The organism is Marinomonas sp. GJ51-14, from assembly GCF_055808695.1.
This window is the reverse complement of sequence record NZ_CM147879.1, coordinates 57,672-115,136: the sequence shown is the minus strand read 5'-3', so window position 1 is coordinate 115,136 and position 57,465 is coordinate 57,672. Positions and strand designations below refer to the sequence as shown.

Below are 57,465 nucleotides of genomic sequence, written 5' to 3'. Positions count from 1 at the left end.
CACAGAATAAAAATCTAACGGATTGCTCTTTAGAGGAGCTAGATCGTTATTGGGAGCAAGCGAAACAGGAAGGTTTATAAGCTTGCTTATCGTAGAAATTAGTAAAAGTACTTTTTGGTATGTGTAAAATCATATAAGTGCTATTGATACTGTTTAGGAGGGTGAAGTGAGTGATCGTCAAGCGTCATTGCGCGAAAATGTTAGGTTGCTAGGGGATTGTCTCGGCGAAAGCATGAGTAATCACCTTGGCGAAGACTTTCTTAAAAAAGTTGAAAATATACGGTTACTTTCCAAAGATGGACGACAATCAGGAGACTCCGCTGCTCTTATTGAAGCGTTAGAGTCATTAGAAGATAAAGAAATCGTTCCGGTAGCCAGAGCGTTTAATCAGTTTTTAAACTTATCTAATATTGCGGAACAGTATCACCGAGTACACCGTCGTCGTACTAATGAAAGTTTAGGCGTTTACCATAATCCAATCGGGGATTTACTAGAACGTCTTTCTAAACAAAATTTCACCCCAGAACAAATGCTTGAATCCTTGCAGTCACAATCAATTGAGTTGGTTCTTACAGCCCATCCAACTGAAGTTGTGCGTCGTTCTCTTATTCGTAAATACGATAACATTTCCAGTGAATTGGAAGCGTTAGACAAAGACAATATCCTGCCACTCGAAGAAACAAAGCACATTCGACGTTTAAAAGAGATTATTACACAAGCTTGGCACACGGATGAAATTCGAGAAGAGCGACCAACTCCAGTTGATGAAGCTAAATGGGGCTTTGCTGTTATTGAGCAATCTTTATGGCAAGCCGTACCACGTTTTTTTCGTCAATTAGATGAGCAATTTAATACATTTTCTAAAACTGAACATTTGCCTTTGGATTTGGCACCTATTCGTTTTGCGACTTGGATGGGGGGGACCGAGATGGTAACCCAAATGTAACTCATAAGGTTACTAAAGAAGTGGCATTGTTAGCTCGTTGGATGGCGGCAGATTTATACATAAAAGACTTAGCCGTTTTACGTTCTGAATTCTCTATGACCCAATGTAATTCTGCATTGCGTGAACGTGTTGGTGACAGTGCGCAACCTTATCGAGAAGTTATACGTCATCTAGAGAAAAAAATGCTTGCAACCAAGAATTGGGCGAAAGCATGTCTTGATGGTAAAGCAACATCAGTCGATGATATTTTTCTTGATATTCAAGAGCTTATTGACGATTTAACCTTATGTTATCAGTCTTTATTGGACTGCGGTATGAAGGTCATTGCGAATGGTTCTTTGATTGATCTAATTCGTTGTGCTGCCACTTTTGGAACTACGCTGGTACGTCTAGATGTACGTCAAGACGCGGCTCGACACATTGATGCCTTATCTGCCATTACTCGTTTTTATGGCCTTGGAGACTATGCAGAATGGGACGAAGCTTCACGTCAGGCTTTTTTATTGACGGAGCTAAATTCTAAAAGACCATTATTGCCAATGGAATGGTCGACAACGGAAGAGGTAAAAGAAGTTCTCGATACCTTTAAAATGATTGCTCAAGGCCAGCAGAATTCATTTGGCTCTTATGTTATCTCGATGGCTAGTGCACCTTCTGATGTTTTGGCTGTTGCTTTGATGCTAAAAGAATCAGGCGTTAGTTTTCCAATGAGGATAGTTCCTTTATTTGAAACTCTTGCTGATTTGGATAACGCTGAACCTATTATTGAACAATTATTCTCTCTTCCTTGGTATAAGTCTTATATCAATGGTCGCCAAGAAGTCATGATTGGCTATTCTGATTCCGCCAAAGATGCAGGGCAGATAGCGGCGACATGGGGACAATATCGAGCACAAGAAGCGTTAACTCGTCTATGTAAAAAACATGGTATTCATTTAACACTGTTTCATGGTCGTGGCGGCACAGTTGGTCGTGGCGGCGGTCCAGCTCATGTGGCAATTTTGTCGCAACCTCCAGGTTCGGTAAATGGTTCTATTCGTGTTACAGAACAAGGTGAAATGATTCGTTTCAAATTTGGCATTCCTGATATCGCGGTGCGTTCTTTAGAGTTATATTGCTCAGCCGTGATGGAAGCGTCATTGATTCCTGCTGAAGCACCTAAAGAAGAATGGCGTGCCATTATGGATGAGATGGCGGAAGTAGGTATGAATCAATACCGCTCAATTATTCGTGGGCATGAAGATTTTGTTCCTTACTTTAGGGCAACAACGCCAGAGCAAGAATTGGCTAAATTACCATTAGGTTCTCGTCCTGCTCGTCGTCGTTCCGATGGTGGTGTTGAGAGTTTACGAGCTATTCCTTGGATCTTTGCTTGGATGCAGATTCGCCTTATGTTGCCAGCTTGGTTGGGGGCTGAAAGTGCTCTTCAACAAGGTGTTGAATCCGGTAATTTAGAAAAATTGCGAGAAATGCACAAAAAATGGCCTTTCTTTGGAGCTTACCTAGACATGCTTGATATGGTCTTGGCAAAAGCAGAGCCAGAAATAGCAGAGTATTATGAGAAGCGTTTGGTGAATGAAGAGTTGCAGGGGTTGGGGCGATTATTACGTAGTAAGCTGAAGCAGGTTAGTGAACTTGTGAAAATGCTGAAAAAGCAAGAAAGACTAATTGAGGATAACAAAACCATACGTCAATCAATTGATGTGCGAAACCCATATATTGACCCATTGCACTATTTACAAGCAGAACTTTTGTATCGTAGTCGTAAAGATGAAGATAACGCTGAAGTGAATAAAGCTCTGATGATTACAATGGCGGGGATTGCCAGTGGTATGCAAAATACGGGCTAATTCACCTATATGATTAATAAATGCTCACTATGTGCAAGAAAACGTTAAAAAATGACAGGTAAATTTGCATAGTGAAGGGCTGCTTGGGTATGCTTGGCGACCATTCAATTTTTTAGTATGCAGATGGCTTACCGAATGCTTCGTTTTTTGTGCTTAGAAGCACTTTAATAGGGCGTTCTATTGGTAGCTTTGCAAATCAGTTAATACTGTCTTTGGAGACTTCTTATGCGAGTAATATTATTAGGTGCGCCAGGCGCTGGTAAAGGAACCCAAGCTCAATTCATTACTGAAGAGTTTGGTATCCCGCAGATTTCTACAGGAGATATGTTACGTGCAGCTGTAAAAGCAGGCAGCGAAATGGGCTTAAAAGCCAAAGCCGTTATGGATGCCGGACAACTTGTTTCGGATGATATTATTATTGGTTTAGTTAAAGAGCGCTTGACTCAAGATGACTGTATTAATGGCGCTTTGTTTGATGGCTTTCCTCGTACGATTCCACAGGCAGATGCTTTAAAAGATGCAGGCGTAAAAATTGACTATGTTGTTGAAATTGACGTTGCTGATGAGGAAATTGTAAAACGCATGAGTGGACGTCGAGTTCATGAAGCTTCAGGCCGTACTTATCACCTTGTTTATAATCCACCAAAAGTGGAAGGTAAAGATGATGTGACAGGTGATGATCTTGTACAACGTGTTGATGATAGTGAAGAAACTGTTCGTATGCGTTTAGGGGTTTATCATGACCAAACAGCACCTTTAATTGGTTATTACCAAGACTGGTTAAAAGCGGACAGTGCCAATGCACCTCAGTTTGTTAAAGTAAATGGTGTAGGCGATTTGAATGAAATTAAACAAAGTTTATTAGCTTCTTTGAAGGCTTAATTATTCAATGACGGCCATTTTAGCATTAGATACATCGACGCCAGCGTGTTCTGTTGCGTTGAATATAGATGGTGTTGTGTTGGAAGATTTCCGCATGGCACCTCGTCTTCATAATGATTTGATTTTACCTATGGTAGATCGAATTTTAGAACAAGCCAATTTGAAATTGTCGGATCTTGACGCAATTGCATTTGGGCGAGGTCCTGGTTCTTTTACCGGTCTTCGTATTAGTGCAGGAGTAGTGCAGGGGCTTGCTTATGGGGCAGACTTGCCTGTTATTCCTGTTTCTACTCTTGCTGCTTTAGCGTTAGAAGGGTTTCAAAAAACAGGGGCTAATAACTGGCTCTCTGCATTAGATGCACGAATGGGTGAAATTTATCTGGGTGGCTACCATGTGAATAAAGTCGCTGGTTGTTACGAAATAAAATCATTGATCGATGAATGTGTTGTTAAGCCTTCTGTGTTATCTGCATTTTCAACTGGTTTTAATGGTATTGGTTCTGGGTGGTGTTACGAGAAAGAATTAATCTCGTTATTGCCGGCTTTACCTGAGCATGTTCTTGTGGATTTTGCGCCTCGTGCTGCTTGTGTCGCGGAATTAGCCTTATTACACTTCAATAAAGGTGAGATGGTATCTGCATACGATGCTATGCCTACCTATTTAAGAGATGAGATCACCTGGGAAAAACAGGCACCTCGCATAGGGAAGCGCTAGTAAAATGTTGTGGTATCAAATTGTTTTTTTATCGTTGATTCAGGGACTGACTGAGTTCCTACCAATATCGAGCTCTGCCCATCTAATCCTTCCTGCCCAGCTGCTTAATTGGCAAGATCAAGGTCTGGCATTTGATGTTGCTGTCCACGTTGGAACCTTGATCGCGATTGTTGGTTACTTCAGAAAAGACATTGTTAAAATTGTTATTGCTTGGTGTGTTTCACTGAAAAATCGACAATCAACCTCTGATAGTCGTTTGGCTTGGTGGATATGTTTTGCGACAATACCAGCCTGTGTTGCTGGTTTAGTATTTGATGAGTTTATCAGTACGCATTTACGCTCGGTTGAAGTGATTGGTTATACCACTATTGGTTTTGGTGTTTTGTTGTGGCTTTCTGATCGTTATGGATCAAGTCATAAAACAGAGCATGACTTTTCTGCAAGGAGTGTGTTGTATATTGGGATGGCTCAAGCATTGGCTTTGATTCCTGGTACTTCTCGTTCTGGTATTACAATGACGGCCGCACGCTCCTTAGGTTTTAATCGAGAATGCGCTGCTCGTTTTTCTTTTTTATTGTCCATTCCTCTTATTTTGGCTGCGGGTGGTTTGAAATTGATTGAGTTGATTTCATCTAATGTATTGGTGGATTGGACGAGTATTCTAGTTGGTGTTGTTTTATCCGCAATCAGTGCTTACCTTTGTATTTATTTGTTTTTAAAATGGTTAAACAGAATTGGCTTTTTTCCTTTCTTTGTTTATCGATTGATTCTAGGTTCGATGCTTTTATTGATAGTGTACGTTTAGTTTGTTGTAGGGTGTTCAGTTCGAACACCTATTTAATGATAAAATTTTCTAGTGTATTTATAAAAAGCTTCTAATCTTTAGAGGCTTTTTCTATTTTTATGTTAGATAGGGTGATGAGTTAAACTGGATGTCGGACAGTGATCTGCATTATTTAAATTTTAATTTGAGATGATTCTGGAGAAGATGCTTTGTTTAATTCTATTGCCGTAGCAACAGCGGATAGGTTTTTAGAGTCAGAGTCTCGTTTATTAGCTCAGTCGTTAGCTCTTCCGTTTATTTTACTTAATGAACCTATAAAATTTATTTCTAGTTATGATTACTTATTATTAAAAAGCTCTGATGGTGTTGCTATAGCGAAGACTGGGAAAGGTGCCCCGAAACCTGTTTATGTGGATTTTACTTCAGGTGCTGTTGATCATAGAAGGCGTTTTGGTGGTGGTAAAGGGCAAGATATTGCGAAAGCGGTTGGGCTAAATAAAAAATCAAATTTATCTGTTTTGGATGCAACGGCTGGGTTAGGTCGGGATGCTTTTGTTTTAGCTTGTCTTGGTTGTTCTGTGTCTCTTTGTGAAAGAGTTGGCTTTGTTAGGGCTATGCTGGAAGATGGATTATATCGTGGGTCGTTTCATAGTGAAGTCGCGGATATTGTTGCTAGAATGCCTTTACTTAATAGTGATATAACAGAACTTGATGAAAGTAAGAAATTTGATGTAGTGTACTTAGATCCTATGTACCCGCATATGGAAAAATCGTCAGCAGCGGCTAAAAAAGAAATGGCTTTCTTTAGGGATTTAGTCGGTAAGGATTTGGATGCAGACAATCTTTTACCTCATGCTATGATTCTGGCGGAATATAGAGTAGTTGTAAAACGCCCTAAAGGCGCTCCGTTTTTAAATGGCGCTGAACCAACTTATCAGCTTGAAGGAAAGTCAGGCCGTTTTGATATTTATGTCTTGAAGTCACTCGATTTATTATCTGCTTAACTTTTTAAAATCCAATCATTAATAATGAGGTGGTCTTTCACCTTCTGGAATAGATTGTTGTTGGCGATAAGACTCAAGTTGTTTACTTACCATGATGAACTTCTCTTTCATCATAAGTATGTCTTTCTGTTGGCGAATGAGAGCTTGATTTAAACTATCAATCGTATCTTCTTGAAATTGCAGTTTGAATTCTAATTCGTCTATACGTTGGTTGATTTCTGAGGTATTCATAGGTGCCTTCTGTGTGTTAACCTTACTAAACTAAACTCTTACTTTATAGGCTATTCTATACTTTATATGGTGCAGGTATTGAGCATTTAAAGTAAAAAAATGGCGTGAAAATTGCTCTCAAAAGAAGGTAAGTATTTTACTACTATCTTCTTAAGCTTCACATGGGGATTTCAAAAAAGAGTTTAGTAAATATTTATTTATTCACTTTTGTACTAACACTGAGTCCTATTTTTTTAAAATAGACTTTGTTTAACAATAATATTTAATTTAATAAGAGAAATACTGTTATGAATGATCATCAGGATAATGTTTCGCGCAATAATGGGGCTTCTGTTGGTTCCGGTTTTTTTCACTACGCGCATTAGTGGTTAGTGTTGTTATAGCTTTGATTGTACCTTTGCTAATTGCTGGGGTTTTGAAAGAAGAAATGGGCACCAATTTCCTAATATATTTTGGCTTTGTTCTAGTATCTGTTTACGTCGGTTCTATGGTTAGTCAAGCTCGCTTTTCTGGTTATGACTCAGAAGCTGATGAAGACGAAGATGATGACCGTGAGCAAGGTACTGTTAAATGGTTTAACTCATCAAAAGGCTTTGGCTTTTTGACTATGGAAAATGGTGATGATGTATTCGTTCATTACCGTGCTATTCGTGGACGTGGGCGTCGCTTTCTTGTTGAAGGTCAAATAGTTCGTTTTTATGTGACTGAAGGTGAAAAAGGTAAACAAGCTGAAAACGTTTCCATTATTCGTGGTTAATTGTTTTTCACTAATTTTTCATTCGATCTAAGAGGCTAAATATGTCTACTGTAACGCTAAAGGGTACTGCTTTTGAAACTGTTGGTTCTCTTCCAGCAGTTGGTTCTATTGCTCCAGCATTTGAGCTGGTTAAAACAGATTTATCTGTTGCGACCTTAGCAGATTACCAAGGCTCTAAATTGGTGCTTAATATCTTTCCTTCTATTGATACGCCTACTTGTGCGACATCGGTTCGAAAGTTTAATGAATCGGCAGCAGCGCTTAAAGGCGTTAATGTTATTTGTGTATCAGCAGATTTACCTTTTGCTGCTGCTCGTTTCTGTGGTGCAGAAGGTATTGATAATGTTGATACTGGCTCTAGTTTTCGCTCATCGTTTGGAGAAGACTACGGTTTAAATTTCTCAACAGGACCACTTGTTGGTCTTTTGTCTCGTGCTGTTGTTGTGCTAGATGAAAACGGTAAAGTTATTTACACTGAACAGGTTGCAGAAACTGCTGATGAACCTAATTACGAAGCTGCTTTAGCTGTATTAGCGTAACTTTTTACTCTATGTACTAGGTTAAAAGACGCAATAAAAAGCCAGTTTTACTAGTGTAAAACTGGCTTTTTTGTGGTCAAAAATTAAACCTATAAAATTTAGTCTTTTTGTACCGGAATCGTATTGGTTGTTCTTTCAACACTGTTATCTTTGTTGAGGTAAACAAGCTTAGGCTTGAATTGATCTGCTATGGCTTCATCCATTTGTCCGTAAGCAGCGATAATGACTCTATCGCCTACTTGTACTTTTCTGGCAGCTGCACCATTCATTGAAATCGTACCTGATCCTGCTTCAGCTAAGATAACGTAGGTATGAAAGCGTTCACCATTATCTACGTTATAGATGTCTATCTTTTCAAACTCTCGGAAACCAGCGAGTTCTACAAGGTCTTTATCAATGGCGCATGAGCCATCGTACCAAAGCTCAGCTTGAGTAACGCTGGCCATGTGAAGTTTGCCTTTAAGAAGTGTAATTTGCATGTATAAAGTCTCTATTAATATTTCTGTGTAGCGTTTTGTTTTGGTGTGATATTTTTATGGGAAAGGATTAGTTCCAAATAAATGGGCCTTCCTCGTATTTGCTTATACGCCACCATTGGTCAGGGTCTTGATTTCCTTCTTCTTCCCATCCTTGAAAATTGCAACGTACTTCGCAACCAAGAGATTCGAAAACTTGTTTTGCACAAGACATATCGTTGTCCCAAGGGGTCTTATCTGATTCAAACCAGATAGAGGTAAAGCGCTTACCTGCGGCTTGTTCTAAAATGGTCACGTTAATATCGTGGCCATTAAAATGGATAGTTACTTTTGAGCATAGCTTTGAAGGTGTGCTTTTTTTAACAAGAGTGAACGCCTCTTCAAGCCAAGTAATTATTTTCTCTGTCGGACAGGATAATACATATACTTCGATGTCTGATTGCATCGCTTTAATCCTTCTTTTTGATTATGTGATAAATCCTAAAAACACTCATTGATAAATAACCAATAAGTGCCCACAGAGCACCAGCTCCCGCTATAATTAATCCTAATAAGGCAATAACTTCTTGAGTGAGAGACTCTGTAATTACCCGATCCGCAGTCATGACAATTAAAATGCCAAAAAGAAGTACTAATCCACCTTGAATTATTTTCTTAAGTGCGAGAGCAGGATTATTGCCTAATTTGAGAGCTAATCTGTGTATTGAATTTTTCATTCAGTAGTTAGGCTCTAGATTCATTGACAAAGAGGTTTTCTAATATGCGTGTATAAATCTTAGAAAGGCTATTAAGGCTTTCAGCATCTACACATTCATTTATTTGATGGATTGTCGCATTTATTGGTCCAAGTTCAACTACTTGCGTGCCCATTTTTGCAATAAATCTTCCGTCAGATGTACCACCGGATGTTGATAGCTCTGGTGTAATGTTAACCGTTGTTTGTACCGCTTCTACTATGGCATCAACTAAGTTTCCTGGACGTGTTAGAAATGGAAGCCCGTTGTATGTCCAATCAATGTCATAACGTAAATTGTGTTTTTCTAGAATTTCTATAACACGGACTTTTAAAGCGTCGAAATCTAGTTCCGAAGAAAAACGGAAGTTAAATTGTGCATTCAACTTCCCTGGAACGACATTTGTTGCTCCTGTGCCGGCTTGAATGTTTGATACTTGAAAGCTGGTAGGTGGGAAAAAATCATTACCGTTATCCCAATGGGCACTGGCCATTTCGGCTAATGCTGGTGCAGCAAGATGAATAGGGTTTTCAGCTAGATGAGGGTAAGCAACATGGCCTTGTTTACCATATACAGTTAAATCACCACTAAATGAACCTCGTCGGCCATTCTTGATGATATCACCTAATGTTTTTGTGCTTGAAGGTTCGCCTACGATACACCAATCGACTATTTCGTTACGTTCTATTAGAGCATCTACAACACGTGTTGTTCCGTCTACGAATGGGCCTTCTTCATCACTGGTGACTAGGAATGAAATCTGGCCTTGATGATCTGGGTGCTCTGCAACAAAGGCTTCAACGGCTGTTACCATAGCTGCAAGACTACCTTTCATATCTGCTGCCCCACGTCCGTAAAGCATACCATCAAGAATGCTTGGAGAAAATGGTGGAACTTTCCATTCCGCTTCAGGGCCTGTTGGTACAACATCAGTATGCCCTGCAAAGCAAAGGTTTGGACCTGATGTACCGCGTTTAGCATAGAAATTTTTCACTTCCCCAAATGGCATGTATTCAATCTCAAAACCGATGTTTTTTAATCGATTAATCATTAGTTCTTGGCAGCCAGCATCTTCTGGGGTAACTGAAGGGCGTGAGATAAGATCTATGGCAAGTTTTAGTGTTGGTGACAAGTCAGACATTCTTTACCTTTGCGTTTGTTTTCGCTACTTTATGAGAGATTCTGTTACTATAACAGGAGATTCAATTTAAGGTGGCGTTATGAAATTTGGTGTTGTGGTTCTTTTTAGTTTGATTTCTGCTGGCTGTAGTTTATTGGGGCAGCAACCTGTTGTTCAGGAATCTTATTTTGTTCCGGTTATTCGCTCTGATGTCTCGTCTTCTGGCTATACGCCAAGTGTGACGCCTGCTACTCAGCAAAAAACAACCCCACGTATTTATACTCCCGTTTTACGTTAGAGTAATTTTTCGGAGTATTCTTCAGAATTAAAGCCTAGATGAATAGCGTCATTTTGTATTAACAAAGGGCGCTTAATCATAGAAGATTGTTCTACAATAATTTGAACTGCTTTTTCGTTATCCATGGAGTTCTTTATTTCTTCATCTAACTTTCTCCATGTTGTCCCACGTTTATTGATGATATTTTCCCAGCCCAGTTGATCTATCCAAGCTTTCGCGATCGATACTTCTAGACCTTCTTTTTTGTAATCATGGAATTGGTATTCTATTTTGTGATCATCTAACCAGCGAAAGGCTTTTTTCATCGTGTCACAGTTTTTAATGCCGTAAATTTTTATCATGATTTATTCTCCAGTATATAAACGCCAAACTCGATTGAGCTTGGCGTTTAGTGTGGATTAGTTGTGTGCGTGTAGCTCTTCGTTAAGAGCAATGGCTGTTTTATTTGTTCTGCATTCAATAGCGCCGGTTTCTGAATTACGAATGAACAATAAATCTGATTTTCCAGAAAGGTCACGACCTTTAACAATAGCGACTTGTTTGCCATCCGTGTCACGAACCAAGATCTTCTGTCCTGCAGTTACATATAACCCAGCTTCTACAGTACAACGATCGCCTAAACCAATACCAATACCTGAGTTTGCGCCAACAAGGCATTTTTCTCCAACACCAATCACGATATTACCACCGCCTGATAGTGTCCCCATTGTTGAGCAGCCTGCACCGAGGTCAGAGCCTTCGCCAATGACAACACCAGCAGAGATGCGACCTTCAATCATGCTGTTGCCTAATGTACCAGCATTAAAGTTACAGAAACCTTCATGCATAACTGTTGTGCCTTCACCAAGGTGCGCGCCCAAACGAATACGTGCAGCGTTACCAATACGAATACCACTTGGTACAACAAAGTTAGCCATTTTAGGGAATTTATCAACACTAAAGACTTCAATTGTACGGCCTTCCATGCGAGCGCTTAACTGGCGGTCTGCTAGTTCCCGAACATCAATAGGGCCTTCACTGGTCCATGCTGTGTTAATCAAAAGACCAAACATGCCATCAAGTACAGTGCCGTGAGGTTTAACAAGACGGTGCGAAATAAGCTGTAATTTTAAGTAAACTTCTGCTGGATTCGCTGGTGCTTCATCTGTTGCTAATACGCATAAAATAATTGGCTGGGTAGAGGCTTTTAATCGTGAAGCAAGCTCGGCTTGTTCGATGTTGCCAGCCTTTAAAAGGTTCATATGTAGACGATTAAGATCGCCTTCATCAAGAACTAATGTGTTATTTCCACCTTCGTAGTTTGTGCTTTCTAGTAATGCGTCTAGTGTGCTTTTTTCAGCGCCCAAGCTAGGTGCTGAGTAAAACACTTCTAGCCAGTTACCTTCTTTGTTTTGTGTGCCTATGCCTAGGCCGAACGCAAAAATTGTGTTGCTCATGTACTTTTCTCCAAACTGAGTTTTATTGCTAATAGGTTATTTTTGGGTGAGTTTATTGCGCTCGAGGAAGGCTTTAATTCTTTTTGCCGCCTCAACGCACTCAAATTCTTCTGCTACAAGGGCCATGCGAACATGGCCACTACCTGGGTTAGTGCCGTTTATATCTCGACCTAAATAACTGCCAGGTAATACCAATACAGCTTCTTCTTGATATAGAGATTTACAAAACTCTTCATCTGTCATGTTTATTTCAGGCCATAGATAAAAGCCGGCTTCTGGCTTAGACACTTTCATGAAAGGAGATAGAATCTCCAAAACAGAGTCAAATTTACGAGTGTATATTTCACGGTTTTTTATAACGTGTTCTTCATCATTCCAAGCGGCAATAGAGGCGTCTTGGTGATGAATTGGCATCGCACAACCCTGGTAAGTTCGATATAAAAGAAATGGTTTTAGTATCGATGCATCACCTGCAACAAAGCCAGAGCGAAGGCCGGGTAAATTAGATCGCTTTGATAGGGATTGGAATATCAAGCAATGCTTATAATCGTGATGGCCAAGTATTTGGCATGCTTCAAGTAGTCCTAGCGGGGCTTGGTCTCCAAAATAAATTTCGGAATAGCATTCGTCGGCAACAATAGTAAAATTAAAGTTTTTTGCTTTTTCAATAAGGTAAGCATATTCCTCAAGTGTTGTTACTGTGCCGCTTGGATTATTTGGTGAACATACAAATAGCACTTCACAATGTTTCCAAACATCATCACTTACGCTTTGGTAGTCAATCTTATAGTTTGTTGCAGAGCCACAAGGAAGGAAATGAAGATCGGCACCAGCAAGAATACCAGCTCCTTCGTAAATTTGATAAAAAGGGTTCGGGCTTATAACAAGAGGATTATCTTTTTCACCAACCAATGTCTGAGTGATGGCGAAAAGGGCTTCTCGGGTACCAGAAACGGGGAGTATCTGTGTATCGGGGCTAAGTTCTTCGAGTTTAAAGCGACGTTTTGTCCATTCGCTAATGGCGGCTCGTAAAGGTAGTTCACCTTTGGTGCTTGGATACTTACTAACGCCACTTAAGCTATTAGATAGTGTCTCTACCACAATAGCTGGCGCTTCATGCTGTGGCTCACCGATAGTTAGCTTAATCAGCGGTTGTTGAGGATTTGGTGTTAACCCTTCTAGAAGCTCTGCAAGCTTTTGGAATGGGTATGGGTGCAAAGAGTGTATAAGAGGGTTCATTTTTTAATCCATCGTTTTAGAGAAACGATCTATTTTCTCTTTTAAAAGGTTGCAGATAGTCGCCATGCGTTCGTTATCAGTGATTAGATCACCATTTTCTTCAGTAATGTAGAAGGTGTCTTCTACTCGTTCGCCTAGTGTCGCAATTTTAGCTTTATGAAGCATGATGTTGTTATTCATAAAGAATTGACCTACTAGGGCAAGTAACCCTGGTCTATCCGGTGCTGTAATTTCCAAGGCAGACCACACTTCTTCTGGCTGACTGACAAAATGTGCCGTAGCGGGAGAGTTAAATATTTTTAAAATTCGAGGGGTATGACGTTGAACCACACTTTCATATAGAGATGGTGTTTCTAGTTGCTCCATAAGAGTATTGCGAATCACTGTGATACGCTCTTTGTCTAAATATAAATTGGTATCGTTGTCATTGCTGTCCATAACGACAAAGCTATCTAAAGTGTAATTGTCGGTCGTATGGCTTATTTTTGCATCTAATATAGTCAGACCAAGCTGTTCAAATGTGGCAGCGGTTACAGCAAATATATGTCGACTATTTGGTGCGTATATGAAGATTTTGCTAGCACCAGAAAAGTTACGTCCACCTAATGGTGTAATTGCAATTAGTGGTTTTTCACTTGGGCGATGGCGTAAGATTGCTTCTGTATTCCAAGCTATTTCATCACCATTTGAGCGAATAAAGTATTCATCTTCGATACCCTCCCAAATGTTTTCTGCTTCCATTATGTCTACGTTACGCTCGATCATAATTTCCAGTGCCAGCTGTTTGTGCTCGTCACTGATCATATCAGCATCAATTGGGGAGTCTAAACCTCGACGAAGGGCGCGTTTGGTTTCCAGATATAATTGACGCATAAGCGAGGCGCGCCAGCTATTCCACATGGTTGGATTGGTCGCATTGATGTCGGCAACAGTCAGGATGAATAAGTAGTCTAGGTGTTCTTGATCCTTGACGTAACTTGCAAACTCCCAAATTACTTCAGGATCAGAGATGTCTTTTCTTTGTGCGGTTACGGACATGAATAGGTGATTTCTGACTAACCAAACAACAAGCTCTGTATCTTGCTTTGATAGCCCATGCCTTTCGCAAAAAGCTTGAGCATCTTCACAGCCTAATTCAGAGTGATCTCCGCCACGGCCCTTTGCTATGTCGTGATATAGGCCTGCAATGTACACCAACTCGACTTTTTGAACGTGACGTATAGCTTGGCTTGAAATGGGGAATTTTTGTTTGTATTCAGGGAGCCATAAACGGCGTAAATTTTCGACAACCTGTAGTGTGTGTGCATCAACGGTATAAATGTGGAATAAGTCGTGCTGCATTTGGCCAATTATGGCGCCAAATTCAGGTAGATAGCGACCAAGTAATCCTAGGTGTTTCATTGATCTTAGTATGCTGGATAGGCGATATCGACTGGCTATAATATCAAGGAAAAGGTCGGTGTTTTTCTTATTGTTTCTAAAATCATCATCAACCAGTTCTAAATTGTCTCTTAATTGACGCATGGTGTTGGCACGAATGCCTTTTATATTTTCATGGGCACCAAATAAAACATAAATTTCCAGCATGCTGGATGGATCGTCTTGGAATAATGTTGGTGAGCGGGCTTCAAGTTGGCCATTAGCAATTTGAAAGTGCTCACTAATAACTTCGATGGTGTTGATGGTGTCTTTGGTAATAAAAGACTCTTCAAAGTGTTGTAGAAGTAAGTCATTTAGCTGCTGAATAGCGGCGACGCTTTGATAATAGCCTTGCATAAAGCGTTCAACGTTGCGCTTTAGATCGTCATCGTCGAAACCAAACAGCTTTGCTAGAGTGCGTTGATGATCAAAAAGAAGTCGGTCTTCTTTGCGGCCTGCCACCATGTGCAAAGCCCAGCGAATTCGCCATAAGTGACTGACGGCTCCTTTAAGTTGAATGTATTCATCTTCTGATAAAAACTCTTTGTCTATCAGTGCACTTAATCTGTGTGTGTGTAGGTGGCGTTTCGCAACCCAGTCAATAACCTGCATATCTCTGAGTCCGCCGGGGCATTCTTTGAGATTGGGTTCTAAGTTATATGCTGTATTTTGATATTTGGCATGGCGTAGTTTTTGTTCTGCTATTTTAGCCTGATAAAAAGAATGACCATCCCACATTTGGGAGATATCTACGTGTAGTTGCAAGGTGTTTAATAAATCTGATGGGCCGCTTAAGGTTCTAGATTCAATCAGATTAGTAATGACAGTAATATCTTTTTCGGCCATTTCTGTGCATTGGTCAATGGTTCGAACGCTGTGACCAATATCTAAATTTATGTCCCAAAGAAAGGTAATAAAGGCTTCGAGTTTTTCTTTGGGGGCTGATGTCTCATTTTCGATCAAGATTAAAAGATCGATATCTGATTTTGGGTGCAGTTCACCACGACCATAACCACCTACGGCGACAAGGCTGACATGGTTTTCATCCTGTAGTCCTTTTGCTGTCCATGCGGCCTGTAAAACTTCATCGAAAAAAGAGGACAGCCCTTTAACCAACTTTTCTATTGGATAAAGAGAATGAAATAAGTCATTGTAAACGTTAGTTTTTTCTTCAATGATGGCTTTGTAACGTGTGATCGAGCAGCTTGGAGTTGCTAGCTCTTGTTTTTCCTCTTGAGATAATAAAGGTGGAGCATCAGGAAAAGCAGGAAAATCCATACAAGTGCCTCAAAGAATCTTAAGTGGATGACAGTAATGTTATCGAGTGAATTACATTCATTTGTTTGATGGTGGAAGAGGGCGTCGCTTCTCTTATGAGAAGCGAGTTTCTTCTGGACGACGAGTTAATACTTCAACACCATCAGCAGTAACAAGCAGGGTGTGCTCATATTGTGCTGATAGTCGACCATCTTTCGTTTTTGCGATCCAATTATCAGGACCTAAATGCTTTACTTGTTTTTTGCCAGCATTGATCATTGGTTCTATCGTCAGTGTCATACCTTCCTCTAAAACAACACCTGTGCCAGCTTTGCCATAATGGGCAACTTGAGGCTCACCGTGGAACGTTGTACCTACACCATGACCGCAATACTCTTCAACAACTGAATAATGATGTTTGTGGGCATGGGCTGAAATAACGGCACCTATATCTCCTAAGCGAGCACCAGGTTTGACTAAGTCGATTGCTAAATAAAGGCATTCTTGAGTAACTTTTGCTAAGCGTTCTGCATGTGGCGCTGCTGGTCCGGCAAAGAACATTTTGCTTGTATCACCGTAATAACCATCTTTAATGATAGTGATGTCAATGTTGACAACGTCGCCTTTTTTTAGGGCTTTGTCATTTGGAATGCCATGACAGATAACATCATTTACAGAGGTGCAGCAAGATTTCGGAAATCCATGATAATTAAGAGGGGCTGGAATTGCGCCTTGTACTTCAACTATATAGTTGTGCGCAATAATATCAATTTGTTCTGTTGATACACCAGGAATAACAAATTCTTCTAGCATTAATAGTACGTCGGCAGCAAGTTTACCTGCTGTTCGCATGCCTTCAATATCACTGATGTCTGTGAACCTAGTTGAAGCAGGGCGGGGTGTCCAGCTAGGTACCTCAACGCGTCCATTCTTAGTGAGTTCTTCAACTTTTTTTAGGGTTTCGTTGCTCATAATTAATATGTCTTAAAGTCGTTTTAGTCCAAGTTGGAGAGTATTCTACATGACTTGAGCATCATAATCGCCTCTCAAGATGAAAAAAACGGTCACTTGATGTATGTAAAAAAAGCATTCAGGTCTTTTGGTTTTTGCCTTAATATGGTATAAAACGCCGGCTTATATAAGCTTGTGCTTAAAATAAGTAAATTTTTATAAACTAACGATCTTGCCGCAATAAAATAAGAGTGTCTGGGGTGTCATAGGTTGCCTTAAACCTTGTTTGACTGACGCTTTTAGCTGGTAAGCATAAATAACCCAAATATAAAGGATAGTAAAATGCCTACAGTTTCTATGCGCGACCTGCTACAGGTTGGTTCACACTTTGGTCACCAAACTCGTTACTGGAATCCAAAAATGAAGCCATTCATTTTCGGTGCTCGTAACAAGATTCATATCATTAACCTTGAGCACACTGTTCCAGCTCTTAACGAAGCGCTTGAGCTTGTTAAAAAAATGGCTGAGAACAAAAACAAGGTTTTGTTTGTTGGTACTAAGCGTGCTGCATCTAAAACTATTAAAGAGCAAGCTGCTCGCTCTGGTATGCCATATGTAAACCACCGTTGGTTAGGTGGCATGTTGACTAACTACAAAACTATTCGTGCTTCTATTAAGCGTCTTCGTGAACTTGAAGGACAAGTGTCTGATGGTACTTTCGAGAAGCTTACTAAGAAAGAGGCTTTGATGCGTACTCGTGAGCTTGAAAAGCTTGAGCTTTCTATGGGTGGTATTAAAGATATGGGCGGCCTACCGGACGTTCTGTTTGTAGTTGACGTTGACCATGAACGTATTGCTATTAAAGAAGCAAACAAATTAGGTATTCCTGTTATCGGTATCGTTGATACAAACAGTAATCCAGATGGCGTTGATTACATCATTCCAGCTAACGACGATGCGATTCGTGCTGTTCAGTTGTATGTTGGTGCTTTTGCTGATGCTGTTCTAGAAGGTCGTTCTGCGACTGCTGGTACTGCTGATGAATTCGTTGAAGTAAGCGAAGCAACTGAAGCGTAAGCAAACTTTCTAGTTTGTTCTGGTTTCTAAAGGGGGTTTTAGGCCCCCTTTTTTAAATTTGAATTGGTATTAAGAGGATTTAACATGGCCGCAGTATCTGCAGCATTGGTAAAAGAGCTACGTGAACGTACAGGCCTAGGCATGATGGAGTGTAAAAAAGCACTTGTCGCTGCTAACGCTGACGTTGAAGTAGCAATCGAAGAGTTACGTAAATCAAGTGGCATGAAAGCAGCTAAAAAAGCGGGCCGTACTGCAGCTGAAGGAACAATCGTTATGCGCGTAGCTGACGATGCTTCTTACGGCATCTTGGTTGAAGTTAACTCTGAAACTGACTTCGCTTCACGTGATGAAGGTTTTATTGCTTTCGCAAATAAAGTGGCTGACGTTGTTTTTGCAACAAAAGAAACTGATATGGCTGTATTGCTTGCTGGTGAAATCGGTCAAGCGCGCGAAGCATTAGTTCAAAAGATTGGTGAAAACATCTCTCCTCGTCGTGCTGTTATTGTTGAGGGTGGATTAGTAGGTGGTTACCTTCACGGTAATGGTCAGATCGCTGTATTGACTCTATTGGAAGGTGGTTCTGCTGAACTGGCTAAAGATGTTTCTATGCATGTGGCAGCTGTTGCTCCTCGCGTTGTTCGCGGTGATGATATGCCTGCTGAAGTTCTTGCTAAAGAAGAAGAGATTGTTCGTGCGCAACCTGACATGGCTGGTAAGCCTGCTGAAATCGTTGATAAAATGATTGTTGGTCGTATGAAGAAGTTCTTGGCTGAAAACAGCTTGACTGAACAGCCTTTTGTTAAGAATCCAGAAATTAAAGTCGGTCAACTTGTAAAAGATGCTGGCGCTTCTGTTTCTTCTTTCATTCGCCTTGAAGTAGGTGAAGGTATTGAAGTTGCTGAAGTAGACTTTGCTGCGGAAGTGGCTGCTCAACTTAAAGGTTAATCTTTAGTTGTAGTGTCTTGGAAATAAAAGGGGCAGTTTGACTGCCCCTTTTTATGAAAGCTAGGAATGATTTGGGTTGATTATATTGGCCTCAATTATTGAAAAAATGAACCATTGCCGGAGGTTGGTATGTCGAAAGAAAAGAGTCCAAAATATAAGCGGATTTTGCTTAAGCTAAGTGGCGAAGCCTTAATGGGTGAAGAGTCCTTTGGTATCGACCCGAAAGTATTGAACCGTATTGCTCTTGAGATTGGTCAATTACGTGGTATTGGTGTTGAAGTTGGTATTGTTATTGGTGGTGGTAACCTATTTCGCGGCCAAGCTCTTAGTGAGGCTGGGATGGATCGTGTAACAGGCGATCATATGGGGATGCTAGCAACAGTTATGAACGCTTTGGCCATGCGTGACGCATTAGAGCGTGCGAATATTGCAACTCGTGTTATGTCGGCGATTACTATGACAGGTATTGTTGAGCCTTATGACCGACGTCGTGCGATGCGATTAATGAAAGAAGGTGATGTTCTTATCTTCTCTGCTGGTACAGGTAATCCATTCTTTACAACTGACTCTGCTGCTTGTTTGCGCGGTATTGAGATTGATGCGGATGTTGTATTGAAAGCAACAAAAGTGGATGGTGTTTATTCGGCCGATCCGATGAAAGATGTTGATGCGATTAAATATGATACATTAGGTTATGACGAAGTTCTTGAAAAACAGTTAGGCGTCATGGACTTAACGGCAATTTGTTTAACTCGTGATCATGGTATGCCAATACGCGTATTTAATATGAATAAACCCGGAGCCTTGGTGAATATCATGGTTGGTGGTAGTGAAGGTACACTGATTAAGTGAGGAAGTTATGATTAACGAAATTCTTAAAGATGCAGAAGACCGTATGGGTAAAGCGGTTTCTTCTGTTGAGTCTGCGTTTAAAAAAATTCGTACAGGTCGTGCGCACCCTAGTATTTTAGATTCAGTTAAAGTGAATTATTACGGATCAGAAACACCATTAAGCCAAGTGGCTAACATTACGGTTGAAGATGCTCGTACTTTGGGGGTTTCTCCTTGGGAAAACAACTTGGTGCCTGAAATTGAAAAAGCCATTATGAAGTCTGATCTTGGTTTAAATCCGGCAACAAATGGTAACCTTATTCGTATTCCTATGCCTGCTCTTACTGAAGAAACTCGTAAAAATTACTTCAAGCAAGCAAAGAATGAGGCGGAAAACGGTCGTATTTCTATCCGTAACATTCGCCGAGATGCTAATGGTAGTTTGAAGGACTTGGTAAAAGAGAAGGAAATTTCTGAAGACGATGATCGCCGTGGACAGGATTTGGTGCAAAAAATTACAGACAAATATGTTGCTCAAATTGAAGAGCGTCTGGCTGCAAAAGAAAAAGATTTGATGGAAATTTAATGAAAATGCGGGCCTAGGCTCGCATTTTTATTGACTAAGGTAAATCTATGTCTGAATTGATTGACGCCGAGACGGAAATGGCGGCAGGTCCTGCTCATATTGCTATTATTATGGATGGCAATAATCGTTGGGCTAAAAAGAAACGCCTTCCAAGCCTTGCTGGTCACACCGCAGGTGCTTCTGCAGTGCGTCGTACGGTTGAAATGGCAGCTAGGTCTGGTGTGGAAGTGTTAACTTTGTTTGCATTTTCCAGCGAGAATTGGAAGCGACCTAAGTTAGAAGTTGATGGTTTAATGAAGTTGTTTATGCGCTCTCTTAAAAAAGAGTTAAAACGCTTAAACGAACATCAAATTCGACTCAGGGTGATGGGCGATATTTCTGCTTTTAGTGATAGTCTGCAAGAACAAATTCAAAGTGTTCAAAATGCGACAAAAGACAATGATAAAATGACTCTTGTTATTGCAGCAAATTACGGAGGTCGTTGGGATATTGCTCAGGCTGCTAAAAAAATAGCAGAGCAGGTTTCAATAGGGGAGTTGTCTTTAGATGATATAAATGAGTCATCGCTAGGTGAATATATGCAGTTAGCTGACTTACCGCCCCCTGATCTTTTGATTAGGACTTCTGGTGAGGAGCGAATTAGTAATTTTTTACTCTGGCAAACTGCCTATTCTGAATTTGTCTTTCTTCCGGTGTTGTGGCCGGATTTTGATCAACCGCATTTTGATGAGGCAATTAACACTTATCAAAATCGTCAACGTCGCTATGGTGGTCGATAACTATGTTACTTCCTCGAATATTAAGTGCCATTGTAATGGCTGTGTTATTTATTTGTGCTGTTTTTGTTCTGAAGGAATCTAGTTTTATTATTTCAATGGCTGGCGTTGTTTTGTTGGCTGGTTGGGAGTGGGCGCGTTTGTCTGGAGTGAAAAACCAGTTGGGACGTGTTCTTTTTGCGACTTTTATTGGTGTTTTATGTTTTGTGACATTTAAATTTAATGGTCAGGAAGCTTCACTTTATATTGCGCCTTTCTTATGGTTGATTGCCTTGTATTGGGTTATTCGCTACCCAGTGTTACTTCATTGGCGTTATGTATCAAGTCGCCTTTTATTTGGTGTGTTGATATTAGTAACTACTTGGTCGGCGTTAGTCGTATTGAGACAGGCTGATGATTTTGTTACATGGGTGTTGCTTCTTATGGGATTGATTTGGGGGGCGGATTCTGGGGCTTATTTTGCTGGTCGAGCATTTGGAAAGCGTAAGTTAGCTCGATTTGTTAGCCCAGGTAAGTCATGGGAAGGTGTTGTTGGTGGTTTGCTCTTAACTCAATTTGGGGTTGTTGCGTTTTCTTTTTTTAGTGGTTTTACAGCTTCCCAATGGATGGTGTTGGGTCTTATTGCGCTTCTTACATCCTCTGTTTCTGTCTTAGGAGATTTGACGGAAAGTCTGTTTAAGCGACATGAATCCCTAAAAGACTCTAGTCGATTGATTCCTGGACATGGTGGTGTCATGGATCGAGTCGATAGTCTTACTGCAGCCGCGTCTATCTATGTACTCTTATTGACTGTGACCGGATGGCTTTAATGCAAGGTATTTGTTTATTGGGGGCGACTGGTTCAATTGGTCAAAGTACCTTAGATATTATTGCTCAGCATCCAGATAAGTTTGTCTTGGTTAGTGCGTCAGCTAATGAAAGTGTCGATAAAATGGTGGATATTTGTCATCGTTTTAAACCTAAGAGAGTTGTCATGGGATCTGAGAGGGCCCGAGATGAGTTAGCTCTTCTGTGTATAGGGTTGCCTATTTCATTTGAATGGGGGGGATGCTTTAGATAGTATCGCTTCTGATTCAGAAGTCGATCAAGTTATGGCTGCCATTATGGGGTTTGCGGGTTTAAAGCCGACATTGGCTGGAATCCGTGCAGGTAAGCGGACGTTATTGGCAAATAAAGAGTCATTAGTGACAGCTGGTAAATTATTTATGGATGAAGTGGCGCGCTATAATGTTGTGCTTTTACCTATTGATAGCGAACACAATGCGATTTATCAAAGTTTGCCTCAAACTATCGACGGTGCCCACAAAAAAGACATTTCAAAAATTCTTTTGACGGCTTCAGGTGGGCCATTTAGAACTTGGTCTTTAGATGAAATGGCGTCAGTGACCCCTGAACAAGCGTGTAAGCATCCAAATTGGTCTATGGGGCAAAAGATATCGATTGATTCCGCATCTTTGATGAATAAAGGCTTAGAGCTTATTGAAGCCTGTTGGTTGTTTGGTGTTACACCAAATGACATTGAGGTTGTTGTGCATCCAGAAAGCATTATTCATTCTATGGTTTCTTATCGTGATGGTTCTGTTATTGCGCAAATGGGAACCCCAGATATGAGAGTTCCAATTGCTTATGGTATGACTTGGCCTGATCGAATAGAAACCCAGGTGCCTCCACTTAGTTTGGTTGATGTTGCTCGCTTAAATTTTGAGGCTCCTGATATTTCTCGCTTTCCTAATTTGAAATTAGCGGCTGATGCCTGGTTTATGGGAGGGACAGCCATGGCGGTTTTGAATGCCGCAAATGAAGTAGCTGTAGCGTCTTTCTTAAATCGAAAAATTTCTTTTCTTGATATTGCAAAAGTAAATAGCCAAGTTTTGAGTGCTGCGAATATTGTTCCTGTTAATGTACTTGAAGATGTCTTTGAGTCAGATTTGTATGCTCGTCGTTTAGCAGAAGACATAATTTCCTTTGGTGATTTCTAATGGTTCAAAATATCCTTTCTATTGTTATTTCATTAGGTGTTCTAATTACTTTTCATGAATTCGGACATTATTTTATTGCCCGTCGTTGTGGTGTTAAAGTGTTGCGTTTTTCTGTTGGTTTCGGAAAACCTCTTTTTCGTTATGTGGGTAAAACTGGAACCGAATTTACTTTGGCGATGATTCCTCTTGGTGGCTATGTTCGAATGTTGGACGAGCGTGAAGGGGATGTTCCTAAAGAGCTGAAGAGCCAAGCGTTTAATAATAAGACGGTTTGGCAGCGTATTGCTATTGTTGCCGCTGGGCCTATTGCTAACTTTATTCTGGCTGTATTTATTTATGCTTTAGTTGCTACTTTGGGGATTCAATCTGTTGCGCCAAAGATAGGCTATATTGAGCAAAATACGCCTTTAGCTCAAACCAGTATCCAGGCTGAAGATGAATTGGTTTCTATTGCTGGAGAGTCGGTTGATTCTTGGGAAGATGTAAATTTGGTGTTGGCGGGCTTGATTGGGCAAACAAGAACCATTATCGTCCGTTATCAAGTAGAAGGACTTGCTTCTCAGCAAGAAGATAAGGTTCGTCTAAATAGGTGGTTGGTCGGAGAGGAGCCTAATAACCTCATTCGTGCTTTTGGTGTTGTTCCATGGCAGCCAAAAGTCCTTCCTGTTATTGCTCAAGTGGTTGACGGTGGAGCAGCTTTTTCTGCTGGTTTTGAAGAAGGGGATACAATAGTTGCAATTGCTGATGAACCCATTTCAAGCTGGGAGCGAGTAGTTTCATTGGTTCAGGCGAATCCAAATAAAGCTTTATCTGTCCTTGTTCAACGTGATGGGAGGGATCAAGAGTTACGCTTATTGCCTAAATCGATGGAACGAAATGGTGAGATTGTTGGTTATGCTGGATTAGCTGTGGTTCCGCCTCAATGGGATGAGAGTCTTATTAGAGAGCGCCATTATGGGCCTATTGATTCGGTTTTTTATGGTGTTGCACAAACTACTAAAATGGTATCTTTGACCGTTTCCTCGATTGGGAAGATGTTACAAGGACTGATATCGGTTGATAATTTATCTGGTCCGATAACAATTGCAAAAGTAGCGAGTGCGTCAGCAGACTCTGGACTGCAATCTTTTTTGAAATTCATGGCTTACCTAAGTGTTAGTTTGGGTGTGTTGAACTTGTTGCCTATTCCTATGTTAGATGGAGGGCATTTATTATTTTTTGGTATTGAAGCAGTTCGTCGTAAGCCAGTGTCTGAAAAAATTCAGAGTATGGCTTATCGAATAGGAGCTTCACTTTTATTTGCTTTAATGGCCGTTGCCATTTTTAATGATATTGCCCGCTTGTAGAGAGGTATGTGTGAAAGTCGTTTCAGTTGTATTGTTGGCTTTAATAAGCGTGCAGAGTTTTGCAGACTCTATAGAAGATGTTCGAGTTGATGGTTTGGTGCAAATGCCGTCAGCAAGAGCATTTGATGTCATTGGTTTTGATAAAGGAGAGTCCTATGATTCTGACAAGATTTATCAAGCTATTACATCCCTTTTTAACACGGGTTACTTCAGTGATATCGATGTCTATGAAGATGACGGTGTGCTTGTGTTTGATGTTGAAGAACGTCCTTCAATTGGTAATTTAACCATAGAGGGGAATGAACTTGTTCAAACAGAAGATTTGGAGCGAGGGTTAAAATTATCTGGCTTAGAAATTGGTGAAATATACAAACCAGAGACTTTGAATCAAATAGCTCAAGAACTCCAAAGACAATATTACGCCCTTGGACGTTATAGTGCCAAAGTGGATATTTCTGTTGAAGATATGCCCCGTAACCGTACAGGGATCATGATTAATATTGATGAAGGGGATACGGCTAAAATAGTTCATATCAATATTGTTGGTAATAATGCTTTTGATGAGGAAATACTCACTGAAGATTTTCAATCAAGAGAGACGGGTTATTGGAACCCTTTCAGCTCTGCAGATGAATATGCCAAAGCAAAAATTGAAAGTGATATTAATACGCTAAAAAGTTTTTATTTGGATAAAGGCTATTTAGATTTTGAAGTGGTTTCTAGTCAAGTAAGTTTATCGTCTGATAAACGTGATGTTTATGTTGTTATCAATGTTGACGAAGGTAAGCCGTATTTTGTAAATAAAGTTTCTTTAAGTGGTAGTTTGCCTATTGCTGAAGATAGAGTTTGGAAGCAGATCACCCAAAAAGAAGGGGATGTCTTTTCTCGTAGTGAGGTAACAAAAATCATCACAGGAATTTCAACAGAGTTGGGTGATGATGGTTATTTGTTTACAAGGGTCAATGTTATCCCAGAAAAACTAGATAACCATACTGTTAATCTTAGTTATCAAATTACACCAGGCTCAAAGGTCTATGTGCGCCGTATTACTTTTAGTGGTAATAGTGAAACTAAAGATGAAGTTCTACGTCGAGAAATGACCCAATTTGAAGGGGCGTTAGCGCAGCATTCAAAAATCCAATCTTCTAAGCGTCGTATCGAGCGTTTGGGGTTCTTTGGTAGTGTTAATCTTAAAACTCGTCCAGTAGCTGGAACAACAGATCAAGTAGATATTGAAGTGGTTGTTCAAGAGCAGGCCTCTGGGAGTATTCAAGCAAGTATTGGGTATTCTGACGATGATGGTTTTATCTACGGTTTTGGTATATCTAAATCTAACTTTATGGGGACAGGTAATAAATTAGCGTTTAGTGCTTCTCGCTCCGAGGAATACTCTAAATATGCCATTAACTATACAAATCCTTATTTTACTGTCGATGGTGTAAGTCGAGGGGCCAAAATTTATTATGAAGAAAGTAATTATGATGAAGATGATATTGAAGACTACCAAATAGATAAAATTGGAGCCGGCCTTACTTATGGCTATCCAATCTCTGATACTCAGCGGATCACATTTGGGGTTACAGTTCAGGAAACTAATATAGATCTAAGTGATGACCCTTCTTTAGAGTCAGAATATTTTGTTGATACTTATGGTGATACCTTTGATGATTTGATTACTTCAATATCATGGAGTGACCAAGACTTGATTGGTGGTGTCTTGCCTACGAGTGGTTACTCCACTAGTGCTAGCCTTCAAGTGTCTACACCTGGAAGTGACCAGACTTATTATAAATTAGGTTTAACATCTGAGAAATATTGGAACATTGGAGGCTCTAATACCTGGTTGTTTCATATGAAAGGACGACTTGGTTATGGTAATGGCTATGGTGATTCAGATAGCTTGCCTTTCTATGAGAATTATTATGCCGGTGGGGTAGGCTCTGTGCGTGGATATGATTCATCTTCATTAGGGCCTAAAAACTCATATGATTCATCTTCTGATGAAGATAGCGATGCCATGGGAGGAAATATTCTCATGGTTGGTACGGCTGAACTGATTTTTCCTTTACCTATGGTCGATGATCATAAATCAGTAAGAACGGCATTGTTTTTTGATGCTGGTAATGTATTTACCGATCAATGTTATGTTTCTAGTACAGAATGTGAAGAGGGGGTTGATTTATCCGAGATTCGTTACAGCGTCGGTTTAAGCTGGACATGGATTACGCCAATTGCACCGCTTTCGTTCAATTTTGCTAAAGCATTAAACCCTGATGATGACGATGATACAGATTTCTTCCAGTTCCAGTTGGGAACGACTTTTTAATTTAGAAAACGATACCCGAGAGGTTTGAGCATGAAAAGATTTATAATGGCTGTTTTTACACTATGCTTAATGAGTAGTGTACAAGCAACAGAGGTTGCTGTTATCGATTTTAGGGCCGCACTTTTACAGAGTAATATTGGCCAAGAAGCAGCAAAAGAGCCAAAACAAAAAGTGGCAGAGATGGACGCGCGTTTGAAGCAAGAGCAATCAGACCTTGAAGAGTCTGCAAAGGCATTGAAGCGTGATGAATTAACCTTGTCGGAAGATGAATTTAAGTTACGCCGCCAAGCGCTGGCTGAACAGCAAAATAAAGTTCGCTCTATGGCTGCAAGTATGCAACGTCAAGCTAAAGAATTAGAGCAACAGTTAATTCAGTCACTGACTCCGAAAGGCGAGGCTGCATTAAAAGCGCTTATTGCAGAGCGTAAATTGGATTTGGTATTGAATAGACAGTTAAGTTTGTATGCTGATGCTGATGCTGATATTACTAACGAACTTGTGGCGCGTATTAATAAGGATAATTAATCTATGAGTTATACGCTAGGGCAATTAGCTGCAGAAGTGCAAGGTACGGTTAAGGGTAATGCTGACCTTGTTATTGAGAAGCTAGGTACATTGGAAAATGCAGGTGAAAACGAACTGAGTTTTTTAGCGAATCCTAAATACCGTAGTCAACTTGCTTCCACTTCAGCAGGTGCTGTTCTTGTGAAAACGGACGATTTAGCTCAACTGATTGATAATGCCATTGTAGTGTCAAATCCTTATTTGGCATTTGCTCAACTATCTAATTTATTTGTCCCTGCAATACAGGGATGGTTAGGCCTTCATCCAAGTGCCGTTATTTCTGATAATGCCGTAATCGGTAATAATGTCATTATTGGGCCAAATGTGGTTATTGATGATGGAGTGAATATTGAGGACGATTGTGTCATCGGTGCTGGTTGTGTTATTGGCCGAGGTTCAGTAATTGGTAAAGGTTCACGGTTGTACCCTAATGTTACCCTGTATCATGATGTTGTAATTGGTGAAGCTTGTATTTTTCATAGTGGATCAGTAATTGGTGCGGATGGTTTTGGTTTTGCACCTAGGCAAGATGGTTGGGAAAAAATACATCAGCTTGGTTCTGTCTCTATTGGTAATCATGTTGAGATTGGGGCAAGTACAACAATCGATCGGGGCGCTATAGAAAATACTCAAATTGGGCATGGTGTCAAAATAGATAATCAAGTTCAAATTGCTCATAATGTCGTAATTGGCGATAATACAGCGATTGCATCAAGTACAGCGATTGCTGGTAGTACGAAAATTGGTTCTTTTTGTACTATTTCAGGTGGTGTTTGTATTGCAGGTCATTTGACGATTCGTGACCGAGTTCATATTACCGGTATGAGTATGATAAGTAATTCCATTGATGAAGAGGGATCTTACTCTTCAGGAATGGGGATGGAGCCAACCGCTAAATGGCGTCGAACAGTTGCTAGAGTCAGAAGGATTGATGACATGGCAAAGCAGTTTTCGCAGTTAAAACAACAGGTTAATAAGTTTTTAGAAAAGGTTGATAGTAAATGATGGACATAAAAGAAATTCGCCAATACTTACCTCATAGGTATCCGTTTTTATTGGTAGATCGTGTTGTTGAACTGAATTTGAGTGAGTCCATTGTTGCGTATAAAAATGTAACTGTAAATGAACCGTTTTTTAATGGACATTTCCCAGACCACCCGGTTATGCCTGGTGTTTTGATTATTGAAGCAATGGCACAAGCTGCGGGTATACTTGGTTTTAAAACAATGGATAAGAAACCAGAAGATGGTTCTATCTATTATTTTGTTGGTTCTGATAAAGTGCGTTTTAAGCGTCCTGTTGTGCCTGGTGATCGTTTGCAGTTAGATGCAAAAATCATTACGGAAAAACGTGGTATTTGGAAATTTGAATGTAGAGCAACAGTTGACGGTGAGTTAGCATGTTCTGCAACAATTCTGTGTGCAGACAGGAAAATATAGTGACAATACATCCAACGACTTTAATTGATTCGAAGGCAGAGATTGATTCCAGCGTGGAGATCGGTCCTTTTTGTGTGATCGGTCCGAATGTAAAAATTGGCGCTGGTAGTATTATTAAGTCGCATGTCGTGATTAATGGTCATACGACAATTGGGTGTAATAATGAAATTTATCAGTTTGCTTCTGTTGGAGAAGCAAACCAAGATAAAAAGTATAAGGGCGAACCGACTCAGCTAATTATTGGCGATAGTAATGTTATTCGTGAAAATGCCACGATCCATCGTGGTACGATTCAAGATAACGGTATTACTAAAATTGGCAGTCATAATTTATTTATGGCTAGTACACATGTTGGGCATGATTGTACTGTGGGGGATCACAATATCATGGCTAATTTCGCTGCGTTAGCGGGTCATGTGATTGTTGGTAATAATGCTATTCTTGGCGGTTATACTGGTGTGCATCAGTTTTGTCAGGTGCATTCTTACAGCATGTGTGGCATGGGATCTATGGTGTCGAAAGATGTGCCTAGATTCATTATGGTGTCAGGTAGCCCTGCAAAAGCACATGGTATGAACTTTGAAGGAATGCGTCGTAGAGGTGTTCCTGCTGATGTTATTCGAGCCTTGCGGACAGCCTATAAAACGGTTTATTTGAAAGGACTAACACTTGATGCAGCTTTAACACAGCTTGAACATGGAGATAGTTTTCGTATTCCTGAGGTGGCTGAGTTTGTCTTATCCATTAGGCAATCAAAACGTGGCATAGTCCGATAAAAATCATGTTTTAAAAGAAACCCCGGATTTTTTCGGGGTTTTTTATTAGTGAAAAATAAAAGTTAGAGGGCGTATAAATGAAGGAGATGTCTGCAACACGTTATGTGTTAGTGGCTGGTGAGGCTTCTGGTGATATTTTGGGAGCTAACCTAATTGCTCATTTAAAAATCCTACAACCAAACGCCGTATTTGAAGGGATAGGCGGTCCATTAATGCAGGCCCAAGGTTTTAAAAGTATCGTGCCAATGGACAGACTTTCTGTCATGGGATTGGTTGAAGTACTCGGCCGGTTGAGAGAGCTGTTAGGTATTCGTAAACGCTTATATCAGTCGTGCTTGAGAGATTCTCCAACGGCCTTTATTGGTATTGATTCTCCAGATTTTAATATGCCACTTGCTAGAAAGTTAAAGCAGGCCGGAATTCCTACTGTTCATTATGTTAGTCCTTCAGTTTGGGCGTGGCGTCAAAAACGCATTTTTAATATCAAAAAATCTGTTGATTTGATGCTGGCTCTTTTCCCATTTGAGCTACCAATTTATCATGAGCACAAAATTCCAGTGGTTTGCGTTGGTCATACTTTAGCTGATGAAATTCCATTAGACAGTGATGCTGATAATGCCAGAGAAGTATTGGGTTTAAATGGAATCAAAGGGCCTGTATTTGGTGTTCTACCTGGTTCTAGAGAAGGTGAAGTATCTCGCCTTGCTCCTCTTTTTATTGAGACAATAAAACTCATTAAACAAAAAGAACCCGATGCAACTTTTATTATGCCAGCGGCAAATGCTGAAAGACGTATTCAAATAGAGGCTATTTTAAAAGAAGCTAATACAAAGGCCATCCTTATCGATGGACAGTCTCGCACGGTAATGGCAGCTTCTGATGCGATTCTACTTGCTTCCGGTACGGCCGCTTTGGAAGCTATGTTAGTAAAGCGTCCTATGGTGGTGTCTTACAGAGTTAACAAGTTAACCTACGCCATTATGTCTAGGATGATAAAAGTGCCTTATGTCTCCTTGCCAAATTTATTGGCGAATGAGCCTCTAGTACCTGAATTGCTTCAAGATCAAGCAACGCCAGAAAATTTATCAAATAGCTTGTTGTTGACGTGGAAGTCTTTTGTTGAAGATAAAACGATACAGACTAAATACCTTAATCTACATCAAATGTTGCGTAAAAATGCAGGTAAGCAAGCTGCGCAAGCCATTATTTCTATGCTTGAAAAGAAGGGGGAATAGTGGAACCTTTTGTTAGTCAAATGTATTTTGGTGACTTAATTGCTGGTACTGATGAGGCGGGAAGAGGGCCATTAGCGGGAGACGTTGTTGCTGCGGCTGTGATTCTTGATCCGAAGCGGCCAATAGTTGGGCTTGCTGATTCAAAGAAATTAAGTGAAAAAAAACGTGAAGCTTTATTTATTGAGATACAAGAGAAAGCTTTAGCTTATGGTATCGCCAGTGCTTCAATAGAAGAAATTGATGAAATAAATATATTGCATGCAAGTATGCTTGCTATGTCTCGTGCTGTTGGTTTGTTGTCCCTAGTTCCTGAGCATGTTTTGGTGGATGGTAATCGTATACCTTTGAATTTACCCTGTCCTGCTGAAGCCGTTGTAAAAGGTGATGCTAGACAGGCCGCCATTTCAGCTGCATCTATACTTGCAAAAGTGACCCGTGATAGAGAGATAGTGAAAGCCTCAAAAATATACCCAGAATACGGCTTTGAAAAACATAAAGGATATCCTACTGCTCTGCATCTTGAAGCCCTTAGAATTCATGGTATTACACCTATTCATCGCCGTAGTTTTGGCCCAGTTAAAAAGATTTTAGAGGGATAATATTTTGTCCACACCGTTTATACATTTACGAGTGCATACTGAGTTTTCTTTAGTTGATGGTTTGGTGAAAATCAAAGGTTTGCTTGGTACGACAGAGTTGATGTCAATGCCTGCGGTTGCGATTACCGATGAAAATAACCTTTGTGGTTTTGTACGTTTTTATAAAGGTGCAATGGACAAAGGAATTAAGCCAATTTGTGGTGCTGATGTAGTCATTGCAGATGATGAGGAGGTGGATTCTCGTTACCGTCTTACCTTGCTGGCAACATCTAACCAAGGCTATAAAAATATTATAAAAATCATTTCCCAAGGTTATCAATTAGGTCAAGTTGAAGGTCGCCCTATTATTCAAAAAGAATGGATAGAAGAAAGTAGTGACGACATCATCGCCCTATCTGGTGCTGGTTTCGGTGATATTGGTATCTTGTTGCAAAAGGGCAATAATGAACAAGCAAAAAGTCGATTAGCTCGTTGGATGTCGGTTTTTCCTGACCGTTTTTATATTGAGTTGCAACGTACTAGTCGTCCAGGTGAAGAAGATTATATACATGCTGTCGTGCCATTGGCGGCAGAATTAGATTGTCCTGTTGTTGCTACAAATGATGTTCGCTTTTTAAAACGTGAAAACTTTGAGGCTCATGAAGCACGTGTTTGTATTCATGATGGTGTGACTCTAGATGATCCTCGTCGGAAACGCCGCTATTCAGAAGAGCAATACTTTAAGACTGCGGATGAAATGGCTGTCTTATTTGAAGATATTCCTGAAGCCCTTGAGAATACAGTCGAAATTGCCAAACGTTGTAGTGTCGATGTCTTGCTAGGCGAATATTTTTTACCTGATTACCCTGTGCCGGAAGGCATGACGATGGAAGAATTTTTTAACAAACTGTCCTTTGACGGCTTAAAGGAACGTTTTGATTTTTTGACTAAAAAATACGGCGAGCGAATTGAAAAACGTCGTCAAGAATATTGGGATCGTTTGGATTTTGAATTAACCATCATCAACCAAATGGGGTTTCCAGGCTACTTCTTAATCGTAATGGACTTTATTCAGTGGGCAAAAGATAACGGCATTCCTGTTGGGCCAGGTCGAGGATCTGGTGCTGGTTCATTGGTGGCTTATGCGTTAAAAATCACCGATTTGGATCCATTAGAATATGATCTTCTTTTCGAGCGATTTTTGAATCCTGAACGGGTTTCTATGCCGGATTTTGATATCGATTTTTGTATGGATAACCGTGATAAAGTCATTGACTATGTATCACGAACCTACGGTCGAGACGCGGTGTCTCAGATAATTACTTTTGGTGCGATGGCAGCGAAAGCCGTAGTGCGAGATGTTGCCCGTGTCCAAGGTAAGCCTTATAGCTTGGGCGATAAGTTATCAAAATTGATTCCTTTTGAAATTGGCATGACGTTAAAAAAAGCGTTAGAAGAAGAGCCTGCGTTACCTGAATTCTTAGCAGGTGATGAAGATGCTGCAGAAGTTATGGAGATGGCGATATCTCTCGAAGGTGTGGTTCGTAACTTTGGTAAACATGCCGGTGGTGTTGTTATTGCGCCAACAAAACTGATTGATTTTGCGCCTCTGTATTGTGAAGAGGATGGCTCTGGTCTGGTTACCCAGTACGACAAGAATGATGTGGAAGAAGCCGGTCTGGTTAAATTTGACTTCTTAGGTTTGAAAACGCTGACGGTAGTCGATTGGGCGGTAAAAAATATTGACACCATTAATGCATTAGAAGGTAAGCCACCTTTAGATATCTCATTGATAGATCTTGAAGATAAATCAACTTATGACTTATTGAAGCGAGCAGAGACCACAGCAGTATTCCAGCTGGAATCCCGTGGTATGAAAGAGTTGATTAAGAAGCTTTTGCCATCCCGTTTTGAAGATATTATCGCCTTGGTTGCCCTGTATCGCCCTGGACCATTGGGTTCAGGCATGGTTGATGACTTTATCAACCGTAAGCATGGTCGTGCAGAGCTGGCCTTTCCTCATTCTGATTATCAGCATAATGACTTGATTCCAGTTTTGGAGCCTACTTACGGTATTATCTTATATCAAGAACAGGTAATGCAGATCGCTCAGGTACTAGCCAAGTTTTCTCTTGGTGGTGCGGATTTATTACGTCGAGCCATGGGTAAAAAGAAACCAGAGGTTATGGCTGAGCAGCGCTTAATTTTTATGGAAGGCGCTCTAAAAAATAATGTAGATAAAGACCTATCAGGTAACATTTTTGACTTGATGGAGAAGTTTGCAGGTTACGGTTTTAACAAATCTCACTCGGCAGCATATGCACTGGTCTCATACCAAACGGCTTGGTTGAAAAACCACTACCCAGCACCTTTCATGGCTGCCGTTTTGTCTGCTGATATGCAGAATACGGATAAGATCGTGATTTTCATTGAAGAATGTCGCTCAATGAAAATAGTGTTAGAGCTACCAAATGTAAATGAATCGGTTTTCAAGTTCACTGTGAACCCAAAAGGCGCCATTGTTTATGGTCTAGGTGCTATCAAAGGTGTAGGTGAAGGCCCAATTGAAGCCATTGTCGAGGCTCGAAAAGATGGACCTTTTGAGCATATTTTTGATTTTTGTCAGCGAGTTGGCCGAAGGGTGAACAAGCGCGTGATGGAAGCCCTAGTTCGCTCTGGTGCTTTTGATACAATTGGGCCTAATCGTGCCACTTTGTTTGCATGTATTGATGAAGCTTTGAAGCGTGCTGTACAGGACGCTAAGAATCAAGATGCTGGCATGATGGATTTATTTGGTGTTGCTGTCGAAGAAAATACGGAAGATGCCTATAAAGAAATAGGAATACAGCATGAGTGGCCTCCAAGGCAGCGGTTGGACGGTGAAAAAGACACATTAGGTTTATACGTAACGGGCCACCCAATTGATGAATATGAGAAAGAAATTCGTCGCTTTGTTCGTTCTAAAATAGTTGATTTACAGCCCAAGCGTGGTGATACGCAAATCATGGCTGGGTTGATTGTTGACTTGCGTATTACCAAAAGTAAAAAAGGTGGTAACATTGCCTTCGTTACCTTAGACGATCGTTCTGCTCGTATCGAAGTAACCGTATTTCCTGATAATTATGACAGCTTTAAAGACGTCATTGTTAAAGATGAAGTTGTTGTTGTGGAAGGTGAGATTACGGTTGATGAGTTCCGTGGTGGGCAAAAAGTTATTGCTCGGAATATTCTAGATATTGCGCAAGCTCGAATTCGTTATGTAGAAGCATTGCGAATTACTTGGACTTCTGAGACAGTGACTCCAACAGATATTCAAACCTTAGCTGACCATATGGCTTCATATCGTGGTGATGGCTGTGATGTGGTTATTGGGTTTGATACACCACAAGCATGTGGTGATATTCGTTTAGGGAATGATTGGAAAGTTCGTCCGGATGACGAATTAATTCACCAACTTCAGAAACAATACGGTAAACAAAATGTTCAGTTAGTGTATAATTAATCTTATTTACTAGTCCGTGCAACGGAATGTGGCGTCGCGACGCACTTACATAGAACAAATAGCAGGTCGCTTTTTGTTTTTGAATTTGATGGCAACCAAACAGTAGTGTAATTAAACATGAATTTAGATTATCTCCCTTTTGAACAGCCGATTGCTGAGCTTGAACAGAAAATTGAAGAGTTACGCTTAGTCGGTAATGATAACGAACTGAACATCGGTGATGAAATCAGTCGTCTTGAAGACAAGAAAGTAGCGCTTACTAAAAGTCTATTTAGCAATTTAGGGGCGTGGGAAGTATCTCAATTAGCGCGTCACCCAAAGCGTCCGTATACACTTGACTATATAAAACACGCTTTTACAGATTTTGAAGAGATGCATGGTGATCGTCATTATGCTGATGATCGTGCAATTGTTGGCGGTATTGCTCGTTTAGACGGCCGTCCCGTTATGGTTATTGGTCATCAAAAAGGTCGTGAAGTAAAAGAAAAAGTGCTTCGCAATTTTGGTATGCCACGTCCAGAAGGTTACCGTAAAGCGCTACGCTTAATGGAAACGGCAGAACGTTTTAATATGCCTATTGTTACCTTGATTGATACACCTGGGGCTTATCCTGGTGTTGGCGCTGAAGAGCGTGGGCAAAGTGAAGCGATTGCTTTTAACCTAGCGGTTATGTCTCGTCTTAAAACGCCGATTATCTCTACTGTAATTGGTGAAGGCGGTTCTGGTGGTGCACTCGCTATCGGTGTTTGTGATGAATTGATGATGCTTCAATACGGCACATACTCTGTTATTTCTCCTGAAGGTTGTGCTTCTATTCTTTGGAAGAGTGCAGACCGTGCGTCTGATGCTGCTAAAGCAATGGGAATTACAGCACAACGTCTTCAAGAGCTTGGGCTTGTGGATACGATTGTTCCTGAGCCATTAGGTGGCGCTCACATTGCTCATGAACAGATTGCACAAAGCCTAAAACAAAATATTTTAGCTGCGTTGGATCGAATGGAAGCATTAACGACAGAAGAGTTGTTGGCTCGTCGTTATAATCGTTTGATGTCATACGGTTTATAATTTTTTTGTGATTCTAAAGAGCCTCCTATTAAGGGGGCTTTTTTGTTTTTTTACTCTTGGATAAATAACCGCTTTTATTTAGAGCTAATGATGAGACAGACACAGTTAAAACCGATCAAATCTTCATCGCCTCTTCGATTTAATCAAGAGTGGGTAGATGACTTATTTTCTGAAGTAGACACAGTGTGGATTGGTTTCAGTGGTGGCGTAGATTCTCATGTTTTACTGCATGCGATCGTGAGTCAGCTGACTGCTCAGCAGCGACGAAAATTGGCGGTGATTCATATTCATCATGGGCTTAGTGACCATGCGGATAGTTGGCTAAGTCATTGCGAACAAGTGTGTCAAAAACTCGATGTACGTTTCGTTGCTAAGCGCGTTCAATTAGAAGCTCAAGCCTCAGTCGAAGACGCTGCGCGTAATGCTCGATACCGCGCCTTTGAACAAATAATGACAGCGAAAGATGCCTTGTTATTGGCGCATCATGGTAGTGACCAAGCTGAAACCGTTCTATTTCGGTTATTACGTGGAACCGGTGGAAAAGGGTTATCTGGTATGCCAAGTACTCGTGCAATTGGTGCAGAAGGTGCTTATCTTATTCGTCCTTTTCTTCATGTATCGAAAGTGAGTATTGAGTCTTATGCATATCAAGAAAAATTGAAATGGATTCAAGACGACTCTAATATGGATGAGCGTTTTACTCGGAATTTTTTACGGCAACGTGTTGTGCCTATTCTGAAAGAACGGTTTCCAAGGATGGAGCAGAGTATAGCTTCTGGAGCTCAGCGAATTGAAACCGATTATCTTATGCTCTCTCGGTTTGCTGAGCAGCAATTGACTAAATGGTGCAATGAATATGGCGGCTTAGATTTGTCTTTTATTAGTGAAATGTCATTAGAGGAAAGACTTTTTTGGTTGCGCCACTTCTTACAGAATAAAAGTATTTCATTGCCTCAACTTCAATTAGAAAGTATTGAGCAGATGTTGTCTGGCGGAGAAGACCGACATCCAGAGTTTAGGCTTGAGAATGGTCGTATTATGCGTCATCAGAATACGATGTATCTTTTACCGCTGGATCAAAGAGTACAGCTTGCTCCTTTGGTTTCAGGTGAGGTGTTAAAGCGGCCCTTCGATGAAATTCGAGTGAGTGGTTGTGATTGTTGTATTTTACGATCGCGCCCACAAGGTGCTGTATTGACCTTTAAAAACGGTAAAAGCCGTAAACTTAAGAAATGGCTAAATGATCTGCAGCTACCTAGTTGGTGGCGGGAGCATTTACCTTATGTTTTTATCGGTGATGAACTGGTTGCAGTCGGTTCATTGTGGCTTCATCCAGATTACCTGCATATTAAAATTGAATGGCGTTTATCTGGTAAGCTGCCTTTACTTATGGCATTAGATAAAAATTAGCCCTTCAGCAGCCAATCTGCTTTGTCTTTTGTTGAAAGAACCAGCTTCGCGTTTAAGCTGTCACTTCGATTTATCCTTTCCATGGCTTGTTCATGACTGAAGCCCCAAGCTTTCATGTGGCGTTGCGCTAAACGCTCAATGGATACGTCAACTGGCGTATCTAGGAACCAGTGTTCATCAAATAAGGCTGTTGCTTTTTGCCAGTCATTTTGTTGATGCAATAAATACAAGCCTTCGATCAAAACAACTTTGACTTCTTTGTTTATACAAATGTCGTCTTCTATGGGGTCGCCTAGGCTGTGGTCAAAGCTTGGCCAAAGAATATCTTTTTTTTGTAGCCTTGATGAATAGCTTTAACACATTTGGTAAAAGCGGAGCTATCAAACGTCCAGGGTGCTCCTCTTCTTGCGAAGGCTTCTTCTGCGTTTGGCAGGGCGTTAATTTGAGCTTTTGATAAGTGAAAGCCATCCATAGAAAGGCTAATGGTTTGTTTTTGTTGTGTGGAAAAATAAGACGTAACATACTCTGCGAATGTGCTTTTTCCGGATCCTGGTCCACCCGTTAAACCAATCAGAGTCCGGTGTGGTTTATTAAGAGCATCCTGTATTTTAGCTAAGGCCTGTTTTACTTCTTCTGAGTCATTGTAGAAATGGTTTAATTTTGAAGGTGTCATTGTGTTTCCTAAATATATGGCACTAATCTAGAGATGATGTGAGTTCTAGATTACCATGTAATATGTACCGGGACGAAAACAGAAATGGCCATTGTTAATATATATTTGTATTAGGTGGTATAGGAGAGGCTTAGTTATTTGATTGATGATTCTAAGCTGTAATGTGCGCTAGATTGGTGTAGATCAAGTGGCTTAACTGGTTATTGTATGATTAACCGTCTCTGCAGTAGAAAACAGCGTCGTTTTACATTGAGTGAACGGTCTTGCGATGTTATTATTTTCCCCCGTCCTGAAGGTACATTTTTCTGTGCCATCATATCTCATTTTTTCATATTTTAAGGCGGGTTAAACACTCATGGCGACACGATATATTTTCGTTACAGGCGGTGTAGTTTCATCTCTTGGTAAAGGCTTGGCTTCAGCATCACTAGCTGCCATTCTTGAATCTCGTGGTCTAAAAGTCACCATGTTAAAGTTGGATCCGTATATTAATGTGGATCCTGGTACCATGAGTCCTTTCCAGCACGGCGAAGTCTATGTAACAGAAGATGGCGCTGAAACGGATTTGGATCTAGGTCACTACGAACGTTTCATTTCTACAAAAATGGGTAAACGTAATAACTTTACCAGTGGTCGTGTTTACCAACATGTTCTTCGTAAAGAACGTCGTGGTGAATACCTAGGTGGAACCGTTCAAGTAATTCCTCATATTACCGATGAAATCAAACGTCGTGTTCTTTCTGGTGCTGAAGGTGCAGATGTTGCTTTGGTTGAAATCGGTGGCACTGTTGGTGATATCGAATCACAACCTTTCTTAGAAGCCGTTCGTCAGTTGAAAGTGGAATTGGGTCCACGCCGTGCATTGTTTATGCATTTGACACTTGTTCCTTATATTCGAACTGCGGGTGAAACTAAAACCAAACCAACGCAGCATTCTGTAAAAGAATTACGTTCTATCGGTATTCAACCAGATATTCTTATTTGTCGTTCAGAGGTTTCTATTGAAGCACCAGAACGTAAGAAAATTGCATTGTTTACTAGTGTAGAAGAGCGTGCTGTTATTTCCCTTCCAGATGCAGACACGATTTATCGCATTCCGCAAATGTTGAACGATCAAGGTCTAGATAATCTGATTGTTGAGTATTTTAATTTGGATTGTAATATGCCAGATCTTGAGATCTGGAATAAGGTAACACAAGCCAAGCTTAATCCTGAGAAACAAGTCAATATTGCCATGGTCGGTAAATACATGGAGTTGTTGGATGCCTATAAATCTTTAATTGAAGCAATGGACCACGCTGGTATTCATGCTCGAACTAAAGTTAAATTGCATTACATTGATTCTGAAAGTATTGAAGAAAATGGTACCGAATGCCTAAAAGGAATGGATGCTATTCTTGTTCCTGGTGGGTTTGGTGAGCGAGGCGTTGAAGGTAAAATTCTGACGGCTCAATATGCGCGTGAAAACAAAGTACCTTACCTAGGTATTTGTTTGGGTATGCAAGTAGCGGTTATTGAATTTGCACGTAATGTGGCCAATTTACCAGGTGCCCATAGTACTGAATTCAATTTAAAAGCAGAGAATCCAGTCGTTGGTCTTATTACCGAATGGACAAATACTGAAGGCTCTAAAGAGATACGTTCAGAGGAATCTGATCTAGGCGGCACTATGCGTCTTGGCGCACAGAACTGCAATCTAACAGAGGGTACTAAAGCGTTTGAAGCTTATGGCCAGACTGTGATTAAAGAACGCCATCGCCACCGTTATGAAGTAAATAATTTTTATGTTTCTGCGTTGGAGTCTGCTGGTCTGACAATATCAGGTCGTTCGGAAGATAATTCATTGGTTGAAATGGTTGAAATTGCGAATCACCCTTGGTTTGTCGCTTGTCAATTTCACCCTGAGTTTACTTCAACGCCTAGATATGGACATGGCCTATTTAGTGCCTTTGTTCATGCTGCGTTAAAATATGCAGGAAAAGAAAAATAAATCGAGCAAACAGGCAGTTTGTGATTTTTTATACATTTAAAGAGGTTTGTTATGAGTCAGATCGTTCGAGTTAAAGGTCGTGAAATCATGGATTCACGTGGTAACCCAACTGTAGAAGCTGAAGTTCATTTAGCTGATGGTTCTATCGGTATGGCTGCTGCGCCTTCTGGAGCCTCAACGGGTTCTCGTGAAGCACTTGAATTACGTGATGGCGACAAAGCACGTTACCTAGGTAAAGGTGTTCTTAAAGCTGTTGCTGCTGTAAATGGTCCAATCGCGGAAGCGCTCGTTGGCAAAAGTGCACTAGCACAAGCTGAACTTGACCAAATCATGATCGACCTGGACGGTACTGAGAACAAAGCTAAATTTGGTGCAAACGCTATCTTGGCCGTTTCTCTAGCGGCTGCTAAAGCAGCGGCTATCTCTAAGAAAGTTCCTCTTTACGCTCACATTGCTGACTTAAACGGTACTTCTGGTGTTTACTCTATGCCGCTTCCAATGATGAACATCATCAATGGTGGTGAGCATGCGGATAACTCTGTTGATATCCAAGAATTCATGATCCAACCTGTTGGCGCTGCAACGTTCCGTGAAGGTCTACGTATGGGGGCTGAAGTATTCCATAGCCTAGCTAAAGTGCTTAAAGCTGACGGTCACTCAACTGCTGTTGGTGATGAAGGTGGTTTTGCTCCTAACCTAGCTTCAAACGAAGCAGCTCTTGCTGCAATCAAAGTTGCTGTTGCAAATGCTGGTTACGAATTAGGTAAAGATATTACTTTAGCGATGGACTGTGCTGCATCTGAGTTCTACGACAAAGAAGCAAATATCTACGATCTTAAAGGTGAAGGCAAAAAATTCACTTCAGAAGAATTCAACTTCTTCCTTAAAGATCTTACTGAACAATACCCAATCGTTTCTATCGAAGATGGTCTTGACGAGTCAGACTGGGATGGTTTCGCACACCAAACTAAACTTCTTGGCGATAAAATTCAATTAGTTGGTGACGATCTATTCGTAACAAACACTAAGATTCTTAAGCGTGGTATCGACAACGGTATTGCTAACTCAATCTTAATCAAATTTAACCAAATTGGTTCTTTAACTGAAACGTTAGCGGCAATCAAAATGGCTAAAGACGCTGGTTTCACTGTTGTTATCTCTCACCGTTCAGGTGAAACAGAAGACTCAACAATTGCTGACTTAGCTGTTGGTACTGCGGCTGGCCAAATCAAAACAGGTTCATTGAGCCGTTCTGATCGTGTAGCTAAATACAACCAACTTCTACGTATCGAAGAAGCACTAGGTTCAAAAGCACCTTATAACGGTCTTAAAGAAGTGAAAGGTCAAGCTTGATATTAGCTTGACCTAAAAAGGGAGAACTTTGTTCTCCCTTTTTTTATTTTTTTTAACTTAATTCCTTTGATAATAGGGAATGTTTTTTATTTGAGTCTTCGAGGGTTTTATGGGGCGTTTGTTAATTGTCTTTTTTGCCTGTGCTATTGGTTATCAGTCCTTTCATTTATATTTTGGTGAACAAGGTATAAAGCGCCAAGAAGAACTGGCGAAGCAGATTGCATACCAAGAACGAATTAACCAACGTCTCAAACATCGTAATGAAGCTCTGCGCTAGCGCAAGTGGTTGATCTTAGGCTTGGTGAAGAAGCTGTGGAGGAACATGTTCGCAGTGAGCTTCAATATATCAAAGATAATGAAGTGTTTTATCGTATGGTGAATAAGCAATGACGCTGCCTTTATGGGTTATTATTCCTGCGGCAGGTGTCGGCCAGCGTATGCAAGCGGATTGCCCAAAGCAGTATTTGCCATTAGCAGGGCAAAGCATTTTAGACCGTACAATCGGAATATTTGTTGGGCATCCTTTAATTGCAGGGGTTGCCGTCGGGGTTAGTCCTGAAGACGCTTATTGGTCTGATTCAAAATGGTTTGAACACACATCGGTTCATACTTTCATTGGTGGTAAGGAACGCAGTGATACGGTTTTAAAAGGCTTGCAGTTTTTGGTGTCCTTTACAGAGGATGAACAGCAAGAAGTTTTGGTTCATGATGCTGCGCGCCCTTTGTTAACCCAGAAAAAATTAGAGCAAATAATTTGTCATAGTTCAGATCAGGGGGTTCTTTTAGCAATGCCAGCTCGAGATACTGTGAAGCGAGAATTGCCGGCGAAATTGCCAGCGTCTATGTCGTCGGTTGATATAACACTTGATAGAAGCAGTATTTGGTTGGCTCAAACGCCACAAAAATTTATTTCTAGCCGATTGCTTAACGCTTTAGAAAAAGCTCAGTCGGAAGGTGTTGTGATAACAGATGAATGCTCTGCAATGGAGTTTGCTGGCTGGCATCCAGATCTTCTGATGGGAGAGAGTAGTAATATTAAGGTGACGCTACCTGAAGATTTATTGATCGCAGAAGCGCTTTTTTCTTATCTCTCAGGTTCAAATTTATCTTCAAATAAATAAGTGCAATTCATAGCACAGGAGTAATTATCATGATGCCGTTTCGCATTGGCCATGGTTTTGATGTTCATAAGTTTGGTGAAGGTGACCATGTTGTTTTAGGTGGTGTTTCCATTCCTTATTCCCAAGGGTTGATTGCCCATTCAGATGGTGATGTGGCGTTACATGCTTTAACTGATGCACTTTTAGGTGCCGCGGCACTTGGAGACATAGGAAAACACTTTCCTGATACGGATTCCGAGTTTGCTGGCGCTGACAGCCGGACTTTACTGAAACGCGCTTATCAAAAAATCATGTCACTTGGTTTTCGAGTCGGTAATATTGATGTCACTATTATTGCTGAAGCGCCTAAAATGCGCCCGTATATTGATGTGATGAGAGCGAATATTGCCGATGATTTATTGGTGGACATCAGTGCGGTTAATGTAAAGGCAACAACCACAGAAAAGCTAGGCTTCACAGGTCGTAAAGAGGGTATTGCTGTTGAAGCGGTAGCACTGATTTTTAAACAAGCTTACTTTAATCAGGGGCTCTTTAGTCAGGGTAGCGAATGAATACTGAATGGCGATATGCTTGGTCCAAACCTGAAGTGACGGGTGACTTAAAAACGCATGTACAAGATTTTTATGTCGAAGAACAACTTGGTTTTGAGCCCGATGATAAAGGTGAATTTTGCTTTGTGTTTATTGAAAAGCAAGGTGTTAACACAGACTTCCTTGCAAAACGTTTAGCACAAATAGCAGGTATCGCGCCAAATAAGGTGACGTACAGTGGCGTGAAAGACCGTCATGCTTGTACTCGTCAATGGTTTTGTTTGCATGTCTTAAATCAAGAGCCAGACTTGTCAGGTATACAAGAGGCTTTTAGAGAGCCTGAAAGTGTACGAGTGATTGCACAGTTACGCCATTCTAAAAAGCTTCGAACAGGGGCTCATTTATCAAATCGTTTTGTGATTCGCTTACGAGGTATTCGTGGGGATCTGAATGAACTTGAAGGGCGTTTAAACTTGATCAAAGAAGGTGGTGTACCTAACTATTATGGCCCCCAGCGTTTTGGTATAAATGGCAATAATTTACACAATGGCAAAAGCTTTGTTTTACAAGGACGACAGAGTCGTCGGAAGTTATCTAAGACTGAATCCTTTTGGTTATCAGCGATTCGTTCTTGGTGTTTCAATCAAGCATTAAGCGATCAAATTGAAAATGGTATGTGGTCACGCTTATGTGATGGTGATATTGCACAATTCCAGCGTAAAGATGAGCAATTTCGCGTAAAAGAAATGGACGCATTGATACACCTTAGCGTAATGCGTGGTGAAATCAGTCCTGTTTTGCCCATGATTAGTGAAGGTTGGGAGGCTGGCACAGGCCTTCAACGGGAGTCAGCTATCAAAGCCTCTCTATCTGAACATATGGATTTAGTTGATGCTTTGATTGGCTTTGACCTTTCTCGAGACAGTCGGCTAGCTCGTCTTGTTCCTATGAATATGGCTTGGGAGTTGCTTAAGGAAAATGAAGATAATATACAATTGATTGTTGAATTTTCATTACCAAAAGGTTGTTTTGCAACCAGTGTATTTCGCGAAATGATAGATTTTACCGATAAGTCAGCAGAGAAGCACCATGAGAATATTGATCGCTAACGACGATGGCATTGATGCGGTTGGTATACAGACTTTGGCAAAAAGATTACGACAAGAGTATGCGGTTTTAGTTGTTGCTCCTGACCGTAATCATAGCGGTGCGAGTAACTCATTAACTTTGACCCGGCCATTACAACCAATCAAAGTAGAAGATAATCAGTATCGTGTTGATGGAACACCAGCGGATTGTGTGAACCTAGCATTATCTGGAATAATCGATGGTGAAGTAAGCTTGGTGGTGTCGGGAATAAATCATGGTGCTAATTTGGGGGATGATGTTATTTATTCTGGAACTGTTGCAGCAGCCATGGAAGCACGTCATTTAGGAAGACCTGCTTTGGCAGTTTCTTTAGTCGGCACTAAGTATTTTGATACAGCTGCAGAAGTCGTTATACGTTTGCTTCAAGATTCTCATACCTTGTCTGTGCCAGCGGGTATCTTGTTAAACGTAAATGTACCAGATATATCTTATGATGAATTAAAAGGAATACAGGTAACTCGCCTTGGTTATCGTCATAAAGCTCAAGCTCCTGTTTCCGCACAGCACCCAAAAGGCTTGCCTAGTTTTTGGATCGGTGCTTTATCTGAGCCTTATGATGCCTCTGAAGGAACAGATTTTTTTGCTGTTGAAAACGGTTATGTCTCAATTACCCCCATTCATACAGATATGACTTGCTATGACGCGAAATCCTCCCTTGAACAATGGACTGATACTGTAAATTTATGAGCCAACAGGATCTAAACTGGTTAATAAAGCATACTGAATCGAGAGCTTCTAAAATGGTTCTTCAACTCAGAGATGCAGGAATTACTCATGAAGAGTTATTAGCCTTAATGGGGAATATTCCACGCCATGACTTTGTTGAGCCAGCTTTTTCACATCTTGCTTACTCTGCAACGCCACTTCCTATTGGGCGTAACCAAACAATTAGCCAACCACTGACAGTAGCAAGAATGACTGAATGGCTTTTAAGCTATGCCAGATTGGGACGTGTATTAGAAGTGGGAACGGGTTCTGGTTATCAAACTCGTATATTGGCTCACTTTTTTAATAAAGTGCATACGGTTGAACGTCAACAAACGCTATATAAACAAGCCAAGTTACGCTTGTCTACAATGGGTGTTAATAATGTTGAGTATTTGTTTGGTGATGGTCAAGTTGGCTGGCCTAATAACGTTGAGATGGATGCTGTTATTATTACAGCAATGGCAAGTAAAGTTCCTTTGGCTTTAACAAACTGCCTTAAACAGCAAGGCATTTTAATTATGCCGATTGATCATCCGACACCGCAGATAGGTTGTTGGCGAAAAGAAGGCGATCGATGGAAATGTTTAGGGACTGAGTCTGCGCACTTTGTCCCCTTATTAGAAGGAATAGAGCATGCCTAAATGGCTGAGAATATACGCAAGTGGTTTACTTATGGGGGCGGCTGATATTGTTCCTGGAGTGTCAGGCGGTACGATTGCTTTTATTTTAGGTGTCTATGACCGTCTTATTAATGCGTTAAGTGGTATTAATAAGAAAAGTATTCAGTTGTTATGTAAAGGTGATGTTAAGGCATTGTGGCGCCATTTTGATGGTACATTTTTACTTACTTTGGGTGGCGGGATCTTAACGAGCATTTTTTTATTTGCAGGTATTGTTACCCATCTTTTAGCTGTTTATCCGAGCTACCTGTGGAGCTTTTTCTTTGGTCTTATCTTGGCATCAGCTTATTTCCTAATCAATCAAATTTCAGGCTTTGGAGTGCGTCATTTTTGTGTCTTATTTCTAGGTGCCGCTACCGGTGCGAGTCTTTCATTACTCGTACCTACTCAACTTGATACATCACTTTTGATGGTCTTTTTCTCTGGAATGGTGGCTATCTGCGCAATGATTTTACCGGGAGTCTCAGGTAGTTTCTTGTTACTTATGATGGGAATGTACGGATTTATACTTTCTGCAATCAAAAGTCTAGACATTGCAGTTATTATGATTTTTGCTGGGGGGCTCTGATTGGGCTTTTAAGTTTCTCTAAAGTACTTCACTATTTACTGAGTCATGCTCGCTCAATGACCTTGTCTGCACTGACTGGCGTTATGTTAGGGGCTTTAGTAAAGGTTTGGCCTTGGAAAGTTACAGACTCATGGCGGCTTATTAATGATAAAAAAGTATCATTAGAGGAGCATTTAGCTCTTCCTTGGGATCTACCAAATTTTTACTTTTTAACGGATTTAATCTTGCCACTTTTATGTGCCTTAGTCGGTTTTTTTAGTATTTTCTTTGTATCTTACATATTGTTACGTAACTCAGACAAAACGTAATAAAATCATAGTGATCGATTAATGGAGTAAAGCGTTATCTACGGCTGCTTTTATAAAAGACATAATTTTATCTCGCTAACTTGGTTAACAAGTCGGCTGGTTTTTTTATGCTTTTTATTAAGCGGATGCTCTTATGAAGTGCTTCATTACTCAGCAAAAAACAATCAAAAATATAGTTCAAATAATGCCAGTGTTTCTTCTGTTCCGTCCACTGGATATCATCGTGTGGAAAGTGGCGAGACCTTGTTTTCTATCGCTTTCCGCTATGGATTAGATTATCGAGAGTTAGCAAGGCTAAATCGAATCGGTGCGCCTTATGTTATTTATCCGAAACAAAAAATTCGTCTTGGTGGGAAGACCAAATCCTCTTCAAGTGTCGCGAATACGTCTTCTTCAAAAGTCAGTTCTACTCCATTAATCGTTAATAATACGTCAGCAAAAACACCTGTTGTAACACCGGTGAAAGAGGCAAAAAAATCAACTGAAATAGATACAAAAGATGACAAACCAGTTAGTGACTGGTCATGGCCTGTAGATGGTCAGGTCGCGAGGGGGTTTTCAAACGCTGGTGTTAGTAGTAAAGGTATAGATATCAAAGCCGATCAGGGGGCATTGGTTAAAGCAGCGGCGGATGGAACTGTCGTTTATGCGGGCAGCGGTCTAATTGGATATGGAAACCTCGTTATAGTGAAACACAACGACGTTTATCTTAGTGCCTATGCATACAACGATAGCATTCTAGTAAAAGAGAAACAGAATGTTAAAGCTGGTGACTCTCTGGCTGTTATTGGTGGTAAAGGAAATGATCGGCCATTGTTGCACTTTGAAGTGCGACGTGATGGACAACCGATAGACCCATTAGAGGTCTTACCCAACAATTAGTGAACGAGAGTTTTGAGGAGGGGATATGAAGTTAGCAAATAGGGATAATACAGAAACGAAAGTTTTAAATGCTGGTGATTTTGACCTCGATACTCCACTTGATAGCTATGAAGAAGATACTAACGAAGAATTTGAATCTGCCGTAAATGCTCGGTATGCCGAAGCAGATAAAAGTCGCAACCTTGATGTCACTCAAATGTATTTAAGTGAAATAGGCTTTTCTCCTTTACTGAGTGCTGAGGAAGAGGTGTATTTCGCACGTCTTGCTCTTAAAGGTGATGAGAAGGCCCGTAAGCGTATGATTGAAAGTAATTTACGCTTAGTGGTTAAAATTTCTCGTCGGTACTTAAATCGGGGTTTATCACTTCTGGATCTTATTGAAGAAGGTAACCTTGGTTTGATGCGAGGGGTTGAAAAGTTTGATCCTGAGCGAGGATTCCGTTTTTCAACCTATGCTACTTGGTGGATACGACAAACCATTGAACGAGCCATCATGAATCAAACTCGAACCATTCGTTTGCCAATTCATGTAGTGAAAGAGCTCAATATATATTTAAGAGCGGCTAGAGAATTAACACAAAAACTTGATCATGAACCAAGCGCTGAAGAAATTGCAGACATGCTTGATTGTCCAGTAGAAGATGTTCAAAAAATGCTTCGATTGAATGAGAAGGTAAGTTCTATTGATGCTTCATTTGGCGGCGAGAATAACGACAAAAGTCTTGTTGAAGTGTTAGCTGATGATCTTCATCAAGGTCCCGAGGCAGACCGTCAAGATGGCGATGTGCTTCAAGGAATTGAGCATTGGTTGGACGAGTTAAGTGAGAAGCAGTGTGATGTGATTACACGTCGATTTGGTTTGCGAGGGCATGAAGCAAGTACATTGGAACATGTGGGTGAAGAGATAGGCTTAACGCGAGAGCGGGTTCGACAAATTCAAGTAGAAGCGCTACGTAAATTACGTTTAATAATGGACAAGGAAGGTTTGTTGTTGGATGACGTGATTGGTTTTGATAGCTAATCGTCTTCAGCCTTCAATGAATACTTGCTATAAATAAGTAAAAGCCCCTTTACACTTTGTAAAGGGGCTTTTTTTATTTTAACTGTCCCGTCCTGAAATAGGTTTTAAAACTCTCTACCTATTCGCTTACGCCTGTTATATCGACAATATGTTGTTGGATTTTTACTTTATATTTGTCTGACATGCCTTTAACTTCATAAGCTAGAATTTCTTTTTCATCATCTTCTATTATTTCTGGAAGACCTGTGAAAACACGGTTTTGTATGTGAGATAAAGTGAAAATATCATCACTAATTACCAGCGTATTGACACTTTCTGTTTTTCTCATTTGTTCTATGTTGTTTATTAAGTCTTTAATTTCATCGGGTTTAAAGTGATTTTCCTTAATCATATTACTGATTTTCGGATTTCCTTGATGAAGACCTAAATGGAAATTGAGTTTTGGTGTGTCTTTATAAAGCTCATTTTCGAGTAATTTTTCCATTAATCCTAAGAAGAGTTGAGCTGTACTTACTGCATTCAGATATAGATTGTCTTCTGAGTTCATCGCACTGAAAAGAATAATAGCAGAATCATTTTTATGTTGATGAACTTGACCTAAATACATGTCACTGGCTTGAAATATGGCTCTGTAAATGGGAGTTAATAAATTTGCCACTTGCAATGGCGTCATATTTTTATGCCATTCATCTAAATTGAGAATATCAAAGTACAGCACACAGTTACGCTGTTTGGATTCTTCAAAAAGTGCATCAAAATTCATTTCATACTGAGCTTCTTTTGTTGCTGATTTTTCTTCGTTTGGAGTTTCTATTTCAGTTTTTATTGTCTTAACAGCTTTTTCAGTAACAGGGGGGAGTGTTCTAAAGTTTGTATAGCTTCCACCGCTAGATGAATTTCTCTAGCTTCTTTGTATTTTGCCGGTCTAAGCTGATTGGCTTTGTTGCCTTGTGTATAAGAAATAAGCGCATTACTTGCCTCGGTAATTGGTGTGAAAAGCCACTTTGTCATTAGCACAACAAGTAAAAGTGCTATAGCGCAGATAAAGATGGCAACACCAATAAGTAAATTGTTTAAATGTTGGAGGGTCGCTTGTGCTGGTGTTTTGTCTATCGTAATTAATACATGTCCAACGATATCGTCTCGAAATTTGATGCTGGAACTGTAAACGCGACGGCCATCGCTTGGTCTATAATCTTGTTCTGATTGCATTCCTGAGCCACTACTGTCGGCCTCGGCAAGTAATTCGTCTTTTTTATTGTATACGCGAGCACTTAGAATATTATCGTCTACTACTAATCGATTAAGTAAAACATTTAAACTTAATAAATCATTGGTAAGTATGGATTGAGTAGCATTAAAAGCTGCTTGGGTTGCTAAACTGCTGCCAAGAACTTCCGTTTGTTGTGATAAATAGTTACCAAGTGCATGAGTCATGGTGTACCAAAAAATGCACACGGTAAGAATCATCAGCGAGATAAAAGTTGCCACAGTGATAACCGACGCGCTTAGTTTTTTACGTATAAAAGCAGCGACCATCTTAATTTTAGGTTGGGTGTCCATTCACTTCCTTTGGGATAACTCATAGAACAATGACTAAAGTATACACATCATAACGGCCATTTTCTGAATTCTTTAAAGTAGAACAGGTGCTTAGCGAAAAGAAAACGATTTGCTATAGTAGGCGTCTTATTGAATTAGGAGTATTTATGTCTGCCAGTATCACTCTCATCGGTTCTTTGAACTCTGAATATTTAGATCAATTTAATACTTGGTTGGACACACGTGGACTGCGGGGATCTTCTTGTCTACTGACGGACAATGAAGATTCAGTATTAGTTGCACAAGTTAGATTAGAAACAAAGGTAGCTGATACTGAGGCTATTACAGCAGAGCTTCTCACTTTGTCAGATGAAACAGGCATTGACCATATTTATCAAGGAACAAGTTTGGATATTCGCCGTGGTGGCGTTGCTGTGTTTGATATGGACTCGACTTTAATCAAAGCTGAGGTGATGGATGAACTCGCGGTTGATGCAGGTATCGGAGAGCAGATCGCCGCCGTGACAGCAAGTGCCATGCGTGGTGAAATCGATTTCGTTGAAAGTTTTATACAACGTCTTGCTTTGTTAAAAGGCCTAAGTAGTGATGTCATGGATGGTGTCTATAGCAGAATTCAGCACATGGATGGTATTTCTACCTTAATGAAGGTTTTGCATCATTATGGTTGGCATACGGCTATTTTATCTGGTGGCTTTACGTATTTTGCAGACAGGGTGAAGGCAGAGTACGGTATGTCAGAAGTGCATGCCAACATATTAGAAATCAAAAAAAATGAATTAACAGGTAAGCATCTAGGTGAAATCGTTGATGGTGAGCGTAAGAAAATGCTGTTGACGAGAATAGTTGAAGAGCAACAGGTGGATTGGAAGCAAACGATTGCTTGTGGAGATGGAGCCAATGATCTTTTGATGTTGAACCATGCTGCATTAGGTGTTGCTTTACATGCCAAGCCTCTTGTTAGAAAACAAGCACCATGTCCGATGAACAACCTGGGTTTGGATGGCATCTTATATCTATTAGGAATGACCTCTTCTGAGATCCGAAAGTTGTCTGTTTAGTTTTGTGATGAGAGATAGGTGAATAAGCACTTTTTGTTAATGGCGCAATTACCATAGTGCCATTTTTTGGTGCTTGTTTCATAGATTGCTATTGTCATCTCTAAAAGATTGTTATAATTCATGGTTATAACTCTAATAAAAATGGTTGAGGTGATGTTTTGTCAGAAATAAGATTGTCTGATATTGATTTAAATTTGTTGTACGTTTTTCAGGTTTTAATTGAAGAGCTTAATGTAACAAAAGCGGCCACACGACTGAATGTTTCTCAACCAGCCGTCAGTCGTTCCTTATCTCGTCTACGTGACATATTTAATGATCCTTTATTTATTAGGACATCTCACGGACTTTCTGCTACAGCTAAAACCGAAACACTATCTACCTTGTTGGGTGATACGCTTAAAGGCTTAGAAAGCATTATTCAACCTAGTGAGTTTACCCCTCAAACCAGTAAACGTCGTTTTATTTTATCTACTACTGATTTTGGTATTTTGACAGTCCTACCGAAAATTCTTGATCAATTTCGGCAGGAAGCTCCTGGTGCTATTTTAGACGTTAAGTCTTGGCATGAAGATATGGTGGCAGATTTGGATCAGACCAATATCGATGTCGCTGTTTCTGTCCTTTCAAAAGAGCCACCGGCAGGTATTCGTGCTATGCGCCTGAAAAGTGACCAGATGGTTTGCTTGGCACGTAAAAATCATCCAGCCATTCAAGGTGTATTAACTTTAGAAAGCTATTTGAAAGCCAGTCATGTTCAGGTGGTATTAGGGCGTCGTGAATATTTTGCGGTTGATAGAGAATTAGAAAAATTAGGGGAAAAGCGGCATGTTGCGGTAAATCTACCTAATTTCGTTCCAGCGGCAAGAGTAGTGATGGACAGTGATTTGTTATTAACAGTACCAAGGCTTTTTGCTGAGGATATGGTTGAAACGGCATCTGATATTGTCTTGTATGAATTGCCATTCGTGACGCGCCGATTTGACTATTCTATGATTTGGCATGAACGCTTCCAGCATGATGCTGCTCATAGATGGTTTAGAGGATTATTAAGACAAGCTTTTTTAGATGCTTCCACTTAATAAAGTTCTTTGTTAACGCTTGTCTAATTGAGCCTGATTATTCAGTGCTCGATAGACGGGTCGTCCATTCTTTGGTTAAAACCTCCACTAAACTGTATCGTCTAAGAGTCATTGCTTCTTTTAAATCAACAAAGTTTTCTTCTAGGTAATCGTGAAGTACTTGATCTCTTAATAAAATTAAAGAGTTTATTTGCGTGGCTTGTTCATGGGTCACGTCTTTATTTAGAATCAATGCATCTAATACCTCTTTTCGAGAAGATACCTTTGTTTGATAATGGTGATTCAATACGTATTTGGCAAGATCCAGCATAGAAGCTACGAGTAATTGAAATGAATGTTCAATGATCATGATTTCATCTTTGGAATATTCAACTTCTTTTGTTCCTTTTCTAAAAGCATCAAGCCGTTTTATCATGGCATGCTGATGTTTATAAAGGGATTCTTCCCACTCTATATTTCTCATTTTTTTCGCCTTTAGATAAGACTACAAATAGCACTTTTCACAGTGCGCTATTTGTAGTCTAGGCGAGTTCTGGGGAAAAAGCGGTTAAAAGCCGTAGAAAGGGTAAAAACAATAGGAGCAACCATATTCAATTGGTGTGTGTGCTTTGATATGTAAGTAACCTTGGCTTTCACAGGCAGCAAGTAGTGCTCCAGAGCTTTGTTGTGGATGTGCATAGGCTAATCCATCGCTTCCGATTGCGACGCGTATAAACTCATCTCGTTGAATTGTTTTTGTTCGGCTAAAACCAGCATCAACCAAATAAGATCGAGGACGTTCTGCAATTTGCCCAGAACAAATGGAAAGTAAAAGTCGAGCAAACCAATGGTAAGTAACAAGGGTTGAGCTAGGGTTTCCTGGCAGCCCAATGAATGGAACACCTTCCAGTGTTGCATGAACCAAAGGTTTCCCCGGTTTAATGGCTATTTTCCAAAGGTGTACGCTTCCCAACTTTTCAAGGACGCTTTTTACATGGTCTTCTTCTCCAACGGACACACCACCGGAAGACAGAATCACATCGCAAGAAGCCATTAGTGTTTTTAATGCTGCTTCTGTATCTTCTGGTGTATCAGTGGCATGAAGGCATTGGGCAACCTGATGGCCAGCTTGAGTAACTAGAGCGCTTAACATAGGACCATTGGAGTTGAATATTTGTCCAGGTTGTAGGCTTTGTCCAGCAGGGACAAGTTCGTCTCCTGTTGTAAGTATGCCCACACGCAGTTGTTTATATACGCTAATTTCAGTAATGCCTAAGCTAGAAAGTAATCCTATGTGCATAGGGGTTAGTTTTTGGCCTGCTTTAACAACGGTTTGGCCTGCTTTGATATCTTGTCCTTTTGGACGAATATTATCTCTGCTTGGTGGAGGCTGATTAAAGATGACTTTATCGTTTAGTGATTGCGTATTTTCTTGCATCACAACGGTATCTGCACCATCAGGGATGCTGGCACCAGTGAAAATCCTTGCACATGTGCCTGGTTCTAAAGGCGTGGGATGTTGACCAGCAGGAATGCGTTGGCTTACGACAAAGCTTTTACCTGCTTGCCAATCCTTGGCGGCTAAAGCATAACCATCCATCGCACTGTTATCATGGGGCGGTACAAAAATGTTTGCGACTATATCTTTGGCGAGAATTCTTCCAGTGCTATTGGATAGAGTGAGAAGCTCACTGGTAACTCGAATACTTGCACTGTTTTCGATTGCTTTTAAAGCATCTTCAAAGGCTAATAAAGTCGACATAATACTTAGGCCCCGTGTTGAATGGACTCATAAGGCCCAATTAACATGCTGACAAAGTTACAGGGTCTGTGTGACGCATTGAGCTGCTCTTTTAAAATACCGTTCCATGCTGTTTTACAAGCGCCAGTGGAGCCCGGTAAACAAAAAACAAGCGTCTGATTCGCCAACCCTGCCACTGCACGAGATTGAATGGTAGAGGTACCAATTTCGCCATAAGAGATATGTCTAAATAACTCGCCAAAGCCTTCAATTGTTTTATCAAATAATGGTGTCATAGCTTCTGGTGTACTATCTCTTGAATAAAAACCTGTGCCACCTGTTATCAGCACCACATGAGTTGCTTCATCTGCGATCCAGTTTGAGACAACCGCACGCATTTGATACACATCGTCTTTTACCAGTTTTCTTTCGGCCAATGTATGGCCTGCTTCTGTGAGTAATTCAATGAGTGCATTACCTGACGTATCTTCAGCGATAGTTCGAGTATCTGATACGGTTAAAACGCTGATGTTTAATGGACGAAATGGAGTAGGTGTCTTAGCCATAGGATTCCTTATCTAGCCGCCTGTCGCGCTCATAAAGCGCAATATTTGAGGGGCTTCATCGAGATTAAAATGATGTTGTTGAGGTTTGAGTGCCAATGCTTCGATAATGGCGTTTTCTAATTCTTTTGAATTTTCTAAGCTGGAATGTTGCATACTACTACGAATCACGCTTTTCAAATCTTTCGAATGTTCGTTGCCTAGGCAAAGTAATAAACGACCTTCAACCGTAAGGCGAATACGATTACAGGTGTCGCAAAAATTATGACTGTGAGGCGAAATAACGCCAATTTTATGGCTTGATCCAGCAACATGATAATAGCGAGTAGGACCGCCTGTTTTAATATCACTTGGTGTCAGTGTGTAATGTTTACTTAAAGTATCAATAACATCATCACTGGATAAATAGGTTTCTGCACGATCGTGGTCTGTAATGACGCCCAATGGCATTTCTTCAATGAAGCTAATATCCATACTTCGATCTAGTGCAAATTTCGCTAGATCGTATAGCTCATCGTCGTTATGGTTTTTCAACACGACACTGTTGATTTTTAATCGCTTGAAAGGAAGTTTACTTGCGGCTTCAATACCGTCGATGACTTGCTGGAATTTGTCTTTTCGAGTTAAAGCAAAAAAACGATCTGCTTTTAATGTATCTAAACTAATGTTGATACGAGACACGCCAACATTAAAAAGATCCTGTGCCATTTTATAAAGCTGGGAACCATTGGTGGTAATGGTTAATTCTTCTAACCCTTCTGTGCTGGCAATTTGCTCTAGTGCCCAGAGAACATTTTTTCGAACCAATGGTTCACCACCAGTGATACGTATATGCTTAGTTCCCATAGCGATGAAGGTTTTCGCTACATGGACAATCTCTTCCAGAGACAGAACGTGCTCTTTCGATAAGAAAGTAACGTCTTCGTCCATACAATAAGTACAGCGAAAATCACATCTATCAGTGACCGAGATGCGTAAGTAATCTATTTTTCGACCAAAGGGGTCGATAAGAGCGTCCGTTATCAAAAAAATACCTCGTTAGATAAGCCCCTATCAAAACAAAAAACGGCTGATTAAGCAAAGTAGTAAAAGAATATAGGCGTTATTTTTTACAGTTATTTCAAATGGATAAGGTTAGCGTTTGTGTTGCTCAAGAGCCCAGACAATATGCTCTCTTACAAGTTCGGAAGATGTGTGGAGGGCGTTTTCCAAGGTTTGAACTGTCATGTCGCTGGTGGGCGCATTGCCTAAGGCAACGGCAATGTTCCGTTGCCAGTTTTCATAGCCTGTACGACGAATGGGTGAACCTTCTGTGTTTTTCAGAAAAGTGTCTTCATCCCATGTAAATAGTTCAACTAGATCAGCTGAATCCAAATCGTGTCTTGGCTGAAAATCGGCTTCTTCCGTGTACTTTGCAAATTTTGTCCAAGGACAGACAAGCTGGCAATCATCACAACCAAAAATGCGATTGCCCATTTTGCTCCGTAAAGGTTCTGGGATTGGGCCTTTATGCTCAATAGTTAAATAAGAAATGCATTTACCTGCGTCCAAAATCCAAGGTTCGACAAAAGCGTCGGTAGGACATTGAGTGAGGCAAGCAGTGCAACTACCGCAATGTCGATCTGTCATGGGTTCATCAACAGGAAGAGGGAGGTTAGTGAAAATTTCACCGAGTAAAAACCAACTGCCTGCTTTTGGTGTGAGCAATAAAGTATTTTTACCAATCCAGCCCATTCCAGCCTGTTCGGCAATTTGCCTTTCTAAGATAGGGGCGCTATCAACAAAAGCACGATAACCATGGTCGCCCACTTCTTGTTCTACTTTTTTAGCCAGTTGAGTCAGTCGTTTGCGTATCAATTTGTGATAATCACGTCCTAATGCATATCGAGCAATGTAGGCTTTATCTTTGGTTTTTAAGCGGCCAACGGTTTCTACCGATTGGGGGAGATAATGCATACGTAAGGAGATAACACGACGAGTGCCGGGATGCAGCTGCTCAGGATAGAAACGCATATCACCATGGTTGGCTAGATAGTCCATACCAGCGTGATATTGCTTATCAATCCATTGGTTAAATTCGTCTTTGTATTGGGCTAGGTCAGGCTCGACAATACGGGCTTCTGCGAAGCCAAAGTCAATTGCCCATGATTTAATATCATCTGCAAGCTTTTGTAGGTCATCTGGACTGGATAAAAACGAAGGAAGCAAGTGAGTACCGAAATAGCTGACACTAGGCCGTAATTTCAGCCTAGTGGAAAGAACGAAAAATTAGTAAAGCTGAGAGTCGCCTTTAACAACGTCCATCAATAACTTGATAAACATACGATCTGCTTCTGTGTGTTCTTCTTGGATTTTAATTGTCGTTTGATTTGATACTTCTTCTGCAATGCGTTGGTAAGCATCAGGTTCATTGATGTTTTCCTTAGCGATACGGACTAATTCTCCAGCCAATTCAGGATCCATCAGCATTTTACGAAAACAGCGTAAAAACTCATCAATAACACGTTGTCTGTTGAGCTCATTAGACATGATAAAACTCCTAATAAAATTATTCCGCTATAACACCATGAAGTGTAGGTTAGAGCAAGTTTTTATGCCGCTTTAGTATGCTTTGTGTTGACAAAAATTAGGACCGAAGCCAGAATGGACTCATATAATTCGACAACACCATGTCGATGACTCCTTTTTATGGGCCACTAGCTCATCTCAATCAGATTCGTTCTGATTAAGCACAAGTATAGTATGACGCAATATTGTCATCTTATACTTCTCCTCGCGAAAAAACGCGGACAGTGTAAAAACTGCGATTTATTGCGTTTGAGTACTTCTATTTTAGTCGTTACCTCAGTTAGTTTTGCAAACTTCGTTCTATCAACTTTAATCTGCTTGTCTTATGCGGTTACAATAGCCGTACTTAAAAAAATTAAAAACAGATGAATACTATAGAGGGTAACAAGGTGGAGTTATTATCCGGTGGTGAAATGATCGCCCGCTTCCTCAAAGATGAGGGAGTTGAATATATCTATGGTTATCCAGGTGGTGCCGCACTTCATATTTACGATGCCCTGCATCGTCAAAATGATGTAAAACACATTCTGGTTAGGCATGAACAAGCGGCAACGCATATGGCGGATGGCTATGCGCGTGCCACAGGTAAGGCTGGTACCGTTCTTGTAACATCGGGCCCAGGTGCAACCAATACAGTGACTGGTATTGCGACTGCTTACATGGATTCTATCCCTATGGTAGTAATCTGTGGTCAGGTAATGAGTTACTTGATTGGTGAAGACGCTTTCCAAGAAACCGACATGATTGGTGTCTCTCGTCCTATTGTTAAGCACAGCTTCACAGTTAAGCATCCATCAGAAATCCCTATGATCCTGAAAAAGGCCTATTACATTGCCAATTCAGGTCGACCGGGCCCTG

59 protein-coding genes and 3 pseudogenes (2 of these 62 running past the window's edge) are annotated in these 57,465 nt (G+C 40.5%); 42 read left to right on the top strand and 20 right to left on the bottom strand.

The window, feature by feature from the left end; translation table 11 throughout:
* From mazG to AC0L3Y_RS00560, 6 genes and pseudogenes are all read left to right on the top strand, one after another.
* On the top strand, positions 1-80 hold the final stretch of the coding sequence (gene mazG / locus AC0L3Y_RS00585; RefSeq protein ID WP_473467474.1) for a nucleoside triphosphate pyrophosphohydrolase. It extends 724 nt beyond the left edge of the window; the window shows 80 of its 804 coding nt (coding positions 725-804); its start codon lies off the left edge, out of view; it ends in the stop codon at positions 78-80.
* An 86-nt stretch (positions 81-166) separates the two neighbouring features.
* Positions 167-2,796 (top strand): annotated as a pseudogene (gene ppc / locus AC0L3Y_RS00580) (phosphoenolpyruvate carboxylase).
* A 225-nt stretch (positions 2,797-3,021) separates the two neighbouring features.
* Positions 3,022-3,678, top strand: coding sequence for an adenylate kinase (gene adk / locus AC0L3Y_RS00575; protein ID WP_473467471.1), 657 nt, complete (start codon positions 3,022-3,024; stop codon positions 3,676-3,678).
* Between the two features lie 7 nt (positions 3,679-3,685).
* Entirely contained in the window at positions 3,686-4,393 is a 708-nt protein-coding gene (tsaB, locus tag AC0L3Y_RS00570) for a tRNA (adenosine(37)-N6)-threonylcarbamoyltransferase complex dimerization subunit type 1 TsaB (protein WP_473467468.1), read from the top strand.
* A 4-nt stretch (positions 4,394-4,397) separates the two neighbouring features.
* The gene (locus AC0L3Y_RS00565) at positions 4,398-5,198 is read left to right on the top strand and encodes an undecaprenyl-diphosphate phosphatase (RefSeq protein WP_473467466.1); all 801 of its coding nucleotides are present in this window, start codon (positions 4,398-4,400) and stop codon (positions 5,196-5,198) included.
* Between the two features lie 188 nt (positions 5,199-5,386).
* Positions 5,387-6,181, top strand: a complete 795-nt coding sequence (locus tag AC0L3Y_RS00560; RefSeq protein WP_473467464.1) for a class I SAM-dependent methyltransferase — start codon at positions 5,387-5,389, stop codon at positions 6,179-6,181.
* A gap of 18 nt (positions 6,182-6,199) precedes the next feature.
* On the opposite strand, the gene AC0L3Y_RS00555 is transcribed toward AC0L3Y_RS00560, so the two are convergent.
* The gene (locus tag AC0L3Y_RS00555; protein ID WP_036161773.1) at positions 6,200-6,412 is read right to left on the bottom strand and encodes a SlyX family protein; all 213 of its coding nucleotides are present in this window, start codon (positions 6,410-6,412) and stop codon (positions 6,200-6,202) included.
* A 364-nt stretch (positions 6,413-6,776) separates the two neighbouring features.
* Between AC0L3Y_RS00555 and AC0L3Y_RS00550 the strand changes: the two genes are divergently transcribed.
* Positions 6,777-7,169, top strand: coding sequence for a cold-shock protein (locus tag AC0L3Y_RS00550; RefSeq protein WP_473467460.1), 393 nt, complete (start codon positions 6,777-6,779; stop codon positions 7,167-7,169).
* Between the two features lie 41 nt (positions 7,170-7,210).
* The gene (gene tpx / locus AC0L3Y_RS00545; RefSeq protein ID WP_473467457.1) at positions 7,211-7,708 is read left to right on the top strand and encodes a thiol peroxidase; all 498 of its coding nucleotides are present in this window, start codon (positions 7,211-7,213) and stop codon (positions 7,706-7,708) included.
* 98 nt (positions 7,709-7,806) lie between these two features.
* On the opposite strand, the gene panD is transcribed toward tpx, so the two are convergent.
* The 4 genes from panD to dapE all read right to left on the bottom strand — a co-directional run bounded on the left by panD (position 7,807) and on the right by dapE (position 10,059).
* Positions 7,807-8,187 carry an aspartate 1-decarboxylase gene (gene panD, locus AC0L3Y_RS00540; RefSeq protein WP_473467454.1) on the bottom strand — a complete coding sequence of 127 codons (381 nt, stop codon included), beginning with the start codon at positions 8,185-8,187 and terminating at the stop codon, positions 7,807-7,809.
* Between the two features lie 67 nt (positions 8,188-8,254).
* On the bottom strand, positions 8,255-8,629 hold the full coding sequence (locus tag AC0L3Y_RS00535) for a hypothetical protein (RefSeq protein ID WP_473467452.1): 375 nt from the start codon (positions 8,627-8,629) through the stop codon (positions 8,255-8,257).
* A 4-nt stretch (positions 8,630-8,633) separates the two neighbouring features.
* A complete protein-coding gene (locus AC0L3Y_RS00530) occupies positions 8,634-8,900 on the bottom strand; it encodes a hypothetical protein (protein WP_473467450.1) in 267 nt (88 codons plus the stop codon).
* A gap of 7 nt (positions 8,901-8,907) precedes the next feature.
* Entirely contained in the window at positions 8,908-10,059 is a 1,152-nt protein-coding gene (gene dapE / locus AC0L3Y_RS00525) for a succinyl-diaminopimelate desuccinylase (protein WP_473467448.1), read from the bottom strand.
* Positions 10,060-10,138: 79 nt separating this feature from the next.
* Between dapE and AC0L3Y_RS00520 the strand changes: the two genes are divergently transcribed.
* Positions 10,139-10,336: a hypothetical protein gene (locus tag AC0L3Y_RS00520; protein WP_473467446.1), complete on the top strand. Its 198-nt coding sequence runs from the start codon at positions 10,139-10,141 to the stop codon at positions 10,334-10,336.
* On the opposite strand, the gene AC0L3Y_RS00515 is transcribed toward AC0L3Y_RS00520, so the two are convergent.
* The 5 genes from AC0L3Y_RS00515 to map all read right to left on the bottom strand — a co-directional run bounded on the left by AC0L3Y_RS00515 (position 10,333) and on the right by map (position 16,659).
* Entirely contained in the window at positions 10,333-10,677 is a 345-nt protein-coding gene (locus AC0L3Y_RS00515) for an ArsC family reductase (protein ID WP_473467444.1), read from the bottom strand. The two genes, AC0L3Y_RS00520 and AC0L3Y_RS00515, sit on opposite strands and share 4 nt — an antisense overlap.
* Positions 10,678-10,734: 57 nt before the next feature.
* A complete protein-coding gene (dapD, locus tag AC0L3Y_RS00510; protein WP_473467442.1) occupies positions 10,735-11,772 on the bottom strand; it encodes a 2,3,4,5-tetrahydropyridine-2,6-dicarboxylate N-succinyltransferase in 1,038 nt (345 codons plus the stop codon).
* A gap of 36 nt (positions 11,773-11,808) precedes the next feature.
* Positions 11,809-13,011, bottom strand: coding sequence for a succinyldiaminopimelate transaminase (gene dapC, locus AC0L3Y_RS00505; protein WP_473467438.1), 1,203 nt, complete (start codon positions 13,009-13,011; stop codon positions 11,809-11,811).
* 3 nt (positions 13,012-13,014) lie between these two features.
* Positions 13,015-15,708, bottom strand: coding sequence for a [protein-PII] uridylyltransferase (gene glnD / locus AC0L3Y_RS00500; protein WP_473467435.1), 2,694 nt, complete (start codon positions 15,706-15,708; stop codon positions 13,015-13,017).
* Between the two features lie 93 nt (positions 15,709-15,801).
* The gene (gene map / locus AC0L3Y_RS00495; protein ID WP_473467432.1) at positions 15,802-16,659 is read right to left on the bottom strand and encodes a type I methionyl aminopeptidase; all 858 of its coding nucleotides are present in this window, start codon (positions 16,657-16,659) and stop codon (positions 15,802-15,804) included.
* Positions 16,660-16,980: 321 nt separating this feature from the next.
* Here map and rpsB point away from each other — a divergent pair, with 321 nt between their 5' ends.
* The 18 genes and pseudogenes from rpsB (at position 16,981) to tilS (ending at position 37,073) form a co-directional block, all read left to right on the top strand.
* Positions 16,981-17,715: a 30S ribosomal protein S2 gene (rpsB, locus tag AC0L3Y_RS00490; protein WP_473467430.1), complete on the top strand. Its 735-nt coding sequence runs from the start codon at positions 16,981-16,983 to the stop codon at positions 17,713-17,715.
* An 84-nt stretch (positions 17,716-17,799) separates the two neighbouring features.
* The gene (gene tsf, locus AC0L3Y_RS00485) at positions 17,800-18,660 is read left to right on the top strand and encodes a translation elongation factor Ts (RefSeq protein WP_473467428.1); all 861 of its coding nucleotides are present in this window, start codon (positions 17,800-17,802) and stop codon (positions 18,658-18,660) included.
* Positions 18,661-18,789: 129 nt separating this feature from the next.
* Positions 18,790-19,512, top strand: a complete 723-nt coding sequence (gene pyrH, locus AC0L3Y_RS00480; RefSeq protein WP_473467426.1) for a UMP kinase — start codon at positions 18,790-18,792, stop codon at positions 19,510-19,512.
* A gap of 7 nt (positions 19,513-19,519) precedes the next feature.
* Positions 19,520-20,077 carry a ribosome recycling factor gene (gene frr / locus AC0L3Y_RS00475; RefSeq protein WP_473467423.1) on the top strand — a complete coding sequence of 186 codons (558 nt, stop codon included), beginning with the start codon at positions 19,520-19,522 and terminating at the stop codon, positions 20,075-20,077.
* Between the two features lie 47 nt (positions 20,078-20,124).
* On the top strand, positions 20,125-20,856 hold the full coding sequence (gene uppS, locus AC0L3Y_RS00470; RefSeq protein WP_473467421.1) for a polyprenyl diphosphate synthase: 732 nt from the start codon (positions 20,125-20,127) through the stop codon (positions 20,854-20,856).
* Between the two features lie 2 nt (positions 20,857-20,858).
* Complete coding sequence (locus AC0L3Y_RS00465) at positions 20,859-21,662, top strand: phosphatidate cytidylyltransferase (protein WP_473467418.1); 804 nt, start codon at positions 20,859-20,861, stop codon at positions 21,660-21,662.
* Positions 21,662-22,832 (top strand): annotated as a pseudogene (gene ispC, locus AC0L3Y_RS00460) (1-deoxy-D-xylulose-5-phosphate reductoisomerase). Before AC0L3Y_RS00465 ends, ispC begins: the two are co-directional and overlap by 1 nt.
* A complete protein-coding gene (gene rseP, locus AC0L3Y_RS00455; RefSeq protein WP_473467416.1) occupies positions 22,832-24,178 on the top strand; it encodes an RIP metalloprotease RseP in 1,347 nt (448 codons plus the stop codon). The pseudogene ispC and the gene rseP overlap by 1 nt, the downstream one beginning before the upstream one ends.
* 10 nt (positions 24,179-24,188) lie before the next feature.
* The gene (gene bamA / locus AC0L3Y_RS00450) at positions 24,189-26,504 is read left to right on the top strand and encodes an outer membrane protein assembly factor BamA (RefSeq protein ID WP_473467414.1); all 2,316 of its coding nucleotides are present in this window, start codon (positions 24,189-24,191) and stop codon (positions 26,502-26,504) included.
* Between the two features lie 45 nt (positions 26,505-26,549).
* Positions 26,550-27,029: an OmpH/Skp family outer membrane protein gene (locus AC0L3Y_RS00445; RefSeq protein ID WP_473467411.1), complete on the top strand. Its 480-nt coding sequence runs from the start codon at positions 26,550-26,552 to the stop codon at positions 27,027-27,029.
* A 3-nt stretch (positions 27,030-27,032) separates the two neighbouring features.
* Positions 27,033-28,073 (top strand): UDP-3-O-(3-hydroxymyristoyl)glucosamine N-acyltransferase, encoded by a 1,041-nt coding sequence (gene lpxD, locus AC0L3Y_RS00440; protein ID WP_473467408.1) that lies wholly within the window; start codon positions 27,033-27,035, stop codon positions 28,071-28,073.
* Positions 28,070-28,507 (top strand): 3-hydroxyacyl-ACP dehydratase FabZ, encoded by a 438-nt coding sequence (fabZ, locus tag AC0L3Y_RS00435; RefSeq protein ID WP_473467405.1) that lies wholly within the window; start codon positions 28,070-28,072, stop codon positions 28,505-28,507. Before lpxD ends, fabZ begins: the two co-directional genes overlap by 4 nt.
* Positions 28,507-29,283, top strand: coding sequence for an acyl-ACP--UDP-N-acetylglucosamine O-acyltransferase (gene lpxA, locus AC0L3Y_RS00430; protein WP_473467402.1), 777 nt, complete (start codon positions 28,507-28,509; stop codon positions 29,281-29,283). The genes fabZ and lpxA overlap by 1 nt, the downstream gene beginning before the upstream one ends.
* 77 nt (positions 29,284-29,360) lie before the next feature.
* A complete protein-coding gene (gene lpxB / locus AC0L3Y_RS00425; RefSeq protein WP_473467400.1) occupies positions 29,361-30,518 on the top strand; it encodes a lipid-A-disaccharide synthase in 1,158 nt (385 codons plus the stop codon).
* The gene (gene rnhB / locus AC0L3Y_RS00420; RefSeq protein ID WP_473467397.1) at positions 30,518-31,117 is read left to right on the top strand and encodes a ribonuclease HII; all 600 of its coding nucleotides are present in this window, start codon (positions 30,518-30,520) and stop codon (positions 31,115-31,117) included. Before lpxB ends, rnhB begins: the two co-directional genes overlap by 1 nt.
* A 4-nt stretch (positions 31,118-31,121) precedes the next feature.
* The gene (gene dnaE / locus AC0L3Y_RS00415) at positions 31,122-34,598 is read left to right on the top strand and encodes a DNA polymerase III subunit alpha (protein WP_473467395.1); all 3,477 of its coding nucleotides are present in this window, start codon (positions 31,122-31,124) and stop codon (positions 34,596-34,598) included.
* A 117-nt stretch (positions 34,599-34,715) separates the two neighbouring features.
* A complete protein-coding gene (gene accA / locus AC0L3Y_RS00410; RefSeq protein WP_036161850.1) occupies positions 34,716-35,663 on the top strand; it encodes an acetyl-CoA carboxylase carboxyl transferase subunit alpha in 948 nt (315 codons plus the stop codon).
* 42 nt (positions 35,664-35,705) lie between these two features.
* Positions 35,706-37,073, top strand: a complete 1,368-nt coding sequence (gene tilS, locus AC0L3Y_RS00405; protein ID WP_473467393.1) for a tRNA lysidine(34) synthetase TilS — start codon at positions 35,706-35,708, stop codon at positions 37,071-37,073.
* On the opposite strand, the gene AC0L3Y_RS00400 is transcribed toward tilS, so the two are convergent.
* Positions 37,070-37,315: a hypothetical protein gene (locus AC0L3Y_RS00400; RefSeq protein ID WP_473467390.1), complete on the bottom strand. Its 246-nt coding sequence runs from the start codon at positions 37,313-37,315 to the stop codon at positions 37,070-37,072. The genes tilS and AC0L3Y_RS00400 overlap by 4 nt on opposite strands.
* A gap of 50 nt (positions 37,316-37,365) precedes the next feature.
* Positions 37,366-37,746 (bottom strand): P-loop NTPase fold protein, encoded by a 381-nt coding sequence (locus tag AC0L3Y_RS00395; RefSeq protein ID WP_473467387.1) that lies wholly within the window; start codon positions 37,744-37,746, stop codon positions 37,366-37,368.
* Positions 37,747-38,101: 355 nt separating this feature from the next.
* On the opposite strand from AC0L3Y_RS00395, the gene AC0L3Y_RS00390 reads away from it, so the two are divergent.
* From AC0L3Y_RS00390 to rpoS, 12 genes and pseudogenes are all read left to right on the top strand, one after another.
* Positions 38,102-39,736, top strand: a complete 1,635-nt coding sequence (locus tag AC0L3Y_RS00390; protein ID WP_473467384.1) for a CTP synthase — start codon at positions 38,102-38,104, stop codon at positions 39,734-39,736.
* A 51-nt stretch (positions 39,737-39,787) separates the two neighbouring features.
* Positions 39,788-41,089 carry a phosphopyruvate hydratase gene (eno, locus tag AC0L3Y_RS00385; protein WP_473467381.1) on the top strand — a complete coding sequence of 434 codons (1,302 nt, stop codon included), beginning with the start codon at positions 39,788-39,790 and terminating at the stop codon, positions 41,087-41,089.
* A 109-nt stretch (positions 41,090-41,198) separates the two neighbouring features.
* Positions 41,199-41,366, top strand: a complete 168-nt coding sequence (locus tag AC0L3Y_RS00380) for an FtsB family cell division protein (protein ID WP_473467378.1) — start codon at positions 41,199-41,201, stop codon at positions 41,364-41,366.
* Positions 41,367-41,371: 5 nt separating this feature from the next.
* A complete protein-coding gene (locus AC0L3Y_RS00375; protein WP_473467375.1) occupies positions 41,372-41,479 on the top strand; it encodes a septum formation initiator family protein in 108 nt (35 codons plus the stop codon).
* Positions 41,476-42,210, top strand: a complete 735-nt coding sequence (ispD, locus tag AC0L3Y_RS00370; protein WP_473467372.1) for a 2-C-methyl-D-erythritol 4-phosphate cytidylyltransferase — start codon at positions 41,476-41,478, stop codon at positions 42,208-42,210. Before AC0L3Y_RS00375 ends, ispD begins: the two co-directional genes overlap by 4 nt.
* Positions 42,211-42,239: 29 nt before the next feature.
* Positions 42,240-42,761 carry a 2-C-methyl-D-erythritol 2,4-cyclodiphosphate synthase gene (gene ispF / locus AC0L3Y_RS00365; RefSeq protein ID WP_473467369.1) on the top strand — a complete coding sequence of 174 codons (522 nt, stop codon included), beginning with the start codon at positions 42,240-42,242 and terminating at the stop codon, positions 42,759-42,761.
* The gene (gene truD, locus AC0L3Y_RS00360; RefSeq protein WP_473467366.1) at positions 42,758-43,849 is read left to right on the top strand and encodes a tRNA pseudouridine(13) synthase TruD; all 1,092 of its coding nucleotides are present in this window, start codon (positions 42,758-42,760) and stop codon (positions 43,847-43,849) included. Before ispF ends, truD begins: the two co-directional genes overlap by 4 nt.
* Positions 43,830-44,576, top strand: coding sequence for a 5'/3'-nucleotidase SurE (surE, locus tag AC0L3Y_RS00355; RefSeq protein ID WP_473467364.1), 747 nt, complete (start codon positions 43,830-43,832; stop codon positions 44,574-44,576). The genes truD and surE overlap by 20 nt, the downstream gene beginning before the upstream one ends.
* Positions 44,573-45,238 (top strand): protein-L-isoaspartate(D-aspartate) O-methyltransferase, encoded by a 666-nt coding sequence (locus AC0L3Y_RS00350; RefSeq protein ID WP_473467361.1) that lies wholly within the window; start codon positions 44,573-44,575, stop codon positions 45,236-45,238. Before surE ends, AC0L3Y_RS00350 begins: the two co-directional genes overlap by 4 nt.
* Positions 45,231-46,153, top strand: a pseudogene (locus AC0L3Y_RS00345) (DUF368 domain-containing protein). Before AC0L3Y_RS00350 ends, AC0L3Y_RS00345 begins: the two are co-directional and overlap by 8 nt.
* Positions 46,154-46,291: 138 nt before the next feature.
* Positions 46,292-47,035, top strand: coding sequence for a peptidoglycan DD-metalloendopeptidase family protein (locus AC0L3Y_RS00340; RefSeq protein WP_473467357.1), 744 nt, complete (start codon positions 46,292-46,294; stop codon positions 47,033-47,035).
* Between the two features lie 25 nt (positions 47,036-47,060).
* Positions 47,061-48,056, top strand: coding sequence for an RNA polymerase sigma factor RpoS (rpoS, locus tag AC0L3Y_RS00335; RefSeq protein ID WP_473467354.1), 996 nt, complete (start codon positions 47,061-47,063; stop codon positions 48,054-48,056).
* Between the two features lie 118 nt (positions 48,057-48,174).
* Here rpoS and AC0L3Y_RS00330 read toward each other — a convergent pair whose 3' ends face one another.
* Positions 48,175-48,819 (bottom strand): hypothetical protein, encoded by a 645-nt coding sequence (locus AC0L3Y_RS00330; protein WP_473467351.1) that lies wholly within the window; start codon positions 48,817-48,819, stop codon positions 48,175-48,177.
* A gap of 59 nt (positions 48,820-48,878) precedes the next feature.
* On the bottom strand, positions 48,879-49,619 hold the full coding sequence (locus tag AC0L3Y_RS00325) for a YtjB family periplasmic protein (protein ID WP_473467349.1): 741 nt from the start codon (positions 49,617-49,619) through the stop codon (positions 48,879-48,881).
* A gap of 146 nt (positions 49,620-49,765) precedes the next feature.
* On the opposite strand from AC0L3Y_RS00325, the gene serB reads away from it, so the two are divergent.
* Both serB and AC0L3Y_RS00315 read left to right on the top strand, forming a co-directional pair.
* Complete coding sequence (serB, locus tag AC0L3Y_RS00320) at positions 49,766-50,677, top strand: phosphoserine phosphatase SerB (protein WP_473467346.1); 912 nt, start codon at positions 49,766-49,768, stop codon at positions 50,675-50,677.
* Between the two features lie 158 nt (positions 50,678-50,835).
* Complete coding sequence (locus AC0L3Y_RS00315) at positions 50,836-51,756, top strand: LysR family transcriptional regulator (RefSeq protein WP_473467343.1); 921 nt, start codon at positions 50,836-50,838, stop codon at positions 51,754-51,756.
* A 37-nt stretch (positions 51,757-51,793) separates the two neighbouring features.
* Here AC0L3Y_RS00315 and AC0L3Y_RS00310 read toward each other — a convergent pair whose 3' ends face one another.
* The 6 genes from AC0L3Y_RS00310 to AC0L3Y_RS00285 form a co-directional block, all read right to left on the bottom strand.
* A complete protein-coding gene (locus AC0L3Y_RS00310) occupies positions 51,794-52,219 on the bottom strand; it encodes a hypothetical protein (protein ID WP_473467340.1) in 426 nt (141 codons plus the stop codon).
* A gap of 84 nt (positions 52,220-52,303) precedes the next feature.
* The gene (locus AC0L3Y_RS00305) at positions 52,304-53,497 is read right to left on the bottom strand and encodes a molybdopterin molybdotransferase MoeA (protein ID WP_473467336.1); all 1,194 of its coding nucleotides are present in this window, start codon (positions 53,495-53,497) and stop codon (positions 52,304-52,306) included.
* A 5-nt stretch (positions 53,498-53,502) separates the two neighbouring features.
* The gene (moaB, locus tag AC0L3Y_RS00300) at positions 53,503-54,042 is read right to left on the bottom strand and encodes a molybdenum cofactor biosynthesis protein B (protein WP_473467334.1); all 540 of its coding nucleotides are present in this window, start codon (positions 54,040-54,042) and stop codon (positions 53,503-53,505) included.
* A gap of 12 nt (positions 54,043-54,054) precedes the next feature.
* On the bottom strand, positions 54,055-55,065 hold the full coding sequence (gene moaA, locus AC0L3Y_RS00295; RefSeq protein ID WP_473467330.1) for a GTP 3',8-cyclase MoaA: 1,011 nt from the start codon (positions 55,063-55,065) through the stop codon (positions 54,055-54,057).
* A gap of 108 nt (positions 55,066-55,173) precedes the next feature.
* Positions 55,174-56,247 carry a tRNA epoxyqueuosine(34) reductase QueG gene (gene queG / locus AC0L3Y_RS00290; RefSeq protein WP_473467326.1) on the bottom strand — a complete coding sequence of 358 codons (1,074 nt, stop codon included), beginning with the start codon at positions 56,245-56,247 and terminating at the stop codon, positions 55,174-55,176.
* A gap of 60 nt (positions 56,248-56,307) precedes the next feature.
* Positions 56,308-56,568, bottom strand: a complete 261-nt coding sequence (locus tag AC0L3Y_RS00285; RefSeq protein WP_473467322.1) for a hypothetical protein — start codon at positions 56,566-56,568, stop codon at positions 56,308-56,310.
* A 428-nt stretch (positions 56,569-56,996) separates the two neighbouring features.
* Here AC0L3Y_RS00285 and AC0L3Y_RS00280 point away from each other — a divergent pair, with 428 nt between their 5' ends.
* A protein-coding gene (locus tag AC0L3Y_RS00280; protein ID WP_473467319.1) for an acetolactate synthase 3 large subunit crosses the window boundary here: on the top strand, positions 56,997-57,465 show its beginning. It continues 1,244 nt past the right edge of the window; only the first 469 of its 1,713 coding nucleotides appear in the window; the start codon lies at positions 56,997-56,999; the stop codon falls past the right edge of the window.

Coding starts and splice junctions, on each gene's coding strand:
- adk (WP_473467471.1), top strand. CDS start 3,022: ATGCGAGTAATATTATTAGGTGCGCCAGGCGCTGGTAAAGGAACCCAA.
- tsaB (WP_473467468.1), top strand. CDS start 3,686: ATGACGGCCATTTTAGCATTAGATACATCGACGCCAGCGTGTTCTGTT.
- AC0L3Y_RS00565 (WP_473467466.1), top strand. CDS start 4,398: ATGTTGTGGTATCAAATTGTTTTTTTATCGTTGATTCAGGGACTGACT.
- AC0L3Y_RS00555 (WP_036161773.1), bottom strand. CDS start 6,412: ATGAATACCTCAGAAATCAACCAACGTATAGACGAATTAGAATTCAAA.
- tpx (WP_473467457.1), top strand. CDS start 7,211: ATGTCTACTGTAACGCTAAAGGGTACTGCTTTTGAAACTGTTGGTTCT.
- panD (WP_473467454.1), bottom strand. CDS start 8,187: ATGCAAATTACACTTCTTAAAGGCAAACTTCACATGGCCAGCGTTACT.
- AC0L3Y_RS00535 (WP_473467452.1), bottom strand. CDS start 8,629: ATGCAATCAGACATCGAAGTATATGTATTATCCTGTCCGACAGAGAAA.
- AC0L3Y_RS00530 (WP_473467450.1), bottom strand. CDS start 8,900: ATGAAAAATTCAATACACAGATTAGCTCTCAAATTAGGCAATAATCCT.
- dapE (WP_473467448.1), bottom strand. CDS start 10,059: ATGTCTGACTTGTCACCAACACTAAAACTTGCCATAGATCTTATCTCA.
- AC0L3Y_RS00520 (WP_473467446.1), top strand. CDS start 10,139: ATGAAATTTGGTGTTGTGGTTCTTTTTAGTTTGATTTCTGCTGGCTGT.
- AC0L3Y_RS00515 (WP_473467444.1), bottom strand. CDS start 10,677: ATGATAAAAATTTACGGCATTAAAAACTGTGACACGATGAAAAAAGCC.
- dapD (WP_473467442.1), bottom strand. CDS start 11,772: ATGAGCAACACAATTTTTGCGTTCGGCCTAGGCATAGGCACACAAAAC.
- dapC (WP_473467438.1), bottom strand. CDS start 13,011: ATGAACCCTCTTATACACTCTTTGCACCCATACCCATTCCAAAAGCTT.
- glnD (WP_473467435.1), bottom strand. CDS start 15,708: ATGGATTTTCCTGCTTTTCCTGATGCTCCACCTTTATTATCTCAAGAG.
- map (WP_473467432.1), bottom strand. CDS start 16,659: ATGAGCAACGAAACCCTAAAAAAAGTTGAAGAACTCACTAAGAATGGA.
- rpsB (WP_473467430.1), top strand. CDS start 16,981: ATGCCTACAGTTTCTATGCGCGACCTGCTACAGGTTGGTTCACACTTT.
- tsf (WP_473467428.1), top strand. CDS start 17,800: ATGGCCGCAGTATCTGCAGCATTGGTAAAAGAGCTACGTGAACGTACA.
- pyrH (WP_473467426.1), top strand. CDS start 18,790: ATGTCGAAAGAAAAGAGTCCAAAATATAAGCGGATTTTGCTTAAGCTA.
- frr (WP_473467423.1), top strand. CDS start 19,520: ATGATTAACGAAATTCTTAAAGATGCAGAAGACCGTATGGGTAAAGCG.
- uppS (WP_473467421.1), top strand. CDS start 20,125: ATGTCTGAATTGATTGACGCCGAGACGGAAATGGCGGCAGGTCCTGCT.
- AC0L3Y_RS00465 (WP_473467418.1), top strand. CDS start 20,859: ATGTTACTTCCTCGAATATTAAGTGCCATTGTAATGGCTGTGTTATTT.
- rseP (WP_473467416.1), top strand. CDS start 22,832: ATGGTTCAAAATATCCTTTCTATTGTTATTTCATTAGGTGTTCTAATT.
- AC0L3Y_RS00445 (WP_473467411.1), top strand. CDS start 26,550: ATGGCTGTTTTTACACTATGCTTAATGAGTAGTGTACAAGCAACAGAG.
- lpxD (WP_473467408.1), top strand. CDS start 27,033: ATGAGTTATACGCTAGGGCAATTAGCTGCAGAAGTGCAAGGTACGGTT.
- fabZ (WP_473467405.1), top strand. CDS start 28,070: ATGATGGACATAAAAGAAATTCGCCAATACTTACCTCATAGGTATCCG.
- lpxB (WP_473467400.1), top strand. CDS start 29,361: ATGAAGGAGATGTCTGCAACACGTTATGTGTTAGTGGCTGGTGAGGCT.
- accA (WP_036161850.1), top strand. CDS start 34,716: ATGAATTTAGATTATCTCCCTTTTGAACAGCCGATTGCTGAGCTTGAA.
- AC0L3Y_RS00395 (WP_473467387.1), bottom strand. CDS start 37,746: ATGACACCTTCAAAATTAAACCATTTCTACAATGACTCAGAAGAAGTA.
- AC0L3Y_RS00390 (WP_473467384.1), top strand. CDS start 38,102: ATGGCGACACGATATATTTTCGTTACAGGCGGTGTAGTTTCATCTCTT.
- eno (WP_473467381.1), top strand. CDS start 39,788: ATGAGTCAGATCGTTCGAGTTAAAGGTCGTGAAATCATGGATTCACGT.
- AC0L3Y_RS00380 (WP_473467378.1), top strand. CDS start 41,199: ATGGGGCGTTTGTTAATTGTCTTTTTTGCCTGTGCTATTGGTTATCAG.
- ispD (WP_473467372.1), top strand. CDS start 41,476: ATGACGCTGCCTTTATGGGTTATTATTCCTGCGGCAGGTGTCGGCCAG.
- ispF (WP_473467369.1), top strand. CDS start 42,240: ATGATGCCGTTTCGCATTGGCCATGGTTTTGATGTTCATAAGTTTGGT.
- truD (WP_473467366.1), top strand. CDS start 42,758: ATGAATACTGAATGGCGATATGCTTGGTCCAAACCTGAAGTGACGGGT.
- surE (WP_473467364.1), top strand. CDS start 43,830: ATGAGAATATTGATCGCTAACGACGATGGCATTGATGCGGTTGGTATA.
- AC0L3Y_RS00350 (WP_473467361.1), top strand. CDS start 44,573: ATGAGCCAACAGGATCTAAACTGGTTAATAAAGCATACTGAATCGAGA.
- rpoS (WP_473467354.1), top strand. CDS start 47,061: ATGAAGTTAGCAAATAGGGATAATACAGAAACGAAAGTTTTAAATGCT.
- AC0L3Y_RS00330 (WP_473467351.1), bottom strand. CDS start 48,819: ATGAATTTTGATGCACTTTTTGAAGAATCCAAACAGCGTAACTGTGTG.
- AC0L3Y_RS00325 (WP_473467349.1), bottom strand. CDS start 49,619: ATGGACACCCAACCTAAAATTAAGATGGTCGCTGCTTTTATACGTAAA.
- serB (WP_473467346.1), top strand. CDS start 49,766: ATGTCTGCCAGTATCACTCTCATCGGTTCTTTGAACTCTGAATATTTA.
- AC0L3Y_RS00310 (WP_473467340.1), bottom strand. CDS start 52,219: ATGAGAAATATAGAGTGGGAAGAATCCCTTTATAAACATCAGCATGCC.
- AC0L3Y_RS00305 (WP_473467336.1), bottom strand. CDS start 53,497: ATGTCGACTTTATTAGCCTTTGAAGATGCTTTAAAAGCAATCGAAAAC.
- moaB (WP_473467334.1), bottom strand. CDS start 54,042: ATGGCTAAGACACCTACTCCATTTCGTCCATTAAACATCAGCGTTTTA.
- AC0L3Y_RS00285 (WP_473467322.1), bottom strand. CDS start 56,568: ATGTCTAATGAGCTCAACAGACAACGTGTTATTGATGAGTTTTTACGC.